Raw genomic sequence first — 57,671 nt, forward strand, 5'->3', positions numbered from 1 at the left:
CTTCTCACATTTATGTCGAATTAAGAAGAGATATAGGAGGGATACATATGGAAATAGCTGTAGAACGAGTTTTTACAAAAGAGATTTTAGCAAGAGCAGCAAAGGCATATCATGTAACGGTGGAAGAAAAGCCACTTGGTGATTTTGAGAATTATATTTTTAAGGCGAAGGATAAAAATAATGAAGATTGCGTATTACGCTTAACTCATTCTTCTCATCGGTCTAAAAAAGAGGTAGAGGCGGAACTAGATTTTTTACGGTATGTTGCGGAGCATGGGGCGAAAGTGGCGGGACCTCGTAATTCAATATCTCAAAATCTTGTAGAAGAAATCGGAGCGGAAGATGGCACTTTCTTTTTTGCTTCCTTATTTACATATGCAAAAGGTGAGCAAGTAAAAGGAGAAGAATCGCCTTATTGGGGAGATGCTTACTTTGAAGCGTGGGGAAAAGCGATTGGACAACTGCATCGTCTTACAATGAATTACCCTAAAACAGACTACCGTGATACGTGGGAAGAGGACGAAAGTAGCATTGTTAATGAATTAGAAGATGAGAAGGTGAAAGGGATTGCCACTGTATTAATGGAGGAAATAAAGGCTCTTCCGGTTAAAAGAGAAACATTCGGCCTTATGCATGGCGATATTCATCCAGGGAATTTTCATTATGATGGCAAAGAGCTAACAATCTTTGATTTTGATGATGCAGCTTATAATTACTTTATACATGATTTAGCAATGGTTCTCTATTACTCTGTTCTATTTACACCGTGGACTGCAGAAGAGAAGACAAAATTTGCTCGTAAACAGTTGCAGGTGCTAAGAAAGGGTTATGAATATGAGCACAGGTTAGCGGATAGGTGGTATGAAGCGTTACCGTTGTTTTTACGTCTACGTGATATTGGTTTATACGGTACGCTTCAAAAGAAGTTTAAAGGGAAAGATATGCCAGATCATTTCCGACAATTAGCAGAACAACTCTATGAAAGAATTATAAAGAGGGAAGCAATTGTGAATATATAATACATTCACATCGAAACAAAGTATACAAAATAAATGTATACTTTGTTTTTTTATACAAAAATATGTTTACTTTATTAAAATAATATTGTTATAGATTCGGTATACACTTATAATTTTATATATATTCTGAATATTCTTTACAAAGAAGGAGGGGGAAAGTTGGAAGCTATCGTAAGTTGGATAAATAATATTGTTTGGAGTCCAGCACTTGTCTATTTATGTTTAGGAGTAGGTTTATATTTTTCCATTCGAACGAGGTTTTTACAAGTAAGACACGTAGGAGAAATGGTGAAGCTGACATTTCAAGGAGAAAAATCAGATGCTGGTGTTTCTTCATTCCAGGCGTTAGCACTTTCTTTATCAGGACGCGTTGGAACAGGGAATATAGCTGGGGTAGCCACAGCGGTTGCATTCGGTGGACCAGGAGCTGTATTTTGGATGTGGGCAGTAGCCTTTTTAGGAGCAGGATCGGCTTATGTAGAATCTACATTAGCACAAATATATAAGACGAAACATCAAGGGCAGTTTCGCGGTGGACCTGCTTATTACATTGAAAAAGGACTAGGCGTTAAATGGTATGCTTTAGTATTCGTTGCAGCAACAATTCTTGCAACAGGAATGCTGCTTCCAGGTGTTCAAGCGAATAGTATTGCTGTAAGTCTAGAAACAGCTTTTGGTATTAATACTTCTGTATCCGGAGCGGTATTAGTAGCGGCATTAGCACTTATTATTTTTGGTGGAGTTAAGCGAATTGTTAACGTAGCGCAAGTTGTAGTACCGTTTATGGCGCTTGGTTATATTTTAGTAGCTTGTATAATTGTTGCTATGAATATCGAAAAATTACCGGAAGCATTTATGTTAATTATAAAAAGTGCATTTGCATTAGAAGCAGCTTTTGGTGGGATTATCGGTTTAGCAATTTCTTGGGGTGTAAAACGTGGTATTTATTCAAATGAAGCAGGGCAAGGAACTGGACCGCATGCAGCAGCAGCAGCTGAAGTATCGCATCCAGCTAAACAAGGGTTAGTACAAGCATTTTCCGTTTACATTGATACATTATTTGTTTGTTCAGCAACAGCATTTATGATGATTATTACAGGCATGTATAACGTATTTGATGCAAGCGGAAAAAACTTTATCGTCAATAAATTAAACGGTGCACAGCCGGGTCCTGGTTATACACAGGCAGCAGTAGAATCTGTTTTCCCTGGATTTGGAAACGGTTTCGTAGCAATCTCTTTACTATTCTTTGCGTTTACAACAATTATGGCTTATTACTACATTGCAGAAACGAATATCGCTTACTTAAATCGTGATAAAGACCGCCCTTGGATGTCTATCGTACTAAAGTTTGTATTCTTAGGAGTTGTATTCTACGGTTGCGTAAAAACAGCAGCAACAGCGTGGGCTTTAGGAGATATTGGTGTAGGAATTATGGCATGGGTTAACATTATTGCGATTCTATTATTACAAAAGCCGGCATTGATTGCATTAAAGGATTATGAAAAGCAGAAAAAAGAAGGAAAAGATCCAGTATTCGATCCGCAAAAATTAGGAATTAAAAATGCTGATTTCTGGGAGCATGAATACGGGAAAGACAAGAAAGAAGAAGTATCTTAAGAGAATAGAAATGAAGGAGCAAAGGGAAATCCCTTTGCTCTTTTTTATGGACAAAATGAAGCTGAAAGTTATTTTTTTGCCTATTTTTGAATATAAAAAGAATGTACATGCTTTGTTTAGGGGAAGGGGGGAGTATGTTGATAGAGTTTCGTAATGTAAATAAATATTATGGTAACTTCCAAGTTTTGAAAAATATTAATGTGCAAGTGAAAAAAGGTGAAGTGGTAGTAGTTGTTGGTCCTTCAGGATCAGGAAAAAGTACATTGCTTCGTTGTATAAATCAGTTAGAGGCGATTACCGATGGAGAATTAATTGTACAAAATACAGACGTACACAATAAAAAAACAGATATGAATGAATTACGCCGAAATATTGGTATGGTCTTCCAGCATTTTTACTTATACCCACATAAAACAGTTCTGCAGAATATTACACTAGCACCAATTAAAGTAAATAAAATTTCAAAAGAAGAAGCAGAGAAAACAGCGATGTTTTATTTAGGGAAAGTGGGAATCCCGGAGAAGGCGGGTGTATATCCCCATCAATTATCCGGAGGTCAACAGCAAAGGGTAGCTATTGCTAGAGGGCTCGCGATGCAACCGGAAATTATGCTATTTGATGAGCCTACGTCCGCTCTTGATCCAGAGATGATCGGAGAAGTGCTTGATGTTATGAAAGCGCTGGCTAAAGAAGGAATGACGATGGTCGTCGTCACACATGAGATGGGATTTGCACGTGAGGTAGCAGATAGAATTTTATTTATGGATGACGGTCAAATTATCGAAGATACAACACCAGCACAATTTTTTGCAAATCCTGAACAAGAAAGAGCACGTCTATTTTTAAGCCGGGTATTAAATCATTAAAGGAGGAATTTCATGCTTAAGATGAAAAAGTTGTTTACCCTAATCGTATTCTCATGTTTATTCGTGCTTATTGTTGCTGGATGCGGAGGTAAAAAAGACGAGGCGAAAGAAACGAATACGAAGCAAGGCGGAGCTGTTGAACAAATTAAGAAGCGCGGAAAGTTAGTAGTTGGGGTGAAGAATGATACGAATTTATTTGGATTGAAAAACCCTTCAACAGGGCAGGTAGAAGGATTTGATATTGATATCGCGAAGGCGCTTGCGAAAAAAATTCTTGGTGATGAAAAGAAATTAGAGCTGAAAGAAGTAACATCTAAAACACGTATTCCAATGCTGAAAAATGGTGATATTGATGCCATTATTGCGACAATGACAATTACGGAAGAGCGTAAAAAAGAAGTGGATTTTTCAGATGTATATTTTAAAGCGGGGCAATCGTTACTTGTGAAAAAAGGAAGCAATATTAAAAGTATTGATGATGTAAAACAAGGCATTAAAGTATTGGCTGTAAAAGGCTCAACGTCTACAAATAACATTCGTCAAAAATCACCAGAAGCAACAGTATTAGAATTTGAAAATTACAGTGAAGCATTTACAGCGTTAAAAGCAGGTAAAGGCGATGTTTTAACGACAGATAATGCGATTCTTTACGGAATGGCAAAACAAGATTCTAATTATGAAGTTGTAGGCAAAATTTTCACGGATGAACCGTATGGAATTGCAGTACAAAAAGGCGCAGACGATTTAACGAAAGAGATTAATAACTTACTAAAAGATATGAAGGCGAGTGGAGAGTACGACAAATTATATGAAAAATGGATCGGTCAAAAACAAGAGAAGTAAAGTGAAACTTTATTTCTCGTGATAAATAGTAAGAGTGAGAGGATGAGAGTACTCATCCTCTTCTTGTAAAGAAAGAGGGGAGAATATGTGCCTGATTTTTCTATTTTGACGAATAATATTGATATGTATTTAGAAGGATTTAAATATACGGTGATGTCTAGTGTAGTTGCGCTAATAGGAAGTTTTGTTTTAGGAATTGTTATGGCAGTGATGCGAATTTCACCTATTCGTATTTTGAATTGGATTGGCTCTGCCTATGTAGAGTTTGTTAGAAATATTCCACTCGTATTAATTGCATTCATTTTCTATTTTGCTTTGCCTGTAATAGGAATTACTTTCAACGGTTTTGTAGCAGGGACAGTTGCGCTTACAGTTTATACAGCGGCTTTTATTGCGGAAGTAATTCGTGCTGGTATTTTATCAGTCGCGAAAGGTCAAATGGAAGCAGCACGTTCTTCAGGATTAACTTATACGCAAGCGATGTATTATGTCGTCTTACCTCAAGCGATGAAAATCGTCATTCCTCCTCTAGGAAATCAATTTCTCAATTTAGTAAAAAACTCTTCAATACTCGGAATTATTGCTGGAACGGATTTAATGTATCAAGGAGACTTAATTTCAACGAAGACATTCGTTACGTTTGATGTATATATATTTGTCGGGATGTTTTATTTAATATTAACAATTCCGCTAAGTATGCTAGTGCGTTATTTAGAAAGACGCTTGGCAAAGGAGGGGGTGTAGATGGATTTTCAAGGTGCTATTACAGGAGATCATATACTCTTTTTATTAAAAGGATTGCTTATCACGCTAGAAGTCGCTCTTGTAGCGATTGTACTTAGTTTTATTATCGGTAGTGTAATAGGAACGTTGCGCTATGCAAAAATACCCGTCATCTCACAAATACTAGGCTTTATCGTTGAAGTTATTCGGAATTTACCACTTCTTTTAATTATATTTTTCACGTATTTTGCACTTCCAGAGGCAGGTTTGAAGTTAGAAATTATAACAGCCGCAATTGTTGCTTTAACGATATTTGAAGCAGCGATGATATCTGAAATTGTTAGAAGTGGCTTATTATCTATCGAAAGAGGACAAATTGAAGCGGCGCGCTCTTCAGGATTAACATATGTCCAGACGCTTTGGCACATTATTTTACCGCAAGCACTTAGAAGAATGGTTCCTCCGCTTGTTAGTCAATTTATTTCATTGTTAAAGGATACGTCATTAGCGGTTGTTATATCATTGCCAGAGCTTATGCATAATGCTCAAATTATTAGCGGACAGAACGTAAATTATATGATTCCAACATTTATACTAGCAGCTTGTATGTATTTCGTTGTAAATTACGGTTTATCAATTTTATCTAGAAGATTAGAAATACGTTAACTCTTACAATAATACGTAAGGGTTTTTCCTTATTAATCCTTAATTACCTTAAAATAGAATCTGAATCTCTTAATAATTAAATTTTTATAATGTTTTATCAGAAAAGTTTTAATTTTATATAGAAATTGTAACCGCTTTCGTGTATATTTTTATTATCAGAAAATTTTAAAAAGAGATAGAGGGTTTATAGGGGAGGATTACAATGCAGCAAACAACGAATGATAAATTACATCGTACGATGAAGAGTAGACATTTATTTATGATCGCACTAGGTGGTGTAATCGGGACAGGTTTTTTCCTAGGTTCAGGATACACTATTAATCAAGCTGGACCAGGGGGAGCCATCCTTTCATATTTAGTGGGCGGATTTATTATGTATTTAACAATGCTTTGTCTTGGAGAGCTAACGGTAGCGATGCCAGTTTCAGGATCTTTCCAAAAGTATGCGACGAAGTTTATTGGACCAGGAACTGGGTTTATGATCGGCTGGCTATACTGGATTGGATGGGCGGTAACAGTAGGATTAGAATTAACATCGATCGGTTTAATGATGAAAAGATGGTTTCCGAATGTTGATGTTTGGGTATGGTGTCTCGTATTCGGGGTTATTTTATATGCTTCAAACGCTATTTCAGCGAAAAGTTATGCTGAATTAGAGTTTTGGTTCTCTAGTATTAAAGTAGTTACAATTATTGCATTCATTCTACTTGGTGGTAGCGCATTACTAGGATTTTTACCATACGACGGAAAAGAAGCAGCACCTCTTTTCTCTAACTTTGTAAGTGATGGTGGGCTATTCCCAAATGGACTAGCCGCAGTGCTTCTTACGATGATTACAGTTAACTTTTCATTCCAAGGAACAGAGTTAATCGGGATTGCAGCAGGAGAGAGTCAGAATCCTGAAAAAACAATTCCACGTGCAATTCGTAATACAGTATGGCGTATTATGATATTCTTCATCTTAACAATGACAATTTTAGTAGGATTAATTTCTTGGAAAGAAGCAGGAGTAATTGAAAGTCCATTCGTAGTTGTATTTGATAAAATCGGTATTCCATATGCAGCTGATATTATGAACTTCGTTATTATCACTGCTTTATTATCTGTAGCGAACTCAGGATTATATGCAGCAACGCGTATACTATGGTCACTTGCAAATGAAGGAATGGCACCAACTTCTTTCAAGAAAGTAAATAAACGTGGTATTCCAATTACAGCGTTAGTCGTAACGATTGCTGTTGCGGCGTTATCTTTATTAACAAGCTTCCTTGCAGAAGATACAGTATATATGTACTTATTATCTATAGCTGGCTTATCGGCTGTTTCAAGTTGGATCATTATTGCTTTATCGCAACTTCGCTTTAGAAGTCAGTATATAAAAGGCGGAGGAAAATTAGAGGACTTAAAGTATAGAACACCACTATACCCGATTGTTCCGATTTTAGCTTTAATTACAAATAGTATCGTTGTTATTAGTTTAGCGTTTATTCCAGAACAACGAATGGCTTTATATTGTGGTATTCCATTTATCATTTTCTGCTATATATATTATTATATGAGTAAGAAACGGAAGAAACCGATGAAAGTGGAGATGGAAACGAAGTATGAAAATAAAAATTAAGCATGATGATATAGAGGCAGATTTATCGTATGGTCCATTAGCGATTGGAAAAGAAAACGGGTATTCACCGTTACAATTACTCATTTCTTCTATCGCAGGATGTAGTGCAATTGTCTTCCGAACAATTTTAGAAAAGAAACGTATTACATACGATACGTTTACAATTGAAACTGAAATTGGGAGAAGTGAAGCTTTATCAAAACCAGTTGAAAGTGTTCATTTGCACTATAAAATTAAAGCGCAAAATATTACAGAAGAGCAGTTGGACAAGGCGCTGCAGCTTGCAGTGAAGAATTGCACGATTGTTCAATCTGTAAAAGATAGTATAAAAGTTACGGAAACAATTGAATTAGTAAAGTGAAACATAAAAACGTGAGAATACGGCTCTCACGTTTTTATGTTTTTAATAAAGGGGGAAATATGATGGAATGTTTAGGGTGTAGATTAGCAAGCGGAGAGGAAAAAATATATAAAGTATATGAAGATGAGCATGTAACATGCTTTTTAGATCATGAACCTTTCTATCCAGGACATACTTTAATTGTGCCAAAGCAGCATGTTGTAGAAGTGGACGAATTAGATGATGTTATAGCGAAATCTATTATGGATGCTTCTAAGCTGATTGCAAAAGCGATTAAATCATTATATAAACCAGATGGAATTACAGTTTGTCAAAATGGTGGAATCTTTAATGAGTTAACGCATTACCATATGCATGTCGTACCGAGATATAAAGAGCGCTCGTTTGCCGAGTTTTATACGGTACAACTAGGAGAAAAGAAGAATCATAACTTGGAAGAGACACAGAATTTGTTACAAGAAGCGATAGAGCAAATACTGCTTACTAAAAAGGCGTAAGAGGGATGTTCTTAAGGAAACAGTCAGGAAAATTCTAATAAACAAAAGCTCAATTTCTCAGTTACAATAGAGAAATTGAGCTTTTGTCTATTCTATTATTAAATTTTATATATAAAAAGATTTTGCGGTGTCACAAAGTATAGTGCTCATTCGTTATATAGAGTGAGAGGAGGAATTATATGAAAGTTACAAACAACGATTATGAAAAGATGGAAGAGCTATATGAGTTGTATGAACAAAAGATTTATTATGTAGCGTATTCTATTTTAAATAATATTCAACAGGCTGAAGATGCGGTTCAAGAGACGTTTATTACTCTTTATAAGAACTTGGAAAAGCTCCATAGCTTGAGCACTGAAGAGCTTAAACGCTACATTTTGAGGGTCGCGAAAAACAAGGCGATTGATAGTTACCGGAAAAATAAACGACATGAAACATTTTTAGAAGAATATGAAAGAGAATCAACAGAAGCAGTAGATGAAAATATTGAAGAGTGGGAAAAACGTACAATGTCTGAGGTTCAAATTGATACATTGCTAAAAGAGTTAAATGAATCTAATAGACAGGTATTTAAGTACAAAGTCTTCTATAACTTAACGTATCAAGAAATTTCAAGTGTCATGGGGATAACGGAGGCTAATGTCCGTAAGCAGTTTGAGCGTGCTCGAAAACGAGTTCAAAATATGATAGGAGGTATACAACATGACGAATTCAAAGAACTCCAAAGAAATGTATGACCTTGCTGAAAAAATTGCTTTAGATGATTTTGATAAACTCGAAGAACAACATGAATTTTCACATACATATACGCGCAAAAAGAAATTGTTTATGGAAGAAATGAAGCTGAAGGGCGAGCGACCACAGAAAAAGCGTAAAAGACATCGTATGTTAATCGCTGCTGCCTGTTTATTAATTGGTATGCCGACAACTGTTTTTGGTGCAGTGAAAGTCTATAATATGATTGTTCAAAAACAAAATTACGAAGTAAATGTTTCAGTAACAAATAAGGAATCGAAAAAGACTGATAAGTGGTATAAGTTGAAGGTTGGTAAATTACCAGAAAATATGGAAGCAATTGATGACTCTGCTATGAAATATTCATTTAAAGATAACTACGCAATGGGGGGATTTTCATTTGCTCTTTGGAGGATAGGAGAAAACTCGGATTTTCAAACTCTGTATTCGAAAAGTTACGAGGAAAAGGATATAAATGGTAAAAAAGCAGTGGTTGTTCATAAAGACAATGGAAATAAAGATTTAATGTTTGATAGAGTGATTTTTCTCTATTTTGAGGAAGAGGGAATTATGTTACAAAGTTATATTGGAAACGATATAAATGAAGAACAAATGATGGATGTGTTAGGGAACATTTCACTTGAGCCTACGTCAAAAGAAAAGGCATCACATATAACAGATTATGATAAAAAGTATTTTAGCGAAGAAAGTAAGCCTAAAAAAACTAAGGTGATTCCTTTGAAAAAAGATAGTAAACGACTATTTCATATAGGACAAAAGGTTCCAGTAACGATTATCATGGATAACAGCAAAATTGAATATGTGATAGAAAAAGTTGAAGTTTTTGATTCAATCAAAGATTTTAAGCAAGAAAACTTTAATGAAACGGGATTAGGGAGACTAAGCGAGAATCAAGCTTTGGATCAAGCAGGACAATTGATACCATATAGACGGGATAAATATAAAATTGGAAATGGTAAAGATTCAATTGATCAATTAGTAGAGTCAAATTTAGTTCAGCCTAAATTTGTCTACTTGACAACAACAGTGAAAAACATTGGTAAACAGGCGACAGAAGAAATCTATATGCATCCATCCATAAAACAGCTTAAATTTGAAGGGAATGCATGGGAGTACGCTGGAAAAAATGGAGTTGCAGAAAGAAATATTATGACGGGCGAAGTTGATTATTTAGAACCCCACGGAGATGGAAAAAGCTTTTACAATATTGGCAGTATCACACCAGGACAAACGGTAAAGGTTAACCTAGGTTATTTTGTAGATGAGGATAAACTAGATTCAATCTTTTTGGATGCTTTCAATTACAGAGGGACTGGCGACACTGAAAATATGAATGCGAAACATCGTTGGTGGTTTGATATTCGTCAATAGTAAAAACAATAGGAACAATTGAACCAAAAAGCTGCTTATATTTAGCAGCTTTTTTCGTCTTCATACATATGTAAAATTTCTTTCGCGCGTATACGCAAACCATCTATCAATTCTCTCGGTCCTAAAATTCGTGCATCTTTTCCAAGTCTATAAAATAAAGGAGTAATAAAGTTAATTTCACCTTTATCAATTGTTGAATTTATATACCCTGTCCCATCTTCGTTTACTACAACGAATTCCTCAAGGTAAGGAACGCTTTTACATTGGCGCAAGCCTTCTGTCGTTAATAAAACATGTAACTGAGTAGGAATGTTTATTACGTTAGAGTTAGAGGCAAACCATTCTTCTAAATTCATGAATGTATCTTCATTTTCTTCCGTTGATAATATAGAAAGAATACGATCGACGCGATACAGTAATACTTTGTTTCGACTGTAGTCATAGGATGGCAAATACCATAAACCGTCGTGAGCATATACACCGATAGGATGAACATGTCTTGTTTTTATTCCCGATTTAGATTCGTATTGAAAGTGTAAATTTTTATTTTCAATAGCCGCTGTTAACACTTCGTTTAAAAAAGGTGTCTCAATAGCTCTCTTCGGATTCCAAAAAGCGATATAAGAACGTATTTTATCTACTTTAGCTTTCGCATCATTTTGTAGAGAGCTATACAGTTTATGAGTAACGGAATTAATTTCTGTATTAAAAGGCAAGTCTCGGTAGTAGCTTAAAGATTGAAATGCAAAAAAGATGGAGACTGCTTCTTCTTCAGTAAATAAAATAGGTGGAATTACTTTATTCGTTAATACTTTATATCCTCCGTTACGACCTTGTTCAGCATAAATGGGTAACCCCATATCACTTAAATCTAAAATGTATCTATGAACTGTACGAACGGAAATATTAAATTCATCAGCTATTTCTTGCGCTGTAAATGTTTTTTTCGCAGAAGCAAATATAAGAATGTCTAATAAACGTTTTGCTTTTGACAAATATATCACCTATTTCTTTTTAACATGACATTCATTGTCATGTTTTACTGCTAGTATATTGCTTACATCATAATTTTATCAAGATGAGATGCAAGGAGGAAAAGGTATGTCACGTGAAATTGTTTTATTTATTGCGGCTAGTTTAGATGGATATATAGCGAAAGAAGATGATGATTTACAGTGGTTAATGGAAACGGAAGGTGAGGGGGACAACGGTTATACAGAAATGTATGAAACGATTGATACAATAATTATGGGAAAGAGAACGTATGATTATGTGGTAGAGCATACGGAAACATTCCCGTACTTAGATAAAGCATGTTATGTTTTTTCTCGTTCAGAAAAAGGTTCAAACGGAAACGTGGAGTTTGTAAATGAAGATATAGTGGAATTTACAAAAAGGTTAAAAGCACAAGAAGGATCTAAAATATGGATGGTCGGTGGAGGGAGTCTACTGAGAGAGTTCTTTAAGAATAATCTAATTGATGAATATGTTGTTACGATTACACCTCATATATTAGGTTCTGGTATTCCGTTATTTAAAGAAAAGAACCCGGAAATTCATTTAACTTTAACGGATACGAAACGTTTTGGCCAATTCGTAAATCTATATTATAAAGTAAAGTCCTAAAGGATAAGAAAACACGACTATTGATGTATAGTCGTGTTTTTATGTAGCTGGTAATGAAATCGTAAAGCAAGATCCATGACCAACTTCACTTGTTGCAGTAATATTTCCGCCGTGTAGTTCTACAATTTCCTTTACGATGGAGAGTCCTAAACCAGTTCCACCTGTAGCTCTGGAGCGCGCTTTATCAACCCGGTAAAAGCGGTCGAAAATGTGAGGAAGGTCTTCTGGGGGAATACCTTCTCCCTCATCCTCAATTTTGATGGAAATATGTTTATCTTCTTCTGTAACAGAAATATTGATATGAGAATGTTCTTTTGAATGCCTGTAAGCGTTATTTAAAATGTTCACTACAACTTGTTCGAATCGCTGTTCATCCAAGTTTACTAACAGTGAAGGAGGACAAGTGAAAGAAACTGTAATGTGTCTTTCCTTATACATCGCGTTTACTTTTTCGGTTATGCGAGTAAGGAAGGTGTGTAAATGCACTTCCTTTACTTGAATAAAAAAGTTATGTTTTTCCATTTGGGCGAGTGAAAATAAATCTTGAACTAAGTTTGTAATATAATCAGATTCGTCTTTTATAATGGATAAGTATCGTAAACGTTGCTCAGGAGGTGTACTTTCTTTTAATGCAATGTCAGCATAACCTCTTACGTACGTTAAAGGTGTTCTTAATTCATGAGCAACACTTGCTAGAAATTCACTTCTTTCAGTTTTCATATAATGTAAATCATTTGCGAGAGTTTGGATGGATTCTGCTAGTTCACCAATTTCGTCATTTCGAGTAGTCGTTAATGAAACCGATAAATCCCCCTTACTCATTTTTTCAGTCGCTTGTTTCATGTGTAACAATGGTTTTGTTAATAAACGTGACAATAGAAAAATGGTGATAGCTGTTAATAGGAAAGTAATGACTCCGGCGATAATGAATTGTCTTGTTAGCCCGTTAACCATTTTTTCGATTGATTCCGTCCCGAGAAACATATATACATAGCCTTCCGTTTTTCCTGCCACTATAATTGGGCTAACTGTACATATGTAATTAGATGTTTTCCAATGATTCTCTATAATTGCTCCATCATGATCTGTTCGTGTTTGCATGCCTTCAATATGCTTTTTTATAGTAGTATTTATTTCATTGGATTTTGCTAGCACTTCCTTATTTGCATTTGTAATAATAACAGTTGTTTCAGCTTCGGATTCCATTAAAGCAACATGGGAGATTGTTTGCCTATCAAAATATTTTTCAAGGACATCTCGGTGACTATTTCCACGCTTTAATAAAGCTGTCATTTCTTCATTTACTCTATTGTTTACAAGGCTATAATAGAGCAAGACAAATAGAACACTTTCGATTAAAAGTGTAACAATTAGAAAATAAAATCCGAGTTGAAGAGAAATTCGCTTCATCATTTTGCTCCTTATTTTTCAATATCAATCCATCGATATCCTACTCCGTAAACAGTTTTTAAATGGTGATCAATGGGGAAATCTACTTTTCGTAATTTATCACGTAAATTACGAATATGTGAATCGACTGTTCTATCTTCTGTATTTGTATTTAAACCCCAAATTCGTTCAATGAGCTGATCACGGTTTAATACGTAGTTCACATGACGTAAAAATAATCCGAGTAAAGAGAACTCGATTGGTGTGAGAAGAATTTCTTCATTATAGACAGAAACGAAATGCTTTGCCTCATCCCATAAAATGCCGTGATATTGGATTTGCGTACGTTGATTCGTTCGCCTTAAAACAGCTTCAATTCTTGCGAAAAGCTCTTCTTCGTGGAATGGTTTCGTCACGTAATCATCTGCTCCGAGTTTTAACCCTTGGACAACATCTACTGTTTGATCACGAGCGGTAACCATAATAATAGGCACGTTACTAAATGATCGAATTCTTTTGCACGTTTCCCATCCGTCCATCTTTGGCATCATAATATCGAGTAAAACAAATTTAAAGTTTCGATTTTCTATATGTAAAATAGCTTCTTCTCCTGAAGTCGCACATATGCAGTTATATCCAATTGGAGTAAGATAAAGTGTTAATAATTCAAGCATTCTCGGTTCATCGTCTACGAGTAGTATATCGATCATAGAGTACCTCCGCATTTGTAGTTATTACGTTAAATTGTAAGTCAAAATCATGAAGAAATGGTGCAGATTATAATGCATCTGCATAATTTCTTCAGAATTGCTTGTTATTGTAAAGTTGAAATTCCATTTTAGGTAATAAGATTGGTTCGAAAACAATTACGGGGGCGATATAGTGAAAAAGATGACCCGAATTTTTGGGATAACAATAATTGCAGCAGTCGGTCTTGCGGCATGCGGACAAACGAATACAGATCATAAAAATCATGAATCTACAGAAGAGAAGAAAACAGAGAAAAAGGAAATGAAAATGAATCAGAAAGTAACTGCGCCGAAAGAAATGAATCAAGGTGCATCGAATGATTTATTAACGACAAGTTTAAAAAATGTAACGAGATTAAATACAAATGATCCTTTGCAAATGGCAGTATTAACTTCGCAAACAATATGGCCGGCAACTCATAAAGAGAATCAGCCAGGTGCTGTTATTTTAGTGCCAGTGAACGAGTGGCAATTAGGTATTGCAAGTGCGGATCTTATTCATCATCCGAATAACGGACCGATTTTATTTATAGAAAAAGAAAAAGTACCTGAAATGACGTTAAAAGAAATAAAACGATTAAATCCGCTCGGAACGAAAGATGGAACACAAATTATGGTTATGGGGGATGTAGGCGTTAGCACGCTTGAACAATTAAAAGATTATAAAGTAAAACAAATAAAAGAAACAGATCCAGCTACATTTGCAAAAGATGTTGATAAAGAATACGCCGATATAACAGGAAGCTATCCAAATAGCGTTATCGTCGGTTCGTCTGAAGAGGAAGGGCGTTTATATACAACACCAGCTGTAAACTGGATTTCTCATATGCCAGAACCACTACTCTATACAGAAAAGAATAAAGTGCCAGAATCGACGATAGAGGCATTAAAGATGAGAAAAGATAAAGCAAATATGTATTTACTAGGACCAGAAAAAATCGTTTCCAAAGAAGTAGAAAAAGAGTTAAGCAAATACGGGAAAGTAACGCGTATTAGTGGGGAGACTCCAGTAGAAAATTCTATTGCATTTGCGAAATTTAAAGATGAAAAAACGAAATTTGGGTGGGGGTTCACAAAAACAGGTCACGGTTTATCATTTGTTTCAAGTAAAACACCAGACTTAGCAATTGCGGGAGCGCCGTTTTCACATATGGGTAAACATGCCCCTGTTGTTTTGCTTGAGGAAGGAAAAGCTTCACAACCAGTTTATGACTTCCTTGCTAGTATTCAACCGAAGTTTAAAGATGACCCAACACTTGGACCGTATAACCATGGCTTCTTATTAGGAAGTACTAGTGATATTTCATTTGAAACACAAGGTATATTGGATGAGAGATTAGAGATTGTGCAAGAAAGTGGTCAAGGTCACGGTGGACATTAATAAAGTGAAACTTTAATCAGTGGGGGGGGTTCCTCCCCCATTGATTAAAAGCCCTCACCAATCGGGCTTTTACGGGCAGTTGATCTCCACCTAACATCTTTGCTTTCGCTGAATTTTGAGGTGGGGTCTTACTGCCAGTTAATGCGGGGTAAAATGAGCAAAGGCGCTGCTAAGGTAGCGTCTTTTTTTAGGAAACTTTTACATAGCAAAAAATCCTCTACTCGTTATATAATAGCCTTCGTGCAGTCGGCCCTGATTTTCTTACGGAGAAAATCAAATGATAAAAGAGTAGAGGAGTGGTATTTTGTTTCAAACGATAAAAAATGATTGGTTCTCCAATGTGAGAGGGGACGTACTATCAGGAATTGTTGTTGCTTTAGCGTTAATCCCTGAAGCGATAGCCTTCTCTGTTATTGCAGGTGTAGATCCGACGGTTGGATTGTACGCTGCCTTTTGTATTGCGGTTACAATTTCGTTTGTTGGTGGAAGACCTGGGATGATCTCGGCGGCAACTGGTGCGATGGCTTTATTAATGGTCACTCTTGTGAAGGATCACGGTTTACAATATTTATTTGCTACGACAATATTAACAGGTATTGTCCAAATTATTTTTGGGGTGTTCAAACTGAGCTCATTTATGAAGTTTGTTCCTAAATCCGTTATGAGTGGTTTTTTAAATTCGCTTGGAATTTTAGTTTTTACAGCACAATTGCCGCATTTTAAAAATGCAACTTGGCAAATGTATGCACTTGTCGCATTAGGACTTGCAATTATATATTTATTTCCACGTATTACGACGGCGGTACCGTCTACACTTATTTCAATTATCATTGTGACAAGTATTGTACTTATGAGCGGATTACAGTTGAAAACAGTAGGGGATATGGGAAGCTTACCGAAAGAATTACCGTTCTTTAGTATTCCTGATGTGCCGTTTACACTTGAGACATTACGTATTATTTTACCGTACTCAGTTATGCTTGCAATTATCGGTTTACTAGAGTCGTTATTAACAGCTTCGGTTTTAGACGATATGACACATACGGAAAGTAATAAACATAAGGAAGCACGTGGACAAGGTATTGCAAACATTGTCGCTGGTTTCTTCGGAGGAATGGCAGGATGTGCAATGATTGGACAATCTGTTATTAACATTAAATCGGGTGGTCGCGGGAGATTATCGACGTTTGTAGCCGGTGGTTTTTTAATCGTATTGCTATTTGTTTTAGGTGATTACGTTGTTCATATTCCAATGGCTGCTTTAGTTGCTGTTATGATTATGGTTTCGATTGGGACTTTTGATTGGAACTCTGTAAAAACGCTTCATAAAGTACCAAAAGGAAACGCATTTGTTATGATCGTAACAGTTGTAATTGTCTTAATCACACATAATTTAGGATTAGGTGTAATTATTGGAACAGTAATTAGCGCGGTTTTATTTGCGTTCAATATGGCAAAGATTCACGTGAAACATTTGTATATTGAAAATAAGAAAATATATGAAATTCACGGCCAACTATTCTTCGCATCTACGGCAGATTTTATAAATGCTTTTTCATATAATGAAGATGCAAAAGAAATTGAGCTGAACTTTACTCATGCACATGTATGGGATGATTCAGCAGTAGCAGCAATTGATAAAGTTATAATGAAGTATGAACAAAGCGGTGTGAAAGTAAGGATCACAGGGTTAAATGAACGAAGCTCGAAGATTGTTTCAAATTTAGCTACCTATAATAAGAGAATTGCTAGTTAGAAGCCTCCTTTTTAGGGGGCTTTATTATATAATACGGATAGGATAACGAAAAGGGGATTCAGCATATGTACAAACAAATTATATTAGCATGTGACGGTTCTGAACATGCACTTCGAGCAGCGGAGCATGCAACATATATTGCGAAATTTAACGAAGAAACACATGTTGAAGTTGTGTACGTAGTAGATAATAGAACGGCAAAATCAGATATTATACAAGGACAAACGGATTTAGAAACAATATCAGCTAGTCGAAAAGATAAATTAAAAGAGATTGAGGGTTTATTAAAGAAAGAGAACATTTCCTACAAAATTACAATTCTACATGGTGATCCAGGAGATACGATTGTTCAATATGTAAATACAGGAGATATAGACCTTGTTATTGCTGGAAGTAGAGGGTTAAATACACTGCAAGAAATGGTGCTTGGTAGCGTAAGTCATAAAATAGCAAAACGAGTGAAATGCCCGGTGATGATTATAAAGTGAAACTTTAATCAGTGGGGGTTTTGTTCATCCCCCACTGATTATCAGCCTTCACCAATCGGGATTTTACGGGCAGCCCGACCCCCATCTAACTTCTTTGCTTTCACTGAATTTTGAGGTGGGGGTCTTACTGCCCACAAATAGCGGGATAAAATAAGTTGAGTGAGATATTATGTAGTGTAAGCAGGACCTTGATATATTTCGAGGTCTTTTTTGATGTATAAAGGTGGAGAGTGTGGACATACTAGATATATAAGTTTAAAGGGAATTTGTTAACTTACAAATTTGTAAGTTAGTTGTCAGCGAAATCGATGTTATGAAAAAATTCCCATTGATAAAATAAGAATATCAAAGAGGATATGGGGAGGATGGAAGATATGAAATCACTTCAAAATTTGTCTTATAGCCAAGGGGTAAGTTTAATTTGTTTAGGGGGATTTGCTGGATCTGTTACGTTAGCTGTTTTAATAAAGATGTTTCAGCAAATGTTTTAATCGTATTGTATAAGAAGAAGGGAAATGGTCATTATAAACTACAAAATGTATACTTTAGAGATAAATAAAAAATAGCTCCTAGCGAAAGAAAGTATAGGCTAGGAGCTATTTTTATTTTATTTCTCTGTTTCTGCTTTATCGCTTGTTACTGCAACGTCTTTCCATGTTAATTTTGCACCAGGAGCAACATCGTAATTTTTCACACGATTATTTACGCCTGTTAATTCAAATTGATAATGAAGTGGAATCATAGGTGCTTCATCATGGATTAATTTTTGCCATTTATCATATACTTCTTTACGATATTTCTCGTCACCAGCTTTTTCTGATAAACCTTCAGTTAATAATTTAGTATTTTCATCGTTTACCCAGCGAGCGTAGTTGAAGCTTGCATCTTTTGACCAAAGGCCAGATAAGTCAGGGTCAGAACCAGTATTCCAAGCACCGCCGAAGATATCAACCTTTGGATCATCTTTCTTAATCATATCGTAGAATGAGTTGAATTCGTGTAGACGACCATCAACAAGTTCTACTTTTAAGCCGATGTCTTTCCAAGATTGAATAAAGAATTTTGCAAGTGGTTCACTTGTATCGCTACCACTACTAGCTAAGTAATTAATTTTGAATTCTCCGCCTTTTGGATCTTCACGGAATCCATCACCATTTTTATCCTTATAGCCAGCTTCATCTAATAATTTCTTCGCTTTTTCTACATCGAAGTCATATGCACCAGATTTGTTATTATGGAACTTCGGCATAGATGGTGGAATTGGTGAGTTAGCTGGGAAGCGAAGGCCATGATAAACCTTCTGCCCAAGTTCTTCACGATTCACTGCATATGCCATCGCTTGACGTAAACGAACATCTTTAAATTTATCTTTATCCATTACAGCTTCGTTTTTCTCTTTGTCCATATGTCCGAACTTAAATCCGATGTAACTATAGTAAAGACCCGTTCTACCAATTAGCTGTGTATTTTTTAATTTACTTACATTTGGATATTGATCTGCAGTAACTTTTGCGATATCAATATCACCTTTTTTCAGTGAAGCATTTACGATTGCTGGGTTTACTACTTTTAAAGTTACATTTTTCAAATTAGGTTTACCGCCCCAGTAGTCATCGAAGCGTTCAAATTCAACTGATTCACCAGGAACAATTTTCTTCACTTTAAATGGTCCGAATCCAATTGGATTTTTACGAACTTTATCTGATTCAGCTAATTTTTCAATTGGTACATCGCCTAAATATTTTTTAGAAGTAGGATATGTCCAAATACCAGTTTTTAAAGATGGATTAACAGTTTTATAAGTAATAGAGATCGTTTTTGGATCAACAACTTTAATACCTGAAATTTTATCAGCTTTTCCAGCGTGATATTCTTCCATTCCCTCGATCATTTGCATTTGTGTATCATAACGAACTCCAGCATATTTACTGTTACCAATAATTAAGTAAGAAAATTCTAAATCTTCAGCTGTTACAGGATTACCATCGTGCCAGTTTACATTATCTTTAATTTTTATTGTAATTGTTTTCTTATCTTCAGAAATTGTATAAGTTGCAGGTCCTTCGTTGTTAATTTCCCAGTTTTTATCTGTATATAATAAGCCTTCATCAAAGAAATCGATAACTTCAGCATCAGGAGCACCGTCATATACAACTCTACTTAACACACCTGCGAATGGTGTATTTGAAACAAGAGCATATGTTAACGATCCGTCTTGAATTTCTTTTTTATCATTTTTTACAAGAGCATTAAATTTTTTCGTATCTGTTTGGTTAGTACTAGTACTAGTTTTTTTACTTCCGCTATCAGCACCCCCACATGCAGATAGTAATAATGTTGAAGCAGCAAGTGTACTTAATACTTTGTACAATTTTGGTTTGTTCATAACTTCTCCACCCCTTATCCTTTTCTTTGTCTTGCATCAGCCGAACGTTTTAACGCTTGACCAATAAAATTTATACACAGCATCAACACTAAAATCATGATTGATGCAGGTAACCAAATCCACCATTTCTCTTGTAAAACATCTGGGTTTGTTGCATAACTTACAAGTGTACCAAGGCTAGGTGTACTTTCTGGTAAACCAAATCCTAAGTAAGTTAAACCAGATTCAATACCGATGTTCCCTGCAAGGTTTAATGTAACACTTACGATAATAATAGAACTTAAGTTAGGTAATACTTGGAAAAGGATGATCTTCCAGTTAGGTGTACCTAGAGTTTTAGATGCAGCAACATAATCGAGTTCTTTTTCAGTTAATACTTTTGAGCGAATTAATCTTGCTTTTCCTGTCCATAAGAAAGCAGTCATAATTAGAATAAACGTTGTGATATTAAAAGTAGGTACAAGTGTGATAAATACGATAATAAGCATTAACGTTGGTAGTACTATTACGAAATCAATGAATCGCATAATAACATTATCAACTTTTCCTCCGAAATAGCCTGCAATTAATCCGATAGAAAGACCAATTAAGCAAGAAAGGATTGTTATTGCTAGTCCGATAGTAAATGAGTTTCGTGTACCGATGATAAGTTGTCCAAAAATGTCACGGCCTCCATAATCAGTGCCTAACCAATGTTCAGCAGAGGGAGGTGCGTAGATAGAAAACAAATCTACACGTACAATATCTTCTTGTTTCATAATAAAAGATGTTACATAGACTGCTAATAGTAATATTGCTAGAAAGACTAGTGAAAACATTGCTAATTTATCTTTACGAAATTCGCGCCACATAATGGAGAAACCAGAGGGGCTTTTCTCGTAATGAATGACTTCGGTTTGTTTTTCAGGATTTGCTAACATGATTTTTTCCTCCTCCCCATTAATCGATTCGAATACGTGGATCAACGATGCTTAAAATGATATCGGAAAGAAGTGTTCCGAGTAACGTTGCGAATCCAGTAAATAAAACAATGGCAGTTACTACACTAAAGTCACGTTGTCCCATAGATTGGATAAATAATTGTCCAATTCCTGGATAACTAAAGATATTTTCTAAGAAGAGTGCCCCAGTAACTAAACCTGTAATTTCATAACCTAAAAAGGCCGCAATTGGTAAAAAAGAATTTCGTAAAATATGTCGTGAATAAACTTTAGATTCAGGAACACCTTTTGCTCGTACAGTTCGTACAAAGTCTTTATGTTTCGTATCAATAATTTCACTACGTAAATATTGTACAGTACCGACAGTGGCAATTAATGCCCCTGATAGAGCCGGTAATAAAATGTGATTAAATTTACTTACATAATAAGCAAATGTACCAGTATCAATTTGTGGATCTACGCTACCCCCGGTCGGGAAAATTGGAAACTGGAATCCGAAAAGGAAGAGCATAATTAATCCGAAAATAAAGAGCGGTGTAGCAAATCCTAAATAGTTATAGAGTGTAATGAGTCGATCGCCCCAAGTATCGTTCCAACGGCCACTTATTACTCCAAGTGGAATGGCAATAATATAAGTAAGAATAAGAATAACAATTGCTAATGAAATTGTATTTCCGAGACGTTCACCAATCAAATCTGTTACTTGCATTTTATGAGCATAGGAAACACCGAAGTCACCTTGTACAGCGTTTTTAACCCACCGTACATATTGCGTTGTTACAGGATCATTTAATCCTAGCTTTTCACGTTGTTCTTCAAGGATTTTTGGATCTGCTTTCGGATTTGCCATCTCTGCTCCAGTTAATGCATCACCTGGCATTGCTTTAGCTAGTAGAAATACGAGCACGCTTAATATGAATAATTGCGGAATCATGATTAAGATTCGGCGTAATATAAACTTCCACATGATTTATCACTCCCTTATGGTAATGCCACCCGATGCGTTGGCGAGATTGGTTTTAAATCGTAAGCACGACCATTTTCGTTGAAATAGTTTTCGTATGATTTTTCGTATTCAGCGCTTACTTCACGACGTAATTTACGTTGTTGTTCGCGGTTTTCAGGACGAATATCAGGAATAGCTGATATTAAGCGCTTCGTATAAATATGTTGTGGATTATTATAAATCTCTGCACTAGTTGCTTCTTCCACAATGCGCCCGCGGTACATAACACCGATGCGGTCACACATATGACGAATTACACCCAAATCGTGACTAATAAATAAATATGTTAATCCTAGTTCAGCTTGTAAATCTTGCAAGAAGTTTAAAACCTGCGCTTGTACAGAAACGTCAAGTGCAGATACTGGCTCATCGGCGATAATAAGCTTTGGTTTTAATGTAAGAGCACGTGCAATACCAATTCGCTGTCTTTGTCCACCGGAAAACTCATGTGGATATTTATAAATAGACTCTGGATTTAATCCAACTATACTAAGATACTCTTGAACGGTTCTACGTTCTTCCTCAGGCGAAAGCTTCTCAAAATTCCGAAGAGGCTCGGCAATAATATCGAGAACGCGTTTCTTCGGATTTAGCGATGAATATGGATCTTGGAAAATCATTTGAATATCTTTTCGTTGTTCACGTAACTCAGAGCGACTTAATTTTGTTAAATCTTTATTATTAAAATGAATGTTACCACCCGTCGCTTTTGTTAAATGCATAATTGCTTTACCGGTTGTTGATTTACCACTACCTGATTCACCAACGATTCCGTACGTTTCACCAGGTTGTAATTCAAAACTTACACCATCGACAGCACGCACGTAATCTAATGTGCGCCCGAAGAAACCACCTTTAATTGGAAAGTGTACTTTTAAATCTTCTACTTTAAGCAGTGCCATGAGTTACGTCATCTCCTTTCTTATGCTGGAAGTTGAAATGTTTATAACAAGTACAACGTACCCAATGGTCTGGTTTTACTTCATGTAAAACTGGGTTTTCTTCATGCTGGTCTGGTCTAACCCATGGAATTCGAGCTTGGAAGCGGCAACCTGTGCGAGGTAGCTTTGCTAACGAAGGAACCACCCCTTGAATTACATGCAATTTTTCTTTTTCAGCATACGCAGATGGAATTGAGTTTAATAGAGAACGAGTATATGGGTGAAGAGGGTTATTAAAAATCTCTTCTACTGTTCCTGTTTCTACAACTTGTCCTGCATACATAACGACAATACGATCAGCCGTTTCGGCAACAACACTTAAATCATGTGTAATTAAAATGATACCCATCTTTGTTTGTTCTTGAATGGATTTTAGTAAGTCTAGTATTTGAGCTTGAATTGTTACATCTAGAGCGGTTGTCGGTTCATCAGCAATAATGAGTCCTGGGTTACAAGCAATTGCGATTGCGATAACAATTCTTTGTCTCATTCCGCCAGATAATTCATGTGGGTATTGTTTATATGTAAGTTCTGGTTTTGGAATACCAACTTGATGGAGTAGTTCTAAGGTGCGTTCTTTCTTTTCTGTTTTCGAAAGGCTTGTGTGGTAGTCTAAATTTTCTTCGATTTGTTTTCCAACTGTCATAAGAGGATCGAGTGCTGTAAGAGGTTCCTGGAAAATCATACCGATGTTTGATCCGCGTACTTTATTCATTTCTGCGGTCGACATAGTTAGTAAATCCTTATCTCTATAGTAAAGTTGCCCTTGTAATTTTGTATTTGCTTCATTATGCAGTCGCATAATGGAAAGGGCAAGTGCACTTTTTCCGCAACCTGATTCACCAACTATCGCGACAATTTCATTTTCATGGACAGTTAACGAAACGTTATCAACTGCTGCATGGTATTGATCTTGTATGCGAAAGGACGTCTGTAAATTTTCAATGCGAAGAAGTGGATTCTTCATGGCTATCCCTCCATCTTTCTGAAAAAACTAAATATTTTGTATGTTGTTGTTATTTTAATATAAATTGACAATGTTTGACAAGCATAAGTTGAAAAAATATTCAAAAATCTTTTTATATAAAAATTGAATGCAGTTGTACTAGTAGTTGAAGAGTTTTGAAAACGCTAACATATATGTAAGAGGAAAATAAATCTTTTGTAAGAAAAAAGATTTATATGTAGAAAAAAGAGAGGCATTCTGGGAAGAACGGTCTCTCTTTTTTTTTGTAAGTATAATATTAGTAATTAAGCTTGTTTTGATTTTGCCGACCCTGTATTTAAAGTAAGGGCAAGGAAGAACATTGCAAGTACACAGGATGCAAGTAATAAGATGAATCCGCCATCCCATCCGAATGCATCTACGATAAAGCCCATAGCAGCACTAGCAAAAGTAGCTCCGCCTAGGTAACCGAAGAACCCAGTTAAACCAGCGGCAGTTCCAGCAGCTTTCTTTGGTGCTAAATCAAGAGCGTGTAGACCAATTAACATAACAGGTCCGTAAATTAAAAATCCAATGGAAACAAGTGCGATACTATCAATGATTGGGTGACCAGCAGGATTTAGCCAGTAAACGAGAACGGCAATGAATACACCGACCATAAATAAAATACCTGCAGGTGCGCGGCGCCCTTTAAATAGTTTATCACTCATCCATCCGCAAAGAAGTGTACCTGGAATACCAGCCCATTCATATAGAGCGTAAGCGGTACGTGAGCTACTATGAGTAAAGCTTTTTTCTTCTACTAAATAAGTAGGAGCCCAGTCTACAACGCCGTAACGTACGAAGTATACAAAAACGTTCGCGATAGCGATGTACCATAAAAATTTATTGTTTAGTACGTATGTAAATAAAATTTCCTTTACCGAAAGTTCGCGTTCGCGATCTTGTACTTTTTCATCTGATGGATACTCTCCAGTGTGTTCTTCAATAGAAGGTAATCCGCAAGATTGAGGTGTATCTCTCATTGTAATTAATACATAAATACCAACTAAAATTGAAAGAATACCGGGGAAGTAAAAAATGCTCTTCCAGTCATTTGCGAAGAAGTATAAGCCTAATGTTACAAGGGAAGGCATAAGCGCTCCGCCGACATTATGAGCGACGTTCCAAATAGACATTTTTGTACCACGTTCACTAATAGAGAACCAGTGAACCATCGTACGGCCACATGGAGGCCACCCCATACCTTGCACCCATCCATTTAAAAACTGAAGTACAAACATAAGTATGATGCTCGTTGTAATGAAAGAAAATGAACCGAAAATAATATTAATGATACCTGATAAAAATAGCCCAGCTGCTAAAAAGTAGCGAGGATTACAACGGTCAGATACGATCCCCATCAGGAATTTACTTAATCCATAAGCGATAGATACTGCTGAAAGGATAACCCCAAGTTCTCCTTTACTAAAGCCTTGTTCGATTAAGTATGGCATTGCTAGTGAAAAGTTTTTTCGAACAAAGTAGTAACCTGCATAACCGATGAAGATACCTAAGAATACTTGTAAACGTAATTTACGGTATTCGCTATCAACGCGATCAGCTGGTAAGCGTTCCGCGTGGGGCGCAGGTTTAAATAATTGTGTGAAAAACATAAAATGAAAATCCTCCCCTAATTAATTCGAAGCGTTTTAAGACAGAGAATACAAAAAGGCCATGAAATATAAAAAAGTTCCCCTTTTTTATGATTCATAGCCGTATACTCCGATTCTCCGTGACTGTCAATATTAACTTCGACGAAAATTATACAACTTTGTGACAAAAATGTAAACGTTTTTATAAATAAAGTTGTTGACGTAATTTGTTTGTGGGATTAATATTTAAATACGTTAAATATTTTATTGTTTAAATAAGAGGTGGATAACATGCCAAATGATATGACTCATATTGATAAGATTCAAGCTCTTACATTTGCTATAGGAAAGAAAATGCAAACGGAGCTACTGGAACAAATGCAAGCATCAGGACTTACACCACCACAGTTTTATATTTTGAAGATTTTAGATCATCACGGAGCCTCAAGAGCAACAAAATTAGCGGAGAAAATGTACGTGAAACCGAGCGCGATTACAGTAATGATTGATCGTTTAATTGATCATGGGCTAGTAGAGCGTTATCACGACGATAATGATCGCCGTGTTGTTGTCATTGAGCTAACGAAAAAGGGGAAAGATACAGTAGAAGAGGCGATGGCAGCTCGTAATGAGCATATCGGCAAATACTTTTCACAATTAGAATTACAAGAGCGAGAAGATTTGTTACGTCTCTTTGAAAAGTTAGAAACAATTATTTGCGGGACACAAGAGAAAAAAGAGAATAAATAAGAGGAATTGAGGAGATTACATGGAGCAACAAGAAAATCAGAATAGAAAGTTGTTGTTAGTCGGTTTGGTAATCGCGATGCTATTTGCTGCGTTAGACGGAACAATCGTTGGTACAGCAATGCCGCGTATCGTAGGTGAACTTGGCGGATTAAGCTTAATGACATGGTTAACAACTGCTTACATGTTAACATCAACGACAGTCGTACCAATTGCAGGTAAATTAGCGGATTTACTTGGGCGTCGTAATGTATATATAACAGGATTAGTTATTTTTATGATTGGTTCAGCGTTATGTGGTATGGCAAATGGTATGACAGAATTAATTATTTTCCGTGGTATTCAAGGTCTTGGTGGCGGTATTATGATGCCAATGGCTATGATTATTATCGGAGATATGTTCACAGGAAAAGAACGTGCGAAATGGCAAGGTATTTTTGGAGCTCTATACGGTCTTGCTTCTGTAATTGGACCACAAGTTGGTGGTTGGATTGTAGATGCAGTGAACTGGAGATGGGTATTCTACATTAACTTACCAGTTGGTATTTTAGCGACGATCTTTATTGCAATGGGATTAAAATCACATAAACAAACAGGTCCAATTAAAATTGACATCGCTGGAATCTTTACGATGATTCTCGGTGTTGTAAGTTTATTACTTGCGTTAACGTTTGGCGGGAAAGATTACGCATGGGATTCTTGGCAAATTATCGGGTTATTCGCATTAGCTTTAATTGGTATTGTTAGCTTTATTATTGTTGAAACGAAAGCTGAAGAACCAATTTTACCAATGCATTTCTTTAAAAATCGCACCTTTACAATACTGAATGCGATTGGATTCTTTATGAGTATCGGAATGTTTGGAGCTATTATGTTCGTACCGTTCTTCATGCAAGGAATTGTAGGAGTAAGTGCTGCTGAATCAGGAACGATCATGACACCAATGATGATTACAATGATTGTTATGAGTATTATCGGCGGTCAACTTGTATTAAAAGTCGGTGTGAAACCACAAATTATCACAGGTATGCTTGTTATGGCTGGTGGATTCTGGTTATTAACAACGATGGATATGCACACAACTAAGCTTACTGCTACTTCTTATATGATGGTTATCGGTTTAGGAATGGGTCTTGTTATGCCAACATTAACATTGGCGTTACAAGAAAGCTTCCCGAAAAAAGATCTTGGTGTAGTAACATCATCAAGTCAGTTCTTCCGTCAAATCGGTGGAACATTCGGTATTACAATTTTAGGATCAATTATGAATAACACTTCAGGTACAACATTAACAAATAAATTAGTACCTGTATTAGATACGTTCCCGAAAGAAGCGGGACAAATGGTAACAAAATTTAAAGATATGATTCATACAGACCCACAAGGTTTATATTCGATGCTCTTTAATCCAGAAGCATTAAAGCAAATGCCAGAAGCATTCTCTAATAGCATCGTACCAATTTTGAAAAGTTCTTTAGTAGACTCACTTCATACTGTATTCTTAACAGGATTAGTATTTATCATAGTAGGTGCAATCTTTACGATTTTCTTACAGAAGATTAAGCTGTCTGATCGTAAAAAAAGTGCTGAAGAGCCTGCTGTAGAAGAGAACGAACGAACTGCATCATCTTCGTAATGAAAAAGCATCGCCTTATGGCGGTGCTTTTTTTGAGTATAACCTTAAAAGCTTTTTTATGAGAAATGATTGACGTATTTTTAGAAATACGTTATATTATTTTCTGTAAACGGTTACATGAAATGGAGAGAAAAGAGAATGAGTACGATTAAAGACGTTGCGAAATTAGCGGGAGTATCTGTTGCGACCGTTTCCAGAGTGTTAAATAAAAATGGATATGTTCATGAGGATACATTAAAGAAAGTAGAGCGAGCAATTGAAATGCTAGATTATAAGCCTAGTACAGTAGCGCGTTCTTTATACAATAAAAAATCTCGTTTAATTGGCTTAGTTGTTCCAAATATCGTGAATCCATTCTTTCCGGAAGTTGCACGTGCCGTAGAAGATGTAGCACATAAGCAAGGTTACACAGTTGTCCTTTGTAACTCTGATGAAAGTTTAGAAAAAGAGAAACAATACATTGACGTACTTAGACAAAATAATGTGGATGGGTTTATTGTGGCAACGAATCCACAAAATAGTGTTAATTACATGAATTTGTCTATTCCAGTTGTTGCGATTGACCGTATGTTTAATGAGCGCATTCCTACTGTATATGCAGATAACTATGCAGGGAGTCAGGCGGCGACAAAGTTATTAATAGATAAAGGATGTAAACATATTGCACATATTCGCGGACCACGTGATGTAAGCACAGCCAACGAACGTTTTGAAGGCTTTGTAGACGTTATTACGCAAAATAATCTTTCTTATATGATTGCAGAGAGTACATTCGATCCAGCTAATAGTGAACAGGTAGCGGTAGAATTATTGGAAGAGTATCCGCATATTGACGGAATTGTTGCTGGGAATGATTTAATTGCAATTGGTATTGTAAAGGCTGCACTTCAAAAGGGGATTTCTATCCCAGATGATTTACAAATTATCGGATTCGATGGAATTTCTTTAACAGAAATGATGTATCCATCTATTACGACTGTTGCACAGCCAATATATGAAATGGGGAAAATTGCAACAGAGCTGTTGTTAGAGCAGATGGAAGGAAATGCATTAGAAGAGAAACACTATCGTTTACCGATTGAAATTATAGAAAGAAATACAACGAAGTAAGGAGATGAGACAGATGCCGAATATTGCAGTAGTAGGTAGTATTTCAATGGACTTAGTGGCTGTTTCAAAAATACGGCCGAAAGCAGGAGAAACAGTAATTGGTGAAGCGTTTCATACGATCCCAGGAGGGAAAGGAGCTAACCAAGCAGTTGCAGCAGCTAGATTAGGAGCAAATGTAGCGATGGTTGGTGCAGTAGGAAATGATGATTATGGAACAGTAGTTAGAAAAAATTTGGAGAACGAACGCGTTTTTATCGACTATGTGGTACCGGTTACAGATAGAACGACAGGAATTGCTCATATCATTTTAGCAGAAGAGGACAACAGTATTGTTGTCGTACAAGGAGCAAATGCTCTTGTAAATGAGTCGATTGTAGATCGTTCAAAAGACCTTCTTGTAAAAGCTGATATGGTTGTTCTTCAACTAGAGATTCCGCTTGAAACAGTAAAATACGTTCTGTCTATTTGTGAGGAGCATAAAATTCCGGTTATGTTGAATCCTGCTCCAGCACAAATCTTATCAGAAGATATTTTAGAAAAGGCGACTTATATTACGCCAAATGAGCATGAGTGTCGCATTGTATTAGATGATTTCACATCACCAATTGAAGATCTACTGGCTAAATACCCAAACAAACTACTGATAACAGAAGGTTCTAGCGGTGTTCGTTTCCATAATGGTACGGAGATTGTACATGTTCCTAGTATTGCTGTTGATGTAGTAGATACGACTGGAGCTGGTGACACATTTAATGGTGCGTTAGCAGTTGCACTTTCTGAAGGAGAAACACTTCAAAAAGCAATTCGTTTTGCCAATATTGCTGGTGGCCTTTCTGTAACAAAACTTGGGGCACAAGGCGGTATGCCAACGAGAGATAGGGTGCGTGAAGTGCAGGTGATTGTCGGATGAAAAAGCACGGTGTATTAAATAGCGAAATCGCGGCAGTCCTTGCTTCACTTGGACATACAGATACAATTGTAATTGCTGATTGCGGATTACCTATTCCTGATGGAGTAAAACGAATTGATTTAGCAGTTGAGATTGGGAAACCTAGTTTTTTAGACGTATTACAAGTAGTTGCCGATGATATGGCGATTGAAAAAGTGACGTTAGCAGAAGAAGTTATTATGAGTAATGCAGAGGTAAATAAAGAGGTTGAGATGCGTTTAATAGAGCCGGCATTTGAATATGTGTCTCATAAGGAGTTTAAAGAGCATACAAAGAGAGCGAAGGCGATTATTCGTACAGGAGAAGCAACGCCTTATGCGAATGTTATTTTACATGCAGGCGTGATTTTTTAATAAAGGGATGTGATGAGAATGCATATTGAAATGAAAAACATTTCAAAAGCGTTCAGTGGTAATCCTGTTCTAAAAAACGCACAGTTTATGATTGAAACAGGAGAAGTCCATGCATTGATGGGGGAAAACGGAGCGGGGAAATCGACGCTCATGAAGATTTTAACAGGTGTATATAAAAAAGACAGTGGAACAGTCACGATTGATGGACAAGAAAGAACTTTTAAAAATGCGAAAGAAGCTGAAGAGTATGGTATTGCATTTATCCATCAAGAGTTGAACATATTACCGAATTTAACGGTAGCTGAAAATATGTTTCTTGGAAAAGAGTTAATGTATGGGAAAACGGGCATTTTACGTACGCGCCAAATGAATGCGATTGCCAAGCAACAATTAGCGGATCTTGGTCTACATGTGAGAGGCGCTATGCTAGCAGGTGAATTATCAGTTGGACAACAGCAAATTATTGAAATTGCGAAAGCATTAATGACAAATGCGAGCGTTATTATTATGGATGAACCTACAGCAGCATTAACAGATCGCGAGATTGAAACGCTGTTTACTGTTATTAATAAATTACGTAAAGAGGGCGTTTCGTTCGTTTATATTTCACACCGGATGGAAGAAATTTTTTCAATATGTGATGCTATTACGATTTTGCGTGATGGAGAATATGTAGGGAAAAGATTAATTCCAGAAACGTCATTTGATGAAGTAGTGAGTATGATGGTGGGCCGCAGTATTGGTGAACGTTATCCAGAGCGTAATAGTCAAATTGGTGAAGTGATTTTTGAAATGCGTAACGGAACGAAAAAAGGAAAATTTGAAAATGTTTCGTTTCAAGTTAGAAAAGGTGAAATCCTTGGTGTTGCTGGTTTGATGGGAGCCGGTCGTACGGATATCATGAAAGCAATATTTGGATATGAACCGCTCGATTCAGGACAAATTTTTATGAATGGACAAGAAGTGAAAATTGATAGTCCAATTGATGCAATTAGACAACGAATTGCTTTTATTACAGAGGATAGAAAATCAGAAGGGCTTGTGTTAGATTTTTCTATCCGTGAAAATTTAGCATTACCAAACTTAGAAAGTCTTTCAAAGGGGAGCGTTGTTAATAAAGGTTTAGAACAGCAATTTACAGAGGATATGATGAAGCTCCTTAATGTGAAAGCAGCAAACGGAGAGCAATCTGTAAAATCTCTTTCTGGTGGAAATCAGCAAAAGATTGTAATTGCAAAATGGCTAGGTATTCATCCGCAGTTACTCATTTTAGATGAGCCAACAAGAGGTGTAGATGTTGGAGCTAAAAAAGAAATTTACTCTATTATGAATAAGCTTACCGAGCAAGGTGATGCCGTTATTATGGTATCGTCTGAGCTTCCAGAAGTTTTAGGAATGAGTGATCGTGTTCTTGTCATTCATGAAGGGAAAATCGGTGGTATTTTAGAGAAAGATCAGGCATCGCAAGAGTCTATTATGGCACTAGCTACAGGGGGAGAGTAAGATATGGCTAAGAAGGGGAATGTATTACAACAACTTGGTTCTTTAATTGGATTAGTATTAATTATCGTGGTAATTACAGCTTTAAATCCAGCATTTATTGAAATTCCAAATTTATTTAATATACTGCGCCAAGTATCGATTAATGCACTCATTGCATTTGGAATGACCTTCGTTATTTTAACAGGGGGTATTGACTTATCGGTAGGTTCTATTTTAGCATTATCAAGTGCACTTGTTGCTGGAATGATGGCAAGTGGCATGGATCCGTTCCTTGCAATGGCAGTTGGATTATTAGCAGGTCTTGTAATGGGTATTGTAAACGGTATCATTATTGCGAAGGGAAAAGTAGCTCCGTTTATTGCGACTTTAGCAACAATGACTATTTTTCGCGGGTTGACGCTTGTTTATATGGACGGACGTCCGATCACTGGTCTTGGTGATCATTTAATGTTCCAAATGTTTGGCCGTGGTTATTTCCTTGGTATTCCTGTGCCAGCCGTTACAATGATGATCGCTTTTGCAGTACTGTACTTTATTTTAAAGAAAACAACGTTTGGTCGCCGTACGTTTGCTATTGGTGGAAATGAAGAAGCGGCAGCTTTATCAGGTATTAATGTTACGAGAATTAAAGTAATGATTTACGGTCTTTCCGGAATTTTGGCAGCGCTTGCAGGTATTGTCTTAACATCAAGGTTAGATTCTGCACAGCCGACTGCTGGTACTTCTTACGAATTAGATGCAATTGCTGCAGTTGTGTTAGGAGGAACGAGCCTTTCTGGCGGAAGAGGATGGATTGTTGGTACATTCATCGGTGTGCTTATTATTGGTGTACTAAATAACGGTTTAAATTTATTAGGTGTATCTTCTTTCTTCCAACAAGTTGTAAAAGGACTTGTAATTTTACTAGCTGTACTAATTGATCGTCGAAAAGAAGCGTAATGGAGGGGCAATTCATGAAAAAATGGTTACTGATACTCGTTGCATGCATCATGGTAGTTACTGCTGGTTGTTCAATGGAACCACCAGAATGGGCAAAGGATTCTAGCGATAAAGGTCGAAATAAAACTATTAAAGTTGGATTTTCTGTTTCAACTTTAAATAACCCATTTTTCGTCACGTTGAAAAAAGGTGCAGAAAAGAAAGCAAAAGATAGCGGCATTGAATTAATTGCTGTTGATGCACAAAATGATGCAGCGAAGCAAACAAACGATGTTGAAGATTTAATTCAAAAAGGTGTCGATGTAGTTGTTATTAATCCAACCGATTCAGATGCTGTTGCTTCAGCGGTAAGTGCAGCTAATGCAGCCAATGTTCCTGTTATTACAGTAGACCGAGTTGCGAATTCAGGTAAAGTTGTTTCTCATATTGCTTCCAACAATGTAGAAGGTGGTCAAATGGCTAGTGATTACATTCGGGAATTAGTTGGTGAAGGAACAAATGTTGCTGAGTTAGAAGGAATCCCTGGATCGTCTGCTGCTCGTGAGCGTGGGAAAGGATTCCATAACGTAGCTGATAAGTCTTTAAAAGTAGTAGCAAAACAAGCAGCTGATTTCGATCGTGCAAAAGGATTATCCGTTATGGAAAATATTTTGCAAGCAAATAGCGATATAAAAGCAGTGTTTGCTCATAACGATGAAATGGCATTAGGCGCACTCGAGGCATTGAAATCTGCTGGTAAAACAGATGTGGTTGTTGTTGGATTTGATGCAACAGACGATGCTGTAAAAGCGGTTAAAGATGGGCGCATGGCAGCAACAGTCGCTCAAAAACCGGAATTAATCGGAGAGAAGGCGATGGAAGCAGCGAAAGAGATAACACAAGGTAAAAAGGTGGACAAATTTATTCCGATTGAATTAGAGCTTATTAAGAAAAAATAAATAAATATAAAATGAAAATTAGGAAGGAAGAATAACAAATGAAATTTTTTATTGATACAGCAAACATTAACGAAATTAAAGAGGCAAATGCATTAGGTGTAGTAGCTGGAGTAACGACAAATCCATCACTTGTAGCAAAAGAAGGCGTAGATTTCCATGAGCGTATTCGTGAAATTTGCAGCTTTATTGAAGGACCTGTAAGCGCAGAAGTAATTAGCTTAGAAGCTGATAAAATGATTGAAGAAGGAAAAGAGTTAGCAAAAATCGCTCCAAACGTTGTTGTAAAAGTTCCAATGACAACAGAAGGTTTAAAAGCAGTAAAAGCATTCTCAGATTTAGGAATTCGTACGAACGTTACATTAGTATTCTCAGCAGTTCAAGCATTACTTGCAGCTCGCGCTGGTGCGACATACGTTTCACCGTTCTTAGGTCGCCTAGATGATATCGGTCATAACGGTATGGACTTAATTCGCCAAATCGCAGAAATCTTTGCAATTCACGGCATTGAAACAGAAATCATTGCAGCATCTGTACGTCACAGTGTTCACGTAACAGACGCAGCATTAAACGGTGCACATATTGCAACAATCCCAGCAAACGTAATTGCTTCATTAGTGAAGCACCCATTAACAGATCAAGGAATTGAGAAATTCTTAGCTGATTGGGAGAAAACACAAGAGAAATAATAGAAAATCAAGAATCCTAGTTTAATTGACTAGGGTTCTTTTTTTTATTTGAAGGAATTTTCATGCAATTTTGCATATTGTCTTTTAAATTTTTAATATAAGCTATTTAATATATACAAATCACTCTTTATTTTTTATATTTCGATATAAAGTAAAACTTTAATCAGTGGTGGGGTGGGTTCATCCCCCACCGGATTATTAGCCCTCGCCAATAGGGCTTTTACGGGCAGTTATCTCCCATCTAACTTCCTCGGGTTCGCCGAATTTTGAGGTGGGAGTCTTACTGCCCAGCAAATAGTGGGATAAAAGGATAGAGAGTCTGACCAGAAAACTGGAGGGCATGATTCTATAACAGAAAGCTTAACGTTTATAGAATTATGCTTTTTTATATAGGGAGGGCAGAAAGCAGGGATTTCAATTAAAATATACTTATTTATCTGAATTTTAAGTTTTATAAAAGGAGAGAAATAGAATGAGAAGAAAAGCACCGTTTAAAGTGTTGTCGTCATTAGCAATTACGGCAATCATTGGATGCACAGCTGTATTGAGTGCTCCGTTAGCATACGCAGAAACGCCAGTGAAAGCAAAAGAAAATATGTCTACAACGCCAATTGATCATAATTTAATTCAAGAAGATCGTTTAGCGGAAGCATTGAAAGAACGAGGAACAATTAATTCAGCATCATCTAAAGAAGAGACGAAAAAAGCTGTAGAGCAATATATTGAAAAGAAAAAAGGGGATCAAGCAAATAAAGAAATTCTTCCAGAGGATACTGCTAAAGAAGCATCTGACTTTGTAAAAAAGGTAAAAGAGAAAAAGATGGAGGAAAAAGAGAAGGTAAAGAAAGCTGAAAAAAATGTGAGCCCTGATCAAAAGCCGGAGCCAAATAAAAAGCAATTAGATGGGAAAGTTCCAACTTCTAAGGCGAAACAAGCTCCATATAATGGACCTGTTCGTACGGATAAAGTGTTAGTGTTACTCGTTGAGTTTAGTGATTATAAACATAATAATATTGAGCAAACACCGGGTTATATGTACTCGAAAGATTTTAGTAGGGAACATTATCAAAAAATGTTATTTGGTAATGAGCCTTACACATTATTTGATGGTTCGAAAGTAAAAACATTTAAGCAATATTATGAAGAACAGTCTGGTGGCAGTTATACGACAGATGGGTATGTAACAGAGTGGTTAACTGTTCCGGGTAAAGCTGCTGATTACGGTGCTGATGGTAGTAGCGGTCACGATAATAAAGGACCAAAAGGTGCGCGTGATTTAGTGAAAGAAGCATTAAAAGCTGCAGCGGATAAAGGATTAGATTTATCACAATTCGATCAGTTCGACCGCTATGATACAAATGGCGATGGCAATCTTAATGAACCGGACGGTGTAATTGATCATTTAATGGTAATTCATGCCGGTGTTGGTCAAGAAGCTGGCGGTGGTAAATTAGGAGATGATGCAATTTGGTCACATCGATCTAAATTAGCAAGGGATCCAGTAGCGATTGAAGGAACAACATCTAAAGTACCTTATTGGGGTGGAAAAGTAGCGGCTCATGATTACACAATTGAACCAGAAGACGGTGCAGTAGGTGTGTTTGCACATGAATTTGGACATGACCTTGGTTTACCAGATGAGTATGATACGAATTATACTGGAAATGGATCACCTGTTGAAGCTTGGTCATTAATGAGTGGAGGTAGCTGGACAGGAAAAATCGCAGGGACAGAGCCAACTAGTTTTTCACCACAAAATAAAGACTTCTTACAAAAGAATATGGGTGGAAACTGGGCGAAAATTTTAGAAGTAGATTACGATAAAATTAAGAGTGGTGTAGGAGTCCCTACATATATTGATCAAAGTGTTACGAAATCAAATCGTCCAGGTGTCGTACGTGTCAACTTACCAGGTAAGAGTATTGAAACAATTAAGCCTGGATTTGGAAAGCGTGCATACTATAGTACAAGAGGCGATGATATTCATACGACATTAGAAACACCATTCTTCGATTTAACAAAAGGAACAAATGCAAAATTTGATTATAAAGCGAATTATGAACTAGAAGCAGAGTGTGATTTCATCGAAGTACATGCTGTAACTGAAGATGGAACGAAAACATTAATTGATAGATTGGGAGAAAACATAGTCCAAGAAGATAGAGATACAACAGATGGAAAATGGGTTGATAAATCATATGATTTAAGTCAATTTAAAGGGAAGAAAGTTAAACTACAATTCGACTATATTACAGATCCAGCTTTAACATATAAAGGTTTCGCAATGGATAATGTAAATGTAACAGTTGATGGACAAGTAGTATTTTCAGATGACGCAGAAGGACAGTCTAAAATGAAGTTAAATGGATTCGTTGTTTCTGATGGGACAGAACAAAAACCCCATTATTATTATCTAGAGTGGAGAAACTATGCCGGATCAGATAATGGATTAAAAGCGGGAAAAGGTCCGGTGTATAATACAGGTCTTGTCGTTTGGTATGCAGATGATAGTTTCAAAGATAACTGGGTTGGGTTACATCCAGGTGAAGGCTTCCTTGGTGTTGTAGATTCTCATCCAGAAGCGATTGTTGGAAATTTAGGCGGGAAACCAGCATACGGTAATACTGGAATTCAAATTGCAGATGCTGCATTTTCATTTGATCAAACACCTTCATGGAGTGTAAATTCATTTACACGAGGACAGTTTAATTATACTGGATTACAAGGTGTTACAACGTTTGATGATTCAAAGGTATACAGTAATAAGCAAATTGCTGACGCGGGACGAAAAGTTCCAAACCTTGGACTTAAATTCCAAGTTGTTGGACAGGCAGAGGATAAGTCGGCAGGCGCTGTTTGGATTAGACGTTAATAAAGTAAAAGCACATTCTTCATATGAAGAGTGTGCTTTTATATTTGTACAGTAAGTTATTATTTCAGCTTATGTAATACAAGCGTCTGTTCATATATAGTGTAGCAAATTATGTGGGGAAAAGAAATATTTCCGAGGAAATTGTCGAAGTATCGTTGGTATTTATAGACTTTCTTTTTTTAAGGAAGAATGTAGTATTGCTTTTATACATAAGTTTATTTACAGTATTACTTGGTTATATGCAAAAGTAATATATATTAGGTGAAAAAAAGACAATGATGGAATTAACCCATCATTGTCTTTTTTACTTTGCTTCTTACAAAAATCATTCCAGCAAATGTTAACAAGAATGCAGTTCCGATAACGAAGCTAGCGCTAGGTGATGCTCCGATTACTCCAACTGTAAAGGATCCAGCAACAACCCCTAACGAGAAGAATGCATAAAACAAACCGAATGCTTTCCCGCGATTATTATCTGTCGTATTTTCAACAAGTAAAGCATTAATTGCTGGGAAGAGGATAGCGAACCCAATTCCATAAATCATCATAACGATAAAGAGCATGCCTTTTGTTGCAAATAATCCGAGTAAAGATAATGCTAGTGCCATTACTGCAATCCCGATTAGCATTAGTTTTGAACGATTAAATCGATCGTAAATGCGATTTGTTGGCAGTAAGAAGAAGAGGATAGCGGTAATTCCGAATACACTTAACATCATGCCTGTTGTAGATGCTTTAAGTGCTAATGCCTCAACTTTTACTGGTAACATATAAGTGACAATCCCTTGTGAAAACATTAGTGTGAAAGCACCAATATATGCTTGTAATAACGGTTCTGATTTCAATAGTTCAATCATATCTTCTTTGTTCATCATTTGAGTTCTTGATGTATCTTTTCTTGATACGTTATTTGGTAAGAAGAATAGAGATACGATTGTACCAAGGACCATTAAAATAGAAATAGTAATGAACACCCACTCTATACCAGCTGTTGCTTTCATAATGCCGCTGAAAGCAGGTCCTACGATTGCAGCTGTTCCAACAGCAGCACCAGATAGAGCCATTGCCTTACCTTGCCTTGCTGAATTCGTTTGCTTTGATAAAAATGTAAAGGCAGCAGGAATTAAAAATCCGTCACTAAAACCGTGCATAAAGCGCACAACTAATAGTTGTTCACCACTTTGAACAACGGTGTATAACAAGACTATGAAACTCGTAATTCCCATGCTTATATAAAGGATTTTTTTTGCACCAAATTTATCGACAGCGGCTCCAGCAATAATATTACCGATCATATTAGCGAATGAGTACATACCGACAACTAGTCCGATAACAAGAGGGGTTCCTCCAAGACTCTGAGCGAAAGTACTCATAATAGGTAATTGTGAAAATGTATCTAAAAACGCTACGATAACAATAAAGTAAATAAAATATTTCAAGCGATATTCACCTCTCCTATGCTATTATGGCATAATGCTAATTTCAACTGCAATGAAATTAGCATTAACAGATGTGGAAAAAAGTACAAAGTGACAAAATATTGAACGTTATTTGTTAAAAATTAGTGGAAATGAGATTGTTTTTTTGAAATATATGGATAGAAGTACTATAATAGATTTGTAAACTTCACCAGGTTAAGTATATACATAGAGAGGGATGTTTAAAATGAAAGCATTACTTTGGCATAATCAACGTGATGTACGAGTAGAAGAAGTACCGGAACCAACTGTACGACCAGGAGCAGTGAAAATTAAAGTTAAATGGTGTGGTATCTGCGGGACAGACTTGCATGAATATTTAGCAGGACCAATTTTTATTCCAACAGAAGAGCACCCATTAACACATGTGAAAGCACCAGTTATTTTAGGTCATGAGTTTAGCGGTGAGGTAGTAGAAATCGGTGAAGGCGTTACATCTCATAAAGTGGGAGACCGCGTTGTTGTAGAACCAATTTATTCTTGTGGTAAATGTGAAGCTTGTAAACATGGACATTACAATGTTTGTGAACAACTTGTTTTCCACGGTCTTGGTGGAGACGGTGGTGGTTTCTCTGAATATACAGTAGTACCAGAAGATATGGTTCATCATATTCCAGACGAAATGACGTATGAACAAGGTGCGCTTGTAGAACCAGCAGCAGTAGCAGTTCATGCAGTACGTCAAAGTAAATTAAAAGAGGGAGAAGCTGTAGCGGTATTTGGTTGTGGTCCGATTGGACTTCTTGTAATCCAAGCAGCAAAAGCAGCAGGAGCAACTCCTGTTATTGCAGTTGAACTTTCTAAAGAACGTCAAGAGTTAGCGAAATTAGCAGGTGCTGATTATGTATTAAACCCAGCAACTCAAGATGTACTAGCAGAAATTCGCAACTTAACCAATGGTTTAGGTGTAAATGTGAGCTTTGAAGTAACAGGTGTTGAAGTTGTACTTCGTCAAGCGATTGAAAGTACAAGCTTTGAAGGTCAGACAGTAATTGTTAGTGTGTGGGAAAAAGATGCGACAATTACTCCGAACAACCTTGTATTAAAAGAAAAAGAAGTTATCGGTATTCTTGGATATCGTCATATATTCCCAGCTGTTATTAAATTAATTAGCTCTGGCCAAATTCAAGCGGAGAAATTAATTACGAAAAAAATTACAGTGGACCAAGTTGTTGAAGAAGGCTTTGAAGCACTTGTAAAAGATAAAACACAAGTGAAAATTCTTGTTTCACCTAAATAATATATAATAGAAGAAAGTAGCTCTTTTCTAGAAATAGAAAAGGGCTACTTTTTTTCTATACTGAAAGGTGATAGACTTTCCTTTAACTAAAGGTATTTTTGTTTGGAAGGGGAAGTCCAATGCTTTCATTTATGTTGACATTGAAACGGATGTTAAGAGCTTGTTTACGGGCATGGAAAGATAAAGAGTTTCAAGTGTTATTCGTATTAACAATTTTGACATTAACATCGGGGACGATTTTTTATAGTACAGTTGAAGGACTACGTCCTCTTGACGCTCTATATTTTAGTGTGGTTACGTTGACGACTGTCGGTGATGGGAATTTTAGTCCGCAAACTGATTTTGGAAAGGTATTTACGATCTTATACATATTTATCGGGATTGGATTAGTGTTTGGATTTATTCATAAATTGGCAGTGAATGTGCAACTGCCAAGTATATTATCGAAAAGAAAAAAAGAGTAAAGCGATTAATCAATCGCTTTACTCTTTTTTTACATTAGTTTAGACAAGTATTTGCAGTAGCTTAACAATACTTTATTACAATGTAAGTGCATTCATTACGTTCACTATGTATAAAGTTATAGTGATATGAACATTTGCATATTTTGATTAAATAATAGAAATTCGGTGGAAGGTGGGATATTCTAGTCATAGGTTAACCGAAAAACATCGTAGGATCCAAACAAAATATTTACAATAACTCAACTATAAAATGGAGGATTTCATATGAAAAAGAAAGTGCTTGCTTTAGCAGCAGCTATTACGTTAGCAGCTCCGTTACAAAATGTAGCTTTTGCACATGAAAATGATGGAGGGAATAGAGTACAGATTATTCAATATTGGTCCGCTGAAGATAAACACTCAGAAGGTGTAAATTCTCATTTATGGATCGTGAATCGTGCAATTGATATTATGTCCCGTAATACGACAATTGTAAAACAAGATCAAGTTGCACTATTAAATGAATGGCGCACAGATTTAGAAAATGGCATTTATTCTGCTGATTATGAAAATCCTTATTATGACAATAGTACATTTGCGTCGCATTTCTATGATCCAGACGATGGAAGTACATACATTCCACTTGCAAAGCAAGCGAAGGAAACTGGAGCTAAGTATTTTAAATTAGCTGGTGAATCTTATAAAAATAAAGATATGAAACAAGCATTCTTCTATTTAGGGTTATCTCTTCATTATTTAGGAGATGTAAATCAACCGATGCATGCAGCAAACTTTACAAATATTTCTTATCCACAAGGATTCCATTCTAAATATGAAAACTTTGTAGATACAATTAAAGATAATTACAAAGTAACAGACGGAAATGGATATTGGAATTGGAAAGGTACAAACCCTGAAGATTGGATTCATGGTGCTGCGGTAGCTGCGAAACAAGATTTCCCTGGTATCGTAAATAGTAATACGAAAAGTTGGTTCGTGCAAGCTGCTGTATCACAAAGTTATGCGGACAAATGGCGTGCTGAAGTTACACCAATGACTGGTAAGCGATTAACGGAAGCGCAACGTGTAACAGCTGGATATATTCAGCTTTGGTTTGATACGTACGGAAATCGTTAAGTATTGGAGAAAGGTCAAATCTCAGAATAGAGTATTTGGCCTTTTTATCACTATACAATACATGGAGGTATGACTCGTGAAAAGTAAATTGTTAAAAGTTGTACTTAGCTTTGGAATGAGTCTAGCAGCTTTATATAGTGGATCTTCCGTTCAAGCAGAAATGTCCACAAATCAAAATGGTACGTTAAAAGTTATGACGCATAATGTGTACATGCTATCAACAAACCTATATCCCAACTGGGGGCAAAGTCAGCGTGCTGATTTAATTGGAGCGGCAGATTATATAAAGAATCAAGATGTTGTTATATTAAATGAAGTGTTTGATAATAGTGCTTCAAATCGCTTATTAGGAAATTTGAAGAAAGAATATCCAAATCAAACGGCAGTATTAGGTCGTAGTAGTGGAAGCGAGTGGGATAAGACGTTAGGCAACTATTCATCTTCGACTCCTGAAGATGGAGGTGTAGCGATTGTGAGTAAATGGCCAATTGTTGAAAAGATTCAATATGTATTTGAAAAAGGCTGTGGACCAGATAACTTATCAAATAAAGGATTTGTATACACAAAAGTTAAGAAAAATGATCGTTTCGTGCATGTAATTGGGACGCATTTACAAGCTGAAGATAGTATGTGTGGAAACACTTCGCCAGCATCTGTACGCACAAAACAGCTACAAGAAATTCAAGAGTTTATTAAAAATAAAAATATACCAAATAACGAGTATGTGTTAATTGGTGGTGATATGAATGTAAATAAAATAAATGCTGAGAACAATAGTGACTCAGAGTACGCATCCATGTTCAAAACATTGCACGCTTCTATTCCATCTTATACGGGACATACTACAACTTGGGATGCAACGACAAACAGTATTGCGAAATATAACTTCCCCGATAGCCCTGCCGAGTATTTAGATTATATTATTACAAGTAAGGACCATGCGAATCCATCGTATATAGAGAATAAGGTGTTACAGCCGAAATCGCCACAATGGACTGTTACGTCATGGTTCAAAAAATATACATATAATGATTACTCCGATCATTATCCAGTAGAGGCGACTATTTCTATGAAGTAGTCAAAAAAGTTTCTTCGTGAAGAAGAAACTTTTTTTATTTGAAAACAGGAAAATCAATCTTTCTTTCCAATATGTATAAGACATATATAGAAGAGGAGAGAAAAATGTGGATAGAGGAATTTTTAAGGAAGTTCCATTACCGTGTGCATTTTTAGATGAAGTAGCTTTAGAGAGAAATATTCAATCGATTATAGAGTTAAGTGGAGATAAGAAGATTCGTATAGCGAGTAAATCATTACGTTCTGTTCCAATTATGAAAAAGATTTTAGCTGAAAATGATCGTTTTCAAGGTATTATGTGTTTTTCACCTAGAGAAGCTTTATTTTTAATTGAAGAAGGATTTAATGATTTATTGCTAGGATATCCTGCTTATGATGAAAGAGCTTTATATGAAATTAGTTTACTTACAAAGCAAGGGATCATTATTACTTGTATGGTGGATTGTGAAGAACATATTGTTTATTTAGAAAAAATTGCTGTGGAATCTAGTGGGTGTTTTCGAGTTTGTTTAGATATTGATATGAGTAGTCGTATTTTTCAATTTCATTTTGGTGTGAGAAGATCTCCAGTTAAAGATGTCCAGAGCGCTTTAAAAATAGTAGAAAAGGTGAAGGCATCACCATATTTAATATTGGATGGTGTAATGGGATATGAAGCACAAATTGCTGGAGTGGGAGATGATATGCCAAAACAAAGGCTTCAAAATAAACTTATTTCGTATTTAAAGAAGAAATCGGTGCTAGAAATTAACGAAAGAAGAGGGAATATCGTAAAAGAAATACAAAACCTTGGTATTGAACTAAGGTTTGTTAATGGGGGCGGAACGGGGAGTATAAAAACAACTGAGCAAGATCACTCAGTTACGGAAATTACTGTAGGATCCGCTTTTTACTCTCCGAAACTGTTTGATTATTATAAAGAAGTAAAATTTCAACCAGCCGTTGGATTTGCTGTACCAATTGTACGTAAACCAGCTCCACATATTTATACTTGCCTAGGAGGTGGGTATATTGCTTCAGGTGCAGTTGGTAAAGAGAAGGAGCCCGAGGTCTGGAAACCGCATGGTGCAAAGTTATTAGCGTTAGAAGGAGCTGGTGAAGTGCAAACACCGGTTTACTATAACGGTGAGGAACAATTGTATATAGGGGATACTATATTGTTTCGCCATAGTAAAGCTGGAGAATTATGTGAGCGCTTTCCTGTTTTGTATCGTATTAAACAAGGGGAAATTGTTGGAGAGTATTCAACATATCGGGGGGATAGCCAATGCTTTCTGTAAAGGGACAAAAATGGAGAAATTGGACAGGTAATGTAGAGGGAACTCCGCATTATACGATGTACCCAGAAAGTATACAAGATGTAATAGAAGTTGTAGGACTTGCACAAGAAAGGGGAAAGAAAATTCGGGTTGTGGGTTCAGGGCATTCTTTTACACCTCTCGTCCAAACAGAAGAAATTTTAGTTTCGTTAGATGAACTCAAGGGGATTATGAATGTTGATGCAGAGAAGATGACCGTAGAAGTATGGGCGGGAACAAAACTACATGATTTAGGGAAATTACTTGAGGCGAAAGGGTATGCACAAGAGAACTTAGGAGATATTGATTCGCAATCTATTGCAGGAGCAATTAGTACAGGGACTCACGGGACCGGTGTTACATTTGGGAGTTTATCAACACAAGTGCTAGAAATTACAGCAGTTTTGTCTACAGGCGAGAGTATTATTTGCTCTGAAGAAGAGAACTATGAATATTGGAAAGCGTTCCAGCTATCACTTGGAATGCTTGGTATCATTGTAAAGGTGAAGTTGAAAGTTATTACAGCTTATTCACTTGTTTATGAAAGTGAAAAACAGCCTTTTTCTACTGTAATGGATAAATTAGAAGAATATAAGAAGAATCGCCATTTTGAATTTTTTGTTTTTCCTTATTCAGATGAAGTTCAAGTGAAATTTACAAATGAAACAACGAGTAAAGGAACTGATTTGAAGTGGCATAAACTAAAGGTCGAATTACTTGAAAATAGGATCTTTTCTCTACTATCTAAAGGGTGTAAGTGGTTTCCTTCTATTAGTAAAGGAGTAAGCCAATTATCAGCCAAGGTTGTACCGAATACAAAAATAATTGGGCCAAGCTATGAAGTGTTCGCTACATCTCGCACTGTTCCTTTTTATGAAATGGAGTATAGTGTCCCTGCAAAACATATGAGGGTTGTTGTAGAAGAGATTTCAAATCTAATTGAAAAGAAAAAGTATAAAGTGCATTTCCCAATTGAATGTCGTTATGTGCATGGTGATGATATATGGCTCAGTCCAGCGTACGGAAGAGATTCAGCGTATATTGCCGTTCATATGTATAAAGGTATGAAGTATGCTGCTTATTTTGGTGAGGTGGAGCAAATCTTTCGAAAGTATGAAGGACGCCCGCATTGGGGGAAAATGCATACTTTATCGTATGAGCAATTACAAGATATATATCCAGAGTTTCATTTGTTTTTACAAGTGAGGAAGTCACTAGATGAAACGGGAATGTTTTTAAATCCTTATGCAGAAAAGTTATTCATGAGTATGAAAAAAAGCTGACAAATAATCATTTGTCAGCTTTTTTTAGTGTAATTGCATTTCTTGTATGACTGATATGCTCATAAAATAGTAATTTATCCTGGCTAAATACATGCAATAAAACATGAATAATGAATAGGCCGTTAATTACGAATTGGAACAACAATGTAACCAGCAATACTAAAGGCTCTGTAAGATTTAAAATAGAGCTACTAGAAAGAATATAATTGATTCCACCTAAAATAAAGTAGAATATACCGTAACGGATGAATAATTCCTTCATTGTAATACGATCTGACTTTCCTTTCACGTAAATGCGAAGCAATGCTTTCCCAATTGTTTTTCCATTCGTAAAGTATGGAATGATAATAAAGTAAATAAAGATCGAACACGTAATGAAAATGAGTTCATATATGTTCGTGTAAGATTGAATATTAGAAACAAAGAAAGAATTTCCTTTGTTTTTAATGACAGGTACAACGATAGATAAGAAAATCCAATCAATTTGCATCGCGATAAAGCGACGAACGAATCCGACTGGTTTCGTTTCCAAATCAATATGACTATCTAACTCGTTTGCTTTTGGAAGGAAGTACGTAAATATTGGTGCAATGATAAAGCCAATTACGCCACCTAGTGTGTTTAAAAATAAATCATCGATATCAAATAGGCGATATGCACAATTATAAATACCGTATAGTCCAGTCACTTGGGTTAGTTCGAAAAATAGTGAAAGACATAAAGAAATGCAAATAGTTTGCAAGAAACTACGTCGGAAATAATAACGCAAGTAAATACCAAATGGAACGGTTAGTAGAACGTTAAAAGCTACTTGTAAAAACGCAGATTCTTTTAATAGATGAAAGTACGTAGCTGGTTTCGTTAAAAGTGCTGATGTATGATTACTAATCTCTTGTACGAAATAAAATGGCGAGAGTTGCATGTGTTGTGTATTGGCCGGTTGTAGGCTACAAGTATCATACGTTTGTGGCAATGGTAGAATAACGAGAAAATAGGCATTTAATAAATAGAGTAATAAAGAGTATAAAATAAATGAGCGCCATTTATTTAAATAACCATATTTTCGATAATTAAATATTAAAAAAGGGATTAAGAGAAACATTGCTAAAAAAGGAAATAAAATAAATGCTGTTTTTACTGGAAATAAATATGCAGTCAAAATGAAACTCCTTTCAATGAAAATTCGTTTATCATTATAGCGCTAAAAAGGTTTTAAAACAAAGTTAAAATATTTCGAAATAGAAAGAATTACAAATTTCACATGAATTAAGTTATGTAAAACTCAATATAAGAATACTGTGATTATGCAAGTTGAGAGAGGATACAAGAGATGCGATATGAGCTTTTTTCTGTAAGTGGGGATCATATTACGACTTTTGAAAGTGCATGGCGTTTTCAGGAGGAGGAACAGATTTTTGTTCATGATGATAATACAAAACGAAATTTGATTATTATTCGCTTTTATTGTCAGGAAAAGAAAGTTTATGCAATAAAAAATCTCTTACTGTACGGGGGCAGTAAGAGGTTTTTTATTACATATAGGCAGCATTGGATTTTGAAGAAAGGATATAATTTTGTATTTGGTGTTTCCACGTTTCATCATTCTTTCTTTGAGAAAGCCATTCGTGATAATCTTGTTGAGTTTTCCATAGCATGCGAACCATATATTCAGCTCTATTATTTATAAGATGCATCTGTGAAAATTCTATGTTAATAAAGCCTTGTGTTCCATATGATGGAGAATGCTGTTTAAGTGAATGAAATAGTTCATTTTCATAGCCATATTTAATATGAATAAGTTTAGTAACGATAAACATACGAACACCTCTTTTTCGATAGTAGTAAAAAAATGGGCTAGAAGAGAGAAGTTTTACCCAGTAAAATCTCGATTGGTGAGGGCTAAATAAAGTTTCACTTTATTTTCTTTATAGTAAGAAAAAGTAACGGGAATAATTTATATTATACTATTCAGAAAATTCAAAGTAAATAATAAAGGGTATTCGAAATTGAAATATAAAAAAGTAAGCCATCCTATTTGAATAGGATGGCTTACTTTAAAAAGTGTTAACGGTCATTTTATCCCGCTATTTGTGGGCAGTAAAAGCCTGATTGGTGAGGGCTAATAATCAGTGGGGGATGAACAAAACCCCCACTGATTAAAGTTTCACTTTATAAGAAAATGATAGTTAGTATACCTACGATAATACAGTAGAAAGAGAAATATTTTAAATTTCCTTTTGCCATAATGTTCATAAACCATTTTAATGAAATATATGTCATGATGAATGTTGCGATGAAAGCAACAATATAAGGTACAAATAATGTATCTAAATTTGGATCGTTTGCAATGTCTGTAATACTTAACAATAAACCACCTAAGCTAACAGGAATGTATAGTAAGAATGAGAAGCGAAGTGCTGTTTCTTGCTTCATACCAAGTAACATTGCTGCTACGATTGTAGCACCTGATCGGCTTATACCAGGAATTAGTGCGCAAGCTTGTGCTAGACCGACAATGATTGCATCTTTCATAGAAAGATCGCCATCATTTTTACGTCCACGCAAGTTTCGAATAATCCAAAGACCGATAGCAGTAATAAGAAGGGAAATCCCAACCATTTTAACACCTTTTAAATATTGGTCGATATAATCTTTAAATAAAACTCCAATTACACCTGCTGGAATGGTTGCAATAACAAGGTAAATAATAAAGAAGAAATCTGATTTTGCATCTTCTGCTCTTGTAAATATATAAGATAGACCATTCTTTGTTAGACGAATTAAGTCTTTTCTATAAATAAGTAATACAGCTAATAATGAAGCTGAATTAACAAGTAGCTCAAAGCTAAACCCTTCTATTTTTAGTCCTAGCAAATGCTGTGCTAAAACGAGGTGACCGCTTGAAGAAATCGGAATTGGTTCTGTTAGTCCTTGGAATAGACCAAGAATTAAATATTTTAAAATGTAATAAAATTGTTCCATAACATCCTCCTTGTGTATTAGTCGAAAGAAACAACTTTTTTATTATAACAAAAGAGAGAGCGAATATTGAGAAGAAAATAATATTCGAAATAATATAAAAACCCCCATACTATGTCATAGGGGATTTTTTATATTACTGAGAAACAACTATTTCTTGAATGCTTTTTGATAATTGGACATCAACTTTTTCAGCATCATTAATATGATTCATAATAGTAGTATTTAACTTTTGGAACATTAGTTGTGTATTTTCAAATTCTCGTAATATATCATCATTACAAGATTTTTGGTTCTCGATAGCTTTAATAACATTTGTAGCGCCACTTTGTAATGTTTGAATCATAATTAAAATATTTTCGATTCTAGCGTTAGTATCAGAGCTCATTTCTACACCTTCATCAACTAAATGTAAATTATCTTTTGTATTTTCATATGCTTTTTCAATTTCTTCTTGAATTTTTTTCGTTAAGTTACCGATGTTTTTTGTACTCTCAGCTGTGCTTTCTGCTAGTTTTCTTACTTCATTAGCAACAACAGCGAATCCTTTACCGTGTTCTCCAGCACGTGCAGCTTCAATACTTGCATTTAACGCTAGTAAATTTGTTTGTGCAGCAATGTTTTGAATCACTTCTACAATTTGTTCAATTTCTTTAGAGCGTTCACTTAAATGATTCATACTATTAGAAGTACGTTGAGATTGTTCACCTAACTTATTAATTACAATGAGTAAGCGATGAACGGATTCTTTTCCTTCATTAGAGCAATCGATAATTTCCTCAATAGCTTGAATTAAATTTTGCTCTTTTTGTAGCATTTCGTTATTTAATTCGTTGGAATGTGTAGTACGCATAGAAACATTTTCAAAGCATGCGTTCAATTGTTGAATTAAGTTTTGGAGTGTATGATGTTGGTTATTTACAAGTTCGTGCTCTTGCATAACACTTTTTACACGATTATGGATAGAGGATATAATTTCTTGTTTTTCCACATCTTTTTGTTTTAACTGTGTTTCTAGTTCATGTATATGAGTTTCTAGTTGATCAATTTTATGTTGGAGTGATTTCTTTTGAGTAAACATTTTATTTAATTCAACCGCCTTTAGGATTTTTAATTTTTCTATATTTGGATTTTAGCATCTTTTATAATTTTTAAATATAGGAATTGTTGAATATTTAAGAATCTATTACATTTTATTCATAATTCTCTTTTTTTTGTCATGAAAAATAAACTGTATTTAATGGTTTTGTAAACAAACTGTAAAATAAATCATGTATAACTGTATAAGAAGGGAGTCGGATTATGAACTATTTTAAGCGAATCAGTAGTCTAGTATTAGCAGGAATCATAGGTCTTTCTAGTACAGTCGCTGTAAAAGCAGAGTCAAACGACGAGAAACTTAACAACATGCAACAGCAATTGCAGCAAAACGATGCAGATATGCAAAAGAAAGAGCAAGAGAAGCAAGCTGTTAGTAAAGAAATTCAAGGTATCGAAAATGAACTACATAATTTAAATAATACAATTGCAAAAAATAAAGAGGATCAAGCTGCTATTCAACGTAAAATCGATGAAACACATAAGCAGATTGAACAAAAAAAAGCAGATATTGTCGTTTTAGAAGATAAAGTCCTTGCTCGTAAGGACATTATGAAAAAACGTATGGTTTCTGTTCAAAATAGCTCAAATACGAGTTTAGTAGTAGAGGTTGTTGTAGAATCAAAAAACTTTGCTGATTTTATACAACGTATGAACGCGGTATCTACAATTTTAGATGCAGATAAAGAAATTTTACGTCTACAAGAACAAGATCTTCGTCAAATTGAAGAAGATAAAAAAGAGATTGACGAAAAAGAAGCATCTTTAGTAGTAGATAAACAAAAATTAACAAAAGCACAAGCTGAGTTGCAAGATAACTTGAAAAAGCGTCAAGATAACTTACAAGCAGTTCAAGCTAAATATAATACGATTGCAAGCCAACTTAATTTAGCAGCAGAAGAAAAAGCTAAAATTGAGTCAAATATGAAAACAGTACAAGAAACAATTGCTCGTGAACAAGAAGCAGCGAGAATTGCAGCAGAAGAGCGTGCAAAAGCGGAAGCAGCTGCAAAGGCTGAGCAAGAAGAGCTAGCGAAAGCGAAGGCAGCAGCAGCTAAGCAAAAAGAGGAACAGGCAGCTAAGCCGGCAGAGCCTGTAGCAAAAAATACAACACCAGAGTCTAAGCCAGACCCTAAACCAGCTCAAGGTGGAAAAGAATTTTATGTAACAGCAACTGCTTATACAGCTGATCCATCTGAAAATGGTTATAAAGCGGGTGAAACTGTAAAATCTAAGATGGGGCATAACTTGACTGCAAATCCCAATATGAAATTAATTGCTGTAGATGAGGCAGTTATTCCATTAGGATCTACTGTATATGTAGAAGGTTATGGAACAGCAATTGCTGGAGATACGGGTAGTGCAATTAAAGGTCATATTATCGATTTATTAATGCCAGATTCTGCAACAGCTAATGCTTGGGGTAGAAGAACTGTTAAAATTACAATTTTAAACTAAATAAAAATCCAACTTCACAACAAGTGAAGTTGGATTTTTTTGTGGAAATAATGTTAAGTTGAGTTTACATTTTGTTAAGAGTAGCATACAATAATGGTAAGAGGTGGTAAATTTGACCATTTTAAACAGGGTGAAGGAATTAAGAGCTCGCTTTAATTTCACGCAAAGTGTATTAGCAGAAAAGGTTGGAGTAACGAGACAAACGATCGCTGCAATTGAAAAAGGGGATTATGTTCCTTCGTTGTTATTAGCACTTACGATTTGTGATGTATTCGAGTTAAAGATGGAAGATGTGTTTGTTTTAAATAAGGAGGGGGAAGAGGATGAATAGAATTGGGGTTTCTTATATCTTAAATGTGCTGAGATTTATGATAGCTTTTTGGGCATTTATTGAGCTCTATTATGCTTGGATAGAGCTAGCAAATATTATTGAAACTGAGAAAGTACCGTTTGAAGTAACAATCAATATGATACCATTCGGATTGTTATTAATTGTGGCTATTACAACAACTGTTTTTTATAAAGTTCAAAAGAAGAAACATAAAGCTCTTTCTTATTGGATGTACCCGTTATTATTTCCACAAGAAGACGAGCGAGAAAATGCAATTACACAAAAGGCATGCCGGACAACATTTGTGTCATTCTGGTATGGAATAGTTATTGCTATTGGATTTTTAACACTTTCTCCTGTAGCTAATTTATATATTCCTGGATACCCATTATATATTTTATTTTTCATGCTTTTTATTCAAATGACAGTCTTTTACGTATCCCTGTACAGAAATAAATTAGTCTAAAAAAGAAACCTTCTTGCTGAAGCAAGAAGGTTTCTTTTCAGCTTACACTTGTACATATAGCAATATTGTCTTATCATTTTATATAGAGTAAGATTTTGTAACGGAAAGGAATTGTATATGAATAAGCAAAGAATTTATAGTATAGTAGCAATCCTTCTATTTGTTGTAGGTGGTGTATTAATCGGAAAGCCATTTTATGATGGATATCAGGCTGAAAAGAAACAGACTGGAAATGTACAAGCTGTTCAAAAGATGGATTATGAAAAGCATGAGACGGAATTTGTAGATGCTTCGAAAATTAATCAACCAGACTTGGCAGAAGTAGCGAATGCATCATTAGATAAGAAACAAGTAATCGGTCGTATTTCGATTCCAAGTATTTCAGTAGAACTTCCTGTTTTAAAAGCGTCGACTGAAAAGAATTTATTATCAGGTGCGGCAACTGTAAAAGAAAATCAAGTGATGGGACAAGGGAATTATGCGCTTGCAGGGCATAATATGTCAAAAAAAGGTGTTTTATTTAGTGATGTATCAACTTTAAAAAAGAACGATAAAATTTATTTGTATGACAATGCAAATGAGTATGAGTATACTGTTACCGGTGTATCTGAAGTGACTCCTGATAAATGGGAAGTTGTAGAGGATCATGGGAAAAATGAGATAACGCTTATTACATGTGTATCTGTTAAAGATAATTCTAAGCGTTTTGTTATTACGGGTGATCTAGTAGGAACGAAGGCGAAGAAATAAAGAAAAAAGAAGGTTCACTCTTTAAAGAGTGAACCTTCTTTTTTATCAAATATTGGGAAATAAAGAATATTTTAGTTGGTATTTAAGTATTTTTCTATTTTTGTATAATAAAGTAATGATTCTAGATTTTGGGGGGAACAAAAGTGAAACAGCAAGTAAAAAAACTTCTTTTAACAACAAGTGTAGCGTTATTGGTAGCGCCAATTTCTACTTATGCACATCCAGGACGTACAGATGCTAATGGTGGACATACGTGTCGTACAAATTGTGAAAAATGGGGATTGCAGTACGGGGAATATCATTATCACAATAAACCAGCTTCTAGTAGTGGTACAACGAGCCCAGCTCCTAGCCAAAATAATAATGGTGCTGTAGAAGCTGAAAGAAAAGCAGAAGCGCAGCACAATGCGGAGGCAGAAAAACAACGTGCTGCAGAAGCACAGCGTAAAGCAGAGGAAGAGAGACAGCATGCTGCAGAAGAACAGCGCAAAGTAGAGGAAGAGAGCCAGCGTGCTGCAGAAGAACAACGCAAAGCAGAAGAAGCACGTAAGGCAGAGGAAGCGCAGCGTAAAGCTGAGGCTGAAAAGGGACAAGCTGAAGGGCAAAAAAGCGGAGAGACAGATTTTAAAGCAGGAAAAAACAATGCAGAAGGACATGTAGCTGGAAAGTCAGATGCATATAAACAAGCATTTACAACTGCTTATGCTGTAACGTGGTCTTTAGAAGAACAGAAAAAAGCGCATTTTGAAAAAGGTAAAGAGCAAGGGTTAGCACAAGAGACAATGGACGATAGTCAAATTACTCCTGAGTTTAAGGTGAACTTTGCAGAAGGTTTCCAAGTAGGTAATAAAGAGAGAACCGAAAAGATTGAAAAAGAACAAGCGGAACTTGGTGAAAAGGCTGGTAAAGAATTAGCTGAAAAGAAACCTGGGAATACTGAAAAGGATGTATATGTGAAAGCATATGAAACCGCGTATGAAAAGGGATATAAGTCTGCTAAAAAGGCAGCGGAAAAAGCTGGATATACATATGCATTTGAAAACTACGACTTAAAAGTTCCTGCTAAGTATGAAAAGAATGAAACATTAAAGAAATGGTTTACTGAAGGATTTAAATCAAATAAAAAGGCAGCGGAAATTCGAGAAGAAGGATATAAAAAAGGAGACAGCTGGCTTTCATTCTTCTATAAGAGTTTCGTGCCAAGTGAATATAAAGAACATAAAGGCTTGTATGAACAAGCAATAGAAAAGGGAAAGAAAGCGTAAAAAAAGATGAGGAAAATTCCTCATCTTTTTTTAATCCATCCATTTCACTAATTTCTTAGAAATTAATAATAAAACAAAACCTAAAATAATCGCTGCAGCTCCGATTACTGTAAATACTTCAGCATATCCAAGTGAAGTTGTGAAGCTTGCAAGTTGTCCGCCTATAATGTTGGCGATTCCCGAGCTTGCTAGCCATACACCCATTAATAAAGAAGCAAGTTTTACTGGAGCAAGTGCGCTAACCATTGATAGTCCAACAGGTGATAAGAATAGTTCACCTAACGTATGGAAAAGATACGTAAAGACGATAAATAGTAAGTTTGCTTTTTCTGTAATGTTATGTTCATCACTACCTGTTTTTAATGTAGCGATAACAAGAATGATATAACCGATACCAAGTAGGATCATACCAAGTCCCATTTTTGTTGGGATTTTCATGTCACCATTTTTTCTAGTTGCAAGTTTTGCCCATAATGCTGAAATGACTGGAGCAAGTAAAATAATAAATAACGGATTGACCGATTGGAACCAAGATGTTGGAACTTCCCATCCGAACACAGAGCGGTCTACAAATTTGTTTGTATACAATGTTAACGAACTACCAGCTTGTTCAAAGCCAGCCCAGAAGAAGACAACAAAGCATGTTAAAATGACGATAACTGCGGTACGTTGTTTTTCTTTTTTTGTTAACGGTGTATCTCCTACTGTCTGTTGTCCAGCAGCCGTTTGCAAATCGCGAGATGGTTTTTTACCGATATCACCAAGGAAGCGATTAGATAGTGTTGTAAATAAAATTTGTCCAATAATCATTCCGATTGAAGCAGCTAAGAAGCCGTAACGGAATCCGAAATGTACAACGCCATCAACTGTTGTTTTGAATAAATTTTCTGATAAAAATCCACAAACGAGTGGAGCTAAAAATGAACCGACGTTAATACCCATATAGAAAATTGTAAATGCACTATCACGTTTTGGATCGTTCTCTTCGTATAATTCTCCAACAAGTGTAGAGATATTTGGTTTGAAGAATCCATTACCGATAATAATAAGCGCTAATCCGAGGTATAGGCCCAATTGGTTTTGCAAGGCAAATAGTGTAAGGTTACCGAGTGCCATTGTTATACCACCAATTGTGATTGCTTTTCGTCTACCTAGAAAACGGTCTGTTAAGTATCCACCAATCATTGGTGTAAAATAACAGGCTCCAGTATAAAACCCGTAAATAGAGAGTGCCCATGCGGGACTAAACCCAAGACCACCACTTACTAAAGCTGTCGTTAAATATAATGTTAATAATCCTCGTAATCCATAGTAACTAAATCTTTCCCACATTTCTGTAAAGAAGAGTAAGTATAAACCTGGAGGATGTTTCTTTTTTCTTTGTTGTTCTTTTTCTAGTTGTATCGCTGATTCCATGTTATTTTCCTCCTGACACAAACAAAAACAAAGTTAATAATTTTGTACATTTAATATTTTACCTTATTAACTATTATAAGTCAATAAAGGTTGATTTTTCAGAAGAAATTGGAAAAGGGAAGTAGTTATAGAATGGGTGTTTCTTTTATGGTAGACTATGGACTATGTTTTCTTTGTAAGGAAGCGGATTATCGCGCTTTTCCTACGTGTGGAATGGATTTCATACATGATGAAATTGAAGAAGGAGAAAGAAATGAACTTGTTACAGAAAAAAGAAATTTTACTTATTAGTCTTATGTTATTCTCTATGTTCTTTGGAGCAGGGAATCTTATATTCCCACCTTTCCTCGGATACGAAGCGGGAGAGCATGTGTGGATTTCATTGTTAGGTTTTATTATGTCAGCAACAGGGCTTCCGATATTAGGGGTTATTGCTATTGCGAAGGCAGGAAGCTTTCAAACGTTAGCGGGTAGAGTTCATTCTTCATTTGCCATTATTTTTCCGTGTATTGTATATGTATTTATTGGACCTGGTCTTGGTATACCGCGTGCAGGAAGTTTAGCTTTTGAAATGGGTCCAGGGCAGTTACTCCCAGAAGCGGGAAGCGTTGTATTATTGTTTTACACAGTTATTTTCTTTAGTATTGTATATTGGTTAAGTTTATCACCATCTAAATTAATGGGCTTGTTTGGAAAGGTTTTAACACCTTTATTATTATGTATGATTGCCATTATATTTATAAAAAGTATGTTTACATCAGTAGGCAGTTTGAAAGAGTCTGCAGGAAATTATGGACAAGCTCCTATGTTCCAAGGGTTTTTAGACGGATATTTAACGATGGATGCGTTAGCGGCTTTAATATTTGGGATTGTTATTGCAAATGCTTTGCGTGCAAAAGGTATTGAAGATGATAAAGGTTTAGCTAAATATATGAGTATTGCTGGAATCGGGGCAGGACTATTACTATCTGTTATTTATGTCGTCCTCGGATATGTTGGTTCAATTAGTGGCTCGTTGGGGACATTTGATAACGGTGCGCAAGTGTTAGCGCAAGTTATGACGGCATTATTTGGACAAGGTGGAGTAGTTTTATTAGGTCTTATTTTTACTATCGCGTGTTTATGTGTTTCGATTGGACTCGTTACGTCTTGTAGTCAATTTTTCGCTAGTGTATTTCCGAAAGTATCTTATAAAGTTTGGGCGTTTATATTAAGTCTTGTTAGTATGATCTTAGCTAATTTAGGATTAACACAAATTTTAAAAGTATCAGTACCAATTCTCGGATTTATTTATCCCGTTGCACTAACCCTTATTATTTTAGGGTTATTCCATAAGTATATTGGAAAGTATGTATATGTATATTCGGTCACGATTGGAATCGTAGCGTTATTTAGTGCGATTGATATTTTAAATAAAAATGTGATGATGAATAAGTGGACACCAGTATTGAAATACATTCCGTTTTATACAGAAGGTGTTGGATGGATTGTTCCAGCTATTTTCGGTGTTTGTATTGGTGTTATTGTTAGTATTGCTATAAATAAGAAGAAATAAGTAAGAGGTGTTTTCCTATTTCGGAAAACACCTTTCTTTTTTGGAAAAATGGTATCGAACATGAATAGACTAATAGTATGATAAGGGTAATTGGTAATATATAGGTTGATTGAAAAATCGATGATGAGGGGGGAGTATATGAAGGAGGATTTAAACAAGAAAATAGAAGCGCTCGAAACGGCAATTGAAACGATGCAAGAGACACTTTATGAATTGAAAGCGAAGCAAAGAAAAATAGAAGTAGATAAAGTTCAACAAAATGTTAATAAGGAAAAGAAAGAATATATTGAGGCGGTAAGTAATGAAAAGTTACAAGAAGACGTAGTAAAGACGAGGGAATCCATACAAGAGCAAAAGGTGAAACAAGTAGATATATCTGCATTTAAGCCCGCACCATTTAATATTATAAAGTTTTGTCAAACATGGTTACCACGCATATTTGTCGGTATTATGCTACTTGGCGTTATTTGGTTATTTAAAGCAGGAGTAGATGCTGGATTATTAACACCAGCGATACGGGTTGTGTTTGGTATAGTACTATCTGCCGGTTTGTATTACGTAGGAGATATACAAATTAAAAGAGAGCGGCAAGCGTTAGGGTTAGTATTAGCTGGAGGAAGTATTACGGGAATTGTTTTAACAACGTTTGCGGCACATTATTTATATGAGTTTATTCCTGCAAGTATTGCGTTTATCTGTAATATTGTATGGGTTATTTTAGGGATTTATTTAGCGAAAAGATATAGCTCGGAATACCTCGCTATTTTCGTGGCGGTTGGAGCATTTTTTGTTCCTTTCTTGTTAAATAGTACGACTCCTAATACGTATATTTTCTTTAGTTATGAGACTATATTAACAATTAGCCTATTATGGTATGCATTGAGAAACCGTTATAATTACTTGTATATGATTTCTTATGTTGTTGCGGCAATTGTCCTATTTGTCTTCTTTGTTGTTATGTCAATATTGGTAGAGAATGTGCAAGTACAGTTAACGGTTGTATACGGTACAATTCATTTGCTGTTATTTTGGCATATGTTTTCGGAGAGGAATTTTATACAAGAAGCAAGATTGGCGA

At 35.8% G+C, this 57,671-nt stretch carries 53 protein-coding genes and 2 pseudogenes (2 of these 55 only partly in view); 40 read left to right on the top strand and 15 right to left on the bottom strand.

Annotated features, from left to right (window positions below; all coding sequences use genetic code 11):
• From LUS72_RS03250 to LUS72_RS03305, 12 genes and pseudogenes are all read left to right on the top strand, one after another.
• Nucleotides 1–24, top strand: partial view of a CPBP family intramembrane glutamic endopeptidase gene (locus tag LUS72_RS03250; RefSeq protein ID WP_097832851.1) — the 3' portion only. 663 nt of this gene lie to the left of the window's left edge; the window shows 24 of its 687 coding nt (coding positions 664–687); its start codon lies off the left edge, out of view; it ends in the stop codon at nt 22–24.
• Between the two features lie 23 nt (nt 25–47).
• A complete protein-coding gene (locus LUS72_RS03255; protein ID WP_264448599.1) occupies nt 48–1,019 on the top strand; it encodes a phosphotransferase enzyme family protein in 972 nt (323 codons plus the stop codon).
• 159 nt (nt 1,020–1,178) lie between these two features.
• The gene (locus LUS72_RS03260; RefSeq protein WP_097832853.1) at nt 1,179–2,639 is read left to right on the top strand and encodes an alanine/glycine:cation symporter family protein; all 1,461 of its coding nucleotides are present in this window, start codon (nt 1,179–1,181) and stop codon (nt 2,637–2,639) included.
• Nucleotides 2,584–3,505: pseudogene (locus tag LUS72_RS03265) on the top strand (amino acid ABC transporter ATP-binding protein). The gene LUS72_RS03260 and the pseudogene LUS72_RS03265 overlap by 56 nt, the downstream one beginning before the upstream one ends.
• 12 nt (nt 3,506–3,517) lie before the next feature.
• Entirely contained in the window at nt 3,518–4,348 is an 831-nt protein-coding gene (gene glnH, locus LUS72_RS03270; protein WP_097832855.1) for a glutamine ABC transporter substrate-binding protein GlnH, read from the top strand.
• Nucleotides 4,349–4,435: 87 nt separating this feature from the next.
• Nucleotides 4,436–5,092: an amino acid ABC transporter permease gene (locus tag LUS72_RS03275; protein ID WP_097832856.1), complete on the top strand. Its 657-nt coding sequence runs from the start codon at nt 4,436–4,438 to the stop codon at nt 5,090–5,092.
• A complete protein-coding gene (locus LUS72_RS03280) occupies nt 5,093–5,737 on the top strand; it encodes an amino acid ABC transporter permease (RefSeq protein WP_078180786.1) in 645 nt (214 codons plus the stop codon). It abuts the gene before it with no gap.
• Nucleotides 5,738–5,939: 202 nt separating this feature from the next.
• Nucleotides 5,940–7,358, top strand: a complete 1,419-nt coding sequence (locus LUS72_RS03285; protein ID WP_097832857.1) for an amino acid permease — start codon at nt 5,940–5,942, stop codon at nt 7,356–7,358.
• Nucleotides 7,342–7,719 carry an OsmC family protein gene (locus LUS72_RS03290; RefSeq protein WP_097832858.1) on the top strand — a complete coding sequence of 126 codons (378 nt, stop codon included), beginning with the start codon at nt 7,342–7,344 and terminating at the stop codon, nt 7,717–7,719. Before LUS72_RS03285 ends, LUS72_RS03290 begins: the two co-directional genes overlap by 17 nt.
• Nucleotides 7,720–7,781: 62 nt before the next feature.
• Nucleotides 7,782–8,216, top strand: a complete 435-nt coding sequence (locus LUS72_RS03295; RefSeq protein ID WP_097832859.1) for an HIT family protein — start codon at nt 7,782–7,784, stop codon at nt 8,214–8,216.
• A 179-nt stretch (nt 8,217–8,395) separates the two neighbouring features.
• Nucleotides 8,396–8,953, top strand: coding sequence for an RNA polymerase sigma factor (locus tag LUS72_RS03300; RefSeq protein WP_097832860.1), 558 nt, complete (start codon nt 8,396–8,398; stop codon nt 8,951–8,953).
• Nucleotides 8,919–10,343, top strand: coding sequence for an anti-sigma factor (locus tag LUS72_RS03305; RefSeq protein ID WP_264448600.1), 1,425 nt, complete (start codon nt 8,919–8,921; stop codon nt 10,341–10,343). Before LUS72_RS03300 ends, LUS72_RS03305 begins: the two co-directional genes overlap by 35 nt.
• Before the next feature lie 41 nt (nt 10,344–10,384).
• Here LUS72_RS03305 and LUS72_RS03310 read toward each other — a convergent pair whose 3' ends face one another.
• Nucleotides 10,385–11,338: a helix-turn-helix transcriptional regulator gene (locus LUS72_RS03310; RefSeq protein WP_097832862.1), complete on the bottom strand. Its 954-nt coding sequence runs from the start codon at nt 11,336–11,338 to the stop codon at nt 10,385–10,387.
• Nucleotides 11,339–11,444: 106 nt separating this feature from the next.
• On the opposite strand from LUS72_RS03310, the gene LUS72_RS03315 reads away from it, so the two are divergent.
• Nucleotides 11,445–11,969: a dihydrofolate reductase family protein gene (locus LUS72_RS03315; RefSeq protein ID WP_097832863.1), complete on the top strand. Its 525-nt coding sequence runs from the start codon at nt 11,445–11,447 to the stop codon at nt 11,967–11,969.
• A 39-nt stretch (nt 11,970–12,008) separates the two neighbouring features.
• Here the strand turns inward: LUS72_RS03315 and LUS72_RS03320 are convergent, their stop codons facing one another.
• Nucleotides 12,009–13,379, bottom strand: coding sequence for a sensor histidine kinase (locus LUS72_RS03320; RefSeq protein WP_097832864.1), 1,371 nt, complete (start codon nt 13,377–13,379; stop codon nt 12,009–12,011).
• 11 nt (nt 13,380–13,390) lie between these two features.
• Nucleotides 13,391–14,068, bottom strand: a complete 678-nt coding sequence (locus LUS72_RS03325; RefSeq protein ID WP_097832865.1) for a response regulator transcription factor — start codon at nt 14,066–14,068, stop codon at nt 13,391–13,393.
• 172 nt (nt 14,069–14,240) lie between these two features.
• Here LUS72_RS03325 and LUS72_RS03330 point away from each other — a divergent pair, with 172 nt between their 5' ends.
• From LUS72_RS03330 to LUS72_RS03345, 4 genes are all read left to right on the top strand, one after another.
• Nucleotides 14,241–15,488 (top strand): cell wall-binding repeat-containing protein, encoded by a 1,248-nt coding sequence (locus LUS72_RS03330; protein ID WP_097832866.1) that lies wholly within the window; start codon nt 14,241–14,243, stop codon nt 15,486–15,488.
• Between the two features lie 304 nt (nt 15,489–15,792).
• Entirely contained in the window at nt 15,793–17,244 is a 1,452-nt protein-coding gene (locus LUS72_RS03335) for a SulP family inorganic anion transporter (protein ID WP_097832868.1), read from the top strand.
• A gap of 65 nt (nt 17,245–17,309) precedes the next feature.
• A complete protein-coding gene (locus tag LUS72_RS03340) occupies nt 17,310–17,732 on the top strand; it encodes a universal stress protein (RefSeq protein WP_000278004.1) in 423 nt (140 codons plus the stop codon).
• 374 nt (nt 17,733–18,106) lie between these two features.
• A complete protein-coding gene (locus tag LUS72_RS03345) occupies nt 18,107–18,223 on the top strand; it encodes a DUF4027 family protein (RefSeq protein ID WP_097832917.1) in 117 nt (38 codons plus the stop codon).
• Nucleotides 18,224–18,339: 116 nt separating this feature from the next.
• Here the strand turns inward: LUS72_RS03345 and opp4A are convergent, their stop codons facing one another.
• The 6 genes from opp4A to glpT form a co-directional block, all read right to left on the bottom strand.
• On the bottom strand, nt 18,340–20,118 hold the full coding sequence (opp4A, locus tag LUS72_RS03350; protein ID WP_097832869.1) for an oligopeptide ABC transporter substrate-binding protein: 1,779 nt from the start codon (nt 20,116–20,118) through the stop codon (nt 18,340–18,342).
• Between the two features lie 14 nt (nt 20,119–20,132).
• Complete coding sequence (locus LUS72_RS03355) at nt 20,133–21,038, bottom strand: ABC transporter permease (protein ID WP_053565240.1); 906 nt, start codon at nt 21,036–21,038, stop codon at nt 20,133–20,135.
• Nucleotides 21,039–21,057: 19 nt separating this feature from the next.
• A complete protein-coding gene (gene opp4B / locus LUS72_RS03360) occupies nt 21,058–22,026 on the bottom strand; it encodes an oligopeptide ABC transporter permease (RefSeq protein WP_097832870.1) in 969 nt (322 codons plus the stop codon).
• 14 nt (nt 22,027–22,040) lie between these two features.
• On the bottom strand, nt 22,041–22,967 hold the full coding sequence (locus tag LUS72_RS03365) for an ABC transporter ATP-binding protein (RefSeq protein ID WP_097832871.1): 927 nt from the start codon (nt 22,965–22,967) through the stop codon (nt 22,041–22,043).
• Nucleotides 22,954–23,973, bottom strand: a complete 1,020-nt coding sequence (locus tag LUS72_RS03370; RefSeq protein ID WP_097832872.1) for an ABC transporter ATP-binding protein — start codon at nt 23,971–23,973, stop codon at nt 22,954–22,956. Before LUS72_RS03370 ends, LUS72_RS03365 begins: the two co-directional genes overlap by 14 nt.
• Before the next feature lie 284 nt (nt 23,974–24,257).
• Nucleotides 24,258–25,607: a glycerol-3-phosphate transporter gene (gene glpT / locus LUS72_RS03375; RefSeq protein WP_097832873.1), complete on the bottom strand. Its 1,350-nt coding sequence runs from the start codon at nt 25,605–25,607 to the stop codon at nt 24,258–24,260.
• Nucleotides 25,608–25,877: 270 nt separating this feature from the next.
• Here glpT and LUS72_RS03380 point away from each other — a divergent pair, with 270 nt between their 5' ends.
• The 10 genes from LUS72_RS03380 (at nt 25,878) to inhA2 (ending at nt 37,319) form a co-directional block, all read left to right on the top strand.
• Nucleotides 25,878–26,336, top strand: a complete 459-nt coding sequence (locus LUS72_RS03380; protein WP_097832874.1) for a MarR family winged helix-turn-helix transcriptional regulator — start codon at nt 25,878–25,880, stop codon at nt 26,334–26,336.
• A gap of 19 nt (nt 26,337–26,355) precedes the next feature.
• Complete coding sequence (locus LUS72_RS03385; protein ID WP_071772203.1) at nt 26,356–27,969, top strand: MDR family MFS transporter; 1,614 nt, start codon at nt 26,356–26,358, stop codon at nt 27,967–27,969.
• A 117-nt stretch (nt 27,970–28,086) separates the two neighbouring features.
• On the top strand, nt 28,087–29,079 hold the full coding sequence (gene rbsR / locus LUS72_RS03390; RefSeq protein WP_071772204.1) for a ribose operon transcriptional repressor RbsR: 993 nt from the start codon (nt 28,087–28,089) through the stop codon (nt 29,077–29,079).
• A gap of 13 nt (nt 29,080–29,092) precedes the next feature.
• Nucleotides 29,093–29,989: a ribokinase gene (rbsK, locus tag LUS72_RS03395; RefSeq protein ID WP_097832875.1), complete on the top strand. Its 897-nt coding sequence runs from the start codon at nt 29,093–29,095 to the stop codon at nt 29,987–29,989.
• Nucleotides 29,986–30,381 (top strand): D-ribose pyranase, encoded by a 396-nt coding sequence (gene rbsD / locus LUS72_RS03400; RefSeq protein ID WP_071772206.1) that lies wholly within the window; start codon nt 29,986–29,988, stop codon nt 30,379–30,381. The genes rbsK and rbsD overlap by 4 nt, the downstream gene beginning before the upstream one ends.
• Nucleotides 30,382–30,399: 18 nt before the next feature.
• Nucleotides 30,400–31,884, top strand: coding sequence for a ribose ABC transporter ATP-binding protein RbsA (gene rbsA / locus LUS72_RS03405; RefSeq protein ID WP_097832876.1), 1,485 nt, complete (start codon nt 30,400–30,402; stop codon nt 31,882–31,884).
• 3 nt (nt 31,885–31,887) lie between these two features.
• A complete protein-coding gene (locus LUS72_RS03410) occupies nt 31,888–32,823 on the top strand; it encodes an ABC transporter permease subunit (RefSeq protein WP_001074641.1) in 936 nt (311 codons plus the stop codon).
• Between the two features lie 14 nt (nt 32,824–32,837).
• The gene (gene rbsB / locus LUS72_RS03415; protein ID WP_097832878.1) at nt 32,838–33,761 is read left to right on the top strand and encodes a ribose ABC transporter substrate-binding protein RbsB; all 924 of its coding nucleotides are present in this window, start codon (nt 32,838–32,840) and stop codon (nt 33,759–33,761) included.
• A 38-nt stretch (nt 33,762–33,799) separates the two neighbouring features.
• The gene (gene fsa / locus LUS72_RS03420) at nt 33,800–34,447 is read left to right on the top strand and encodes a fructose-6-phosphate aldolase (RefSeq protein WP_000667666.1); all 648 of its coding nucleotides are present in this window, start codon (nt 33,800–33,802) and stop codon (nt 34,445–34,447) included.
• A 472-nt stretch (nt 34,448–34,919) separates the two neighbouring features.
• Nucleotides 34,920–37,319, top strand: coding sequence for a M6 family metalloprotease immune inhibitor InhA2 (inhA2, locus tag LUS72_RS03425; RefSeq protein ID WP_097832879.1), 2,400 nt, complete (start codon nt 34,920–34,922; stop codon nt 37,317–37,319).
• 284 nt (nt 37,320–37,603) lie between these two features.
• Here the strand turns inward: inhA2 and LUS72_RS03430 are convergent, their stop codons facing one another.
• Complete coding sequence (locus LUS72_RS03430) at nt 37,604–38,758, bottom strand: MFS transporter (RefSeq protein WP_097832880.1); 1,155 nt, start codon at nt 38,756–38,758, stop codon at nt 37,604–37,606.
• A gap of 226 nt (nt 38,759–38,984) precedes the next feature.
• On the opposite strand from LUS72_RS03430, the gene bdhA reads away from it, so the two are divergent.
• The 6 genes from bdhA to LUS72_RS03460 all read left to right on the top strand — a co-directional run bounded on the left by bdhA (nt 38,985) and on the right by LUS72_RS03460 (nt 45,275).
• Nucleotides 38,985–40,037 carry a (R,R)-butanediol dehydrogenase gene (bdhA, locus tag LUS72_RS03435; RefSeq protein ID WP_000645832.1) on the top strand — a complete coding sequence of 351 codons (1,053 nt, stop codon included), beginning with the start codon at nt 38,985–38,987 and terminating at the stop codon, nt 40,035–40,037.
• A 119-nt stretch (nt 40,038–40,156) separates the two neighbouring features.
• Entirely contained in the window at nt 40,157–40,501 is a 345-nt protein-coding gene (locus LUS72_RS03440; protein WP_002114144.1) for a potassium channel family protein, read from the top strand.
• A gap of 264 nt (nt 40,502–40,765) precedes the next feature.
• A complete protein-coding gene (gene cerA, locus LUS72_RS03445; RefSeq protein ID WP_097832882.1) occupies nt 40,766–41,617 on the top strand; it encodes a phospholipase CerA in 852 nt (283 codons plus the stop codon).
• Nucleotides 41,618–41,693: 76 nt separating this feature from the next.
• On the top strand, nt 41,694–42,695 hold the full coding sequence (gene sph / locus LUS72_RS03450) for a sphingomyelinase C (protein ID WP_097832883.1): 1,002 nt from the start codon (nt 41,694–41,696) through the stop codon (nt 42,693–42,695).
• 106 nt (nt 42,696–42,801) lie between these two features.
• Nucleotides 42,802–43,974, top strand: coding sequence for an amino acid deaminase/aldolase (locus tag LUS72_RS03455; protein WP_097832884.1), 1,173 nt, complete (start codon nt 42,802–42,804; stop codon nt 43,972–43,974).
• The gene (locus LUS72_RS03460; protein ID WP_264448601.1) at nt 43,962–45,275 is read left to right on the top strand and encodes a D-arabinono-1,4-lactone oxidase; all 1,314 of its coding nucleotides are present in this window, start codon (nt 43,962–43,964) and stop codon (nt 45,273–45,275) included. Before LUS72_RS03455 ends, LUS72_RS03460 begins: the two co-directional genes overlap by 13 nt.
• 7 nt (nt 45,276–45,282) lie before the next feature.
• On the opposite strand, the gene LUS72_RS03465 is transcribed toward LUS72_RS03460, so the two are convergent.
• From LUS72_RS03465 to LUS72_RS27305, 4 genes and pseudogenes are all read right to left on the bottom strand, one after another.
• A complete protein-coding gene (locus tag LUS72_RS03465) occupies nt 45,283–46,434 on the bottom strand; it encodes a VanZ family protein (RefSeq protein WP_097832886.1) in 1,152 nt (383 codons plus the stop codon).
• Nucleotides 46,435–46,807: 373 nt separating this feature from the next.
• Nucleotides 46,808–47,092: an antibiotic biosynthesis monooxygenase family protein gene (locus tag LUS72_RS03470; RefSeq protein WP_097832887.1), complete on the bottom strand. Its 285-nt coding sequence runs from the start codon at nt 47,090–47,092 to the stop codon at nt 46,808–46,810.
• A 352-nt stretch (nt 47,093–47,444) separates the two neighbouring features.
• Nucleotides 47,445–48,257, bottom strand: coding sequence for an undecaprenyl-diphosphate phosphatase (locus tag LUS72_RS03475; RefSeq protein WP_000434777.1), 813 nt, complete (start codon nt 48,255–48,257; stop codon nt 47,445–47,447).
• 133 nt (nt 48,258–48,390) lie between these two features.
• Nucleotides 48,391–48,909 (bottom strand): annotated as a pseudogene (locus LUS72_RS27305) (methyl-accepting chemotaxis protein); the annotation flags it as partial.
• 647 nt (nt 48,910–49,556) lie between these two features.
• Between LUS72_RS27305 and LUS72_RS03485 the strand changes: the two are divergent.
• The 5 genes from LUS72_RS03485 (at nt 49,557) to LUS72_RS03505 (ending at nt 53,622) form a co-directional block, all read left to right on the top strand.
• Nucleotides 49,557–50,810 (top strand): 3D domain-containing protein, encoded by a 1,254-nt coding sequence (locus LUS72_RS03485; protein ID WP_097832889.1) that lies wholly within the window; start codon nt 49,557–49,559, stop codon nt 50,808–50,810.
• 112 nt (nt 50,811–50,922) lie between these two features.
• Nucleotides 50,923–51,141, top strand: a complete 219-nt coding sequence (locus tag LUS72_RS03490) for a helix-turn-helix transcriptional regulator (protein WP_002167109.1) — start codon at nt 50,923–50,925, stop codon at nt 51,139–51,141.
• Complete coding sequence (locus tag LUS72_RS03495) at nt 51,134–51,607, top strand: DUF2178 domain-containing protein (protein WP_097832890.1); 474 nt, start codon at nt 51,134–51,136, stop codon at nt 51,605–51,607. Before LUS72_RS03490 ends, LUS72_RS03495 begins: the two co-directional genes overlap by 8 nt.
• Nucleotides 51,608–51,724: 117 nt before the next feature.
• Nucleotides 51,725–52,357, top strand: coding sequence for a class A sortase (locus LUS72_RS03500; RefSeq protein ID WP_097832891.1), 633 nt, complete (start codon nt 51,725–51,727; stop codon nt 52,355–52,357).
• 143 nt (nt 52,358–52,500) lie between these two features.
• Nucleotides 52,501–53,622, top strand: coding sequence for a YHYH domain-containing protein (locus tag LUS72_RS03505; protein WP_264448602.1), 1,122 nt, complete (start codon nt 52,501–52,503; stop codon nt 53,620–53,622).
• Nucleotides 53,623–53,652: 30 nt separating this feature from the next.
• Here the strand turns inward: LUS72_RS03505 and LUS72_RS03510 are convergent, their stop codons facing one another.
• Nucleotides 53,653–55,038, bottom strand: coding sequence for a peptide MFS transporter (locus LUS72_RS03510; protein ID WP_097832893.1), 1,386 nt, complete (start codon nt 55,036–55,038; stop codon nt 53,653–53,655).
• A gap of 253 nt (nt 55,039–55,291) precedes the next feature.
• Here LUS72_RS03510 and brnQ1 point away from each other — a divergent pair, with 253 nt between their 5' ends.
• Together brnQ1 and LUS72_RS03520 are read left to right on the top strand one after the other, a co-directional pair.
• Nucleotides 55,292–56,593, top strand: a complete 1,302-nt coding sequence (gene brnQ1, locus LUS72_RS03515) for a branched-chain amino acid transport system II carrier protein BrnQ1 (RefSeq protein WP_264448603.1) — start codon at nt 55,292–55,294, stop codon at nt 56,591–56,593.
• Between the two features lie 138 nt (nt 56,594–56,731).
• A protein-coding gene (locus tag LUS72_RS03520) for a DUF2339 domain-containing protein (RefSeq protein ID WP_264448604.1) crosses the window boundary here: on the top strand, nt 56,732–57,671 show its 5' portion. Its footprint extends 782 nt past the window's final position; the window shows 940 of its 1,722 coding nt (coding positions 1–940); its start codon is at nt 56,732–56,734; the stop codon falls past the right edge of the window.

This window comes from Bacillus cereus, from assembly GCF_025917685.1.
Classification (GTDB): domain Bacteria; phylum Bacillota; class Bacilli; order Bacillales; family Bacillaceae_G; genus Bacillus_A; species Bacillus_A cereus_AT.

What these genes read in the sequence shown, in the direction of transcription:
- LUS72_RS03255 (WP_264448599.1), top strand. Translation starts at nt 48, where the DNA reads ATGGAAATAGCTGTAGAACGAGTTTTTACAAAAGAGATTTTAGCAAGA.
- glnH (WP_097832855.1), top strand. Translation starts at nt 3,518, where the DNA reads ATGCTTAAGATGAAAAAGTTGTTTACCCTAATCGTATTCTCATGTTTA.
- LUS72_RS03280 (WP_078180786.1), top strand. Translation starts at nt 5,093, where the DNA reads ATGGATTTTCAAGGTGCTATTACAGGAGATCATATACTCTTTTTATTA.
- LUS72_RS03285 (WP_097832857.1), top strand. Translation starts at nt 5,940, where the DNA reads ATGCAGCAAACAACGAATGATAAATTACATCGTACGATGAAGAGTAGA.
- LUS72_RS03290 (WP_097832858.1), top strand. Translation starts at nt 7,342, where the DNA reads ATGAAAATAAAAATTAAGCATGATGATATAGAGGCAGATTTATCGTAT.
- LUS72_RS03295 (WP_097832859.1), top strand. Translation starts at nt 7,782, where the DNA reads ATGGAATGTTTAGGGTGTAGATTAGCAAGCGGAGAGGAAAAAATATAT.
- LUS72_RS03300 (WP_097832860.1), top strand. Translation starts at nt 8,396, where the DNA reads ATGAAAGTTACAAACAACGATTATGAAAAGATGGAAGAGCTATATGAG.
- LUS72_RS03305 (WP_264448600.1), top strand. Translation starts at nt 8,919, where the DNA reads ATGACGAATTCAAAGAACTCCAAAGAAATGTATGACCTTGCTGAAAAA.
- LUS72_RS03315 (WP_097832863.1), top strand. Translation starts at nt 11,445, where the DNA reads ATGTCACGTGAAATTGTTTTATTTATTGCGGCTAGTTTAGATGGATAT.
- LUS72_RS03320 (WP_097832864.1), bottom strand. Translation starts at nt 13,379, where the DNA reads ATGAAGCGAATTTCTCTTCAACTCGGATTTTATTTTCTAATTGTTACA.
- LUS72_RS03325 (WP_097832865.1), bottom strand. Translation starts at nt 14,068, where the DNA reads ATGATCGATATACTACTCGTAGACGATGAACCGAGAATGCTTGAATTA.
- LUS72_RS03340 (WP_000278004.1), top strand. Translation starts at nt 17,310, where the DNA reads ATGTACAAACAAATTATATTAGCATGTGACGGTTCTGAACATGCACTT.
- LUS72_RS03345 (WP_097832917.1), top strand. Translation starts at nt 18,107, where the DNA reads ATGAAATCACTTCAAAATTTGTCTTATAGCCAAGGGGTAAGTTTAATT.
- opp4A (WP_097832869.1), bottom strand. Translation starts at nt 20,118, where the DNA reads ATGAACAAACCAAAATTGTACAAAGTATTAAGTACACTTGCTGCTTCA.
- LUS72_RS03355 (WP_053565240.1), bottom strand. Translation starts at nt 21,038, where the DNA reads ATGTTAGCAAATCCTGAAAAACAAACCGAAGTCATTCATTACGAGAAA.
- opp4B (WP_097832870.1), bottom strand. Translation starts at nt 22,026, where the DNA reads ATGTGGAAGTTTATATTACGCCGAATCTTAATCATGATTCCGCAATTA.
- LUS72_RS03365 (WP_097832871.1), bottom strand. Translation starts at nt 22,967, where the DNA reads ATGGCACTGCTTAAAGTAGAAGATTTAAAAGTACACTTTCCAATTAAA.
- LUS72_RS03370 (WP_097832872.1), bottom strand. Translation starts at nt 23,973, where the DNA reads ATGAAGAATCCACTTCTTCGCATTGAAAATTTACAGACGTCCTTTCGC.
- glpT (WP_097832873.1), bottom strand. Translation starts at nt 25,607, where the DNA reads ATGTTTTTCACACAATTATTTAAACCTGCGCCCCACGCGGAACGCTTA.
- LUS72_RS03380 (WP_097832874.1), top strand. Translation starts at nt 25,878, where the DNA reads ATGCCAAATGATATGACTCATATTGATAAGATTCAAGCTCTTACATTT.
- LUS72_RS03385 (WP_071772203.1), top strand. Translation starts at nt 26,356, where the DNA reads ATGGAGCAACAAGAAAATCAGAATAGAAAGTTGTTGTTAGTCGGTTTG.
- rbsR (WP_071772204.1), top strand. Translation starts at nt 28,087, where the DNA reads ATGAAATGGAGAGAAAAGAGAATGAGTACGATTAAAGACGTTGCGAAA.
- rbsK (WP_097832875.1), top strand. Translation starts at nt 29,093, where the DNA reads ATGCCGAATATTGCAGTAGTAGGTAGTATTTCAATGGACTTAGTGGCT.
- rbsD (WP_071772206.1), top strand. Translation starts at nt 29,986, where the DNA reads ATGAAAAAGCACGGTGTATTAAATAGCGAAATCGCGGCAGTCCTTGCT.
- rbsA (WP_097832876.1), top strand. Translation starts at nt 30,400, where the DNA reads ATGCATATTGAAATGAAAAACATTTCAAAAGCGTTCAGTGGTAATCCT.
- LUS72_RS03410 (WP_001074641.1), top strand. Translation starts at nt 31,888, where the DNA reads ATGGCTAAGAAGGGGAATGTATTACAACAACTTGGTTCTTTAATTGGA.
- rbsB (WP_097832878.1), top strand. Translation starts at nt 32,838, where the DNA reads ATGAAAAAATGGTTACTGATACTCGTTGCATGCATCATGGTAGTTACT.
- fsa (WP_000667666.1), top strand. Translation starts at nt 33,800, where the DNA reads ATGAAATTTTTTATTGATACAGCAAACATTAACGAAATTAAAGAGGCA.
- inhA2 (WP_097832879.1), top strand. Translation starts at nt 34,920, where the DNA reads ATGAGAAGAAAAGCACCGTTTAAAGTGTTGTCGTCATTAGCAATTACG.
- bdhA (WP_000645832.1), top strand. Translation starts at nt 38,985, where the DNA reads ATGAAAGCATTACTTTGGCATAATCAACGTGATGTACGAGTAGAAGAA.
- LUS72_RS03440 (WP_002114144.1), top strand. Translation starts at nt 40,157, where the DNA reads ATGCTTTCATTTATGTTGACATTGAAACGGATGTTAAGAGCTTGTTTA.
- cerA (WP_097832882.1), top strand. Translation starts at nt 40,766, where the DNA reads ATGAAAAAGAAAGTGCTTGCTTTAGCAGCAGCTATTACGTTAGCAGCT.
- LUS72_RS03460 (WP_264448601.1), top strand. Translation starts at nt 43,962, where the DNA reads ATGCTTTCTGTAAAGGGACAAAAATGGAGAAATTGGACAGGTAATGTA.
- LUS72_RS03470 (WP_097832887.1), bottom strand. Translation starts at nt 47,092, where the DNA reads ATGTTTATCGTTACTAAACTTATTCATATTAAATATGGCTATGAAAAT.
- LUS72_RS03475 (WP_000434777.1), bottom strand. Translation starts at nt 48,257, where the DNA reads ATGGAACAATTTTATTACATTTTAAAATATTTAATTCTTGGTCTATTC.
- LUS72_RS03485 (WP_097832889.1), top strand. Translation starts at nt 49,557, where the DNA reads ATGAACTATTTTAAGCGAATCAGTAGTCTAGTATTAGCAGGAATCATA.
- LUS72_RS03495 (WP_097832890.1), top strand. Translation starts at nt 51,134, where the DNA reads ATGAATAGAATTGGGGTTTCTTATATCTTAAATGTGCTGAGATTTATG.
- LUS72_RS03500 (WP_097832891.1), top strand. Translation starts at nt 51,725, where the DNA reads ATGAATAAGCAAAGAATTTATAGTATAGTAGCAATCCTTCTATTTGTT.
- LUS72_RS03510 (WP_097832893.1), bottom strand. Translation starts at nt 55,038, where the DNA reads ATGGAATCAGCGATACAACTAGAAAAAGAACAACAAAGAAAAAAGAAA.
- brnQ1 (WP_264448603.1), top strand. Translation starts at nt 55,292, where the DNA reads ATGAACTTGTTACAGAAAAAAGAAATTTTACTTATTAGTCTTATGTTA.